This window comes from Methylomonas sp. DH-1, from assembly GCF_046097555.1.
Classification (GTDB): domain Bacteria; phylum Pseudomonadota; class Gammaproteobacteria; order Methylococcales; family Methylomonadaceae; genus Methylomonas; species Methylomonas koyamae.
Map to the genome: position 1 here is coordinate 3,952,317 of NZ_CP143089.1, position 56,811 is coordinate 4,009,127.

General features: G+C 59.0%; 56 protein-coding genes (2 of these 56 running past the window's edge). 38 read left to right on the top strand and 18 right to left on the bottom strand.

The genetic code is table 11. The features are described from left to right. The 3 genes from VXJ35_RS18050 to VXJ35_RS18060 all read right to left on the bottom strand — a co-directional run. Window positions 1–1,791: the 5' portion of a tetratricopeptide repeat protein gene (locus VXJ35_RS18050; RefSeq protein ID WP_197495897.1), read on the bottom strand. It extends 933 nt beyond the left edge of the window; 1,791 of the gene's 2,724 nt are visible here — the first part of the coding sequence; its start codon is at window positions 1,789–1,791; the stop codon falls past the left edge of the window. 89 nt (window positions 1,792–1,880) lie between these two features. Continuing rightward, window positions 1,881–2,834, bottom strand: coding sequence for a CFI-box-CTERM domain-containing protein (locus tag VXJ35_RS18055; protein ID WP_064022629.1), 954 nt, complete (start codon window positions 2,832–2,834; stop codon window positions 1,881–1,883). Window positions 2,835–3,079: 245 nt separating this feature from the next. Then, window positions 3,080–4,897, bottom strand: a complete 1,818-nt coding sequence (locus tag VXJ35_RS18060; protein ID WP_064023587.1) for an ABC transporter ATP-binding protein — start codon at window positions 4,895–4,897, stop codon at window positions 3,080–3,082. A 444-nt stretch (window positions 4,898–5,341) separates the two neighbouring features. On the opposite strand from VXJ35_RS18060, the gene VXJ35_RS18065 reads away from it, so the two are divergent. From VXJ35_RS18065 to VXJ35_RS18110, 10 genes are all read left to right on the top strand, one after another. Continuing rightward, window positions 5,342–5,596, top strand: coding sequence for an antitoxin (locus VXJ35_RS18065; protein WP_064022631.1), 255 nt, complete (start codon window positions 5,342–5,344; stop codon window positions 5,594–5,596). A 5-nt stretch (window positions 5,597–5,601) separates the two neighbouring features. After that, a complete protein-coding gene (locus VXJ35_RS18070; RefSeq protein ID WP_269454932.1) occupies window positions 5,602–6,006 on the top strand; it encodes a type II toxin-antitoxin system VapC family toxin in 405 nt (134 codons plus the stop codon). Window positions 6,007–6,479: 473 nt separating this feature from the next. Next, window positions 6,480–6,713, top strand: coding sequence for a type II toxin-antitoxin system VapB family antitoxin (gene vapB, locus VXJ35_RS18075; protein WP_064022633.1), 234 nt, complete (start codon window positions 6,480–6,482; stop codon window positions 6,711–6,713). A gap of 6 nt (window positions 6,714–6,719) precedes the next feature. Further along, complete coding sequence (locus tag VXJ35_RS18080) at window positions 6,720–7,121, top strand: type II toxin-antitoxin system VapC family toxin (RefSeq protein WP_064022634.1); 402 nt, start codon at window positions 6,720–6,722, stop codon at window positions 7,119–7,121. A 601-nt stretch (window positions 7,122–7,722) separates the two neighbouring features. Next, window positions 7,723–7,905: a type II toxin-antitoxin system HicA family toxin gene (locus VXJ35_RS18085; protein ID WP_064022635.1), complete on the top strand. Its 183-nt coding sequence runs from the start codon at window positions 7,723–7,725 to the stop codon at window positions 7,903–7,905. Beyond that, window positions 7,902–8,312, top strand: a complete 411-nt coding sequence (locus VXJ35_RS18090; RefSeq protein WP_064022636.1) for a type II toxin-antitoxin system HicB family antitoxin — start codon at window positions 7,902–7,904, stop codon at window positions 8,310–8,312. The genes VXJ35_RS18085 and VXJ35_RS18090 overlap by 4 nt, the downstream gene beginning before the upstream one ends. 27 nt (window positions 8,313–8,339) lie before the next feature. Further along, window positions 8,340–8,618, top strand: a complete 279-nt coding sequence (locus VXJ35_RS18095) for a hypothetical protein (protein ID WP_064022637.1) — start codon at window positions 8,340–8,342, stop codon at window positions 8,616–8,618. 293 nt (window positions 8,619–8,911) lie between these two features. Beyond that, window positions 8,912–9,109 carry a hypothetical protein gene (locus VXJ35_RS18100; protein ID WP_157198227.1) on the top strand — a complete coding sequence of 66 codons (198 nt, stop codon included), beginning with the start codon at window positions 8,912–8,914 and terminating at the stop codon, window positions 9,107–9,109. Between the two features lie 30 nt (window positions 9,110–9,139). Next, window positions 9,140–10,330, top strand: coding sequence for a reverse transcriptase family protein (locus VXJ35_RS18105; RefSeq protein ID WP_064022638.1), 1,191 nt, complete (start codon window positions 9,140–9,142; stop codon window positions 10,328–10,330). 1 nt (window position 10,331) lies between these two features. Then, window positions 10,332–10,541 (top strand): retron Se72 family effector protein, encoded by a 210-nt coding sequence (locus VXJ35_RS18110; RefSeq protein WP_064022639.1) that lies wholly within the window; start codon window positions 10,332–10,334, stop codon window positions 10,539–10,541. 443 nt (window positions 10,542–10,984) lie between these two features. Here the strand turns inward: VXJ35_RS18110 and VXJ35_RS18115 are convergent, their stop codons facing one another. Together VXJ35_RS18115 and VXJ35_RS18120 are read right to left on the bottom strand one after the other, a co-directional pair. Next, window positions 10,985–11,392, bottom strand: a complete 408-nt coding sequence (locus tag VXJ35_RS18115; RefSeq protein WP_064022640.1) for a type II toxin-antitoxin system VapC family toxin — start codon at window positions 11,390–11,392, stop codon at window positions 10,985–10,987. 5 nt (window positions 11,393–11,397) lie between these two features. Next, entirely contained in the window at window positions 11,398–11,655 is a 258-nt protein-coding gene (locus VXJ35_RS18120) for a type II toxin-antitoxin system Phd/YefM family antitoxin (protein ID WP_064022641.1), read from the bottom strand. 451 nt (window positions 11,656–12,106) lie between these two features. Between VXJ35_RS18120 and VXJ35_RS18125 the strand changes: the two genes are divergently transcribed. Beyond that, window positions 12,107–12,988: a hypothetical protein gene (locus VXJ35_RS18125; RefSeq protein WP_064022643.1), complete on the top strand. Its 882-nt coding sequence runs from the start codon at window positions 12,107–12,109 to the stop codon at window positions 12,986–12,988. A 210-nt stretch (window positions 12,989–13,198) separates the two neighbouring features. Here VXJ35_RS18125 and nifS read toward each other — a convergent pair whose 3' ends face one another. Genes nifS through VXJ35_RS18140 form a run of 3 tightly spaced genes read right to left on the bottom strand, consistent with a single transcriptional unit; the run spans window position 13,199 to window position 15,698 of the window. Beyond that, window positions 13,199–14,413 (bottom strand): cysteine desulfurase NifS, encoded by a 1,215-nt coding sequence (gene nifS / locus VXJ35_RS18130; protein ID WP_064022644.1) that lies wholly within the window; start codon window positions 14,411–14,413, stop codon window positions 13,199–13,201. Beyond that, entirely contained in the window at window positions 14,406–15,323 is a 918-nt protein-coding gene (gene nifU, locus VXJ35_RS18135; RefSeq protein WP_064022645.1) for a Fe-S cluster assembly protein NifU, read from the bottom strand. Before nifU ends, nifS begins: the two co-directional genes overlap by 8 nt. An 18-nt stretch (window positions 15,324–15,341) precedes the next feature. Next, window positions 15,342–15,698 carry an iron-sulfur cluster assembly accessory protein gene (locus tag VXJ35_RS18140; RefSeq protein WP_064022646.1) on the bottom strand — a complete coding sequence of 119 codons (357 nt, stop codon included), beginning with the start codon at window positions 15,696–15,698 and terminating at the stop codon, window positions 15,342–15,344. A 197-nt stretch (window positions 15,699–15,895) separates the two neighbouring features. On the opposite strand from VXJ35_RS18140, the gene VXJ35_RS18145 reads away from it, so the two are divergent. The 21 genes from VXJ35_RS18145 (at window position 15,896) to VXJ35_RS18245 (ending at window position 41,889) form a co-directional block, all read left to right on the top strand. After that, on the top strand, window positions 15,896–16,168 hold the full coding sequence (locus VXJ35_RS18145) for a nitrogen fixation protein NifZ (protein ID WP_064022647.1): 273 nt from the start codon (window positions 15,896–15,898) through the stop codon (window positions 16,166–16,168). Window positions 16,169–16,258: 90 nt separating this feature from the next. After that, the gene (locus tag VXJ35_RS18150; protein WP_064023588.1) at window positions 16,259–17,878 is read left to right on the top strand and encodes a SagB/ThcOx family dehydrogenase; all 1,620 of its coding nucleotides are present in this window, start codon (window positions 16,259–16,261) and stop codon (window positions 17,876–17,878) included. Between the two features lie 85 nt (window positions 17,879–17,963). Further along, on the top strand, window positions 17,964–18,377 hold the full coding sequence (locus VXJ35_RS18155) for a hypothetical protein (protein WP_064022648.1): 414 nt from the start codon (window positions 17,964–17,966) through the stop codon (window positions 18,375–18,377). Between the two features lie 754 nt (window positions 18,378–19,131). Further along, window positions 19,132–20,163 carry an autotransporter outer membrane beta-barrel domain-containing protein gene (locus VXJ35_RS18160; protein WP_064022649.1) on the top strand — a complete coding sequence of 344 codons (1,032 nt, stop codon included), beginning with the start codon at window positions 19,132–19,134 and terminating at the stop codon, window positions 20,161–20,163. 124 nt (window positions 20,164–20,287) lie between these two features. Then, window positions 20,288–21,088: a lysozyme gene (locus VXJ35_RS18165; RefSeq protein ID WP_064022650.1), complete on the top strand. Its 801-nt coding sequence runs from the start codon at window positions 20,288–20,290 to the stop codon at window positions 21,086–21,088. 58 nt (window positions 21,089–21,146) lie between these two features. Further along, window positions 21,147–21,899: an MlaD family protein gene (locus tag VXJ35_RS18170; protein ID WP_064022651.1), complete on the top strand. Its 753-nt coding sequence runs from the start codon at window positions 21,147–21,149 to the stop codon at window positions 21,897–21,899. Between the two features lie 61 nt (window positions 21,900–21,960). Beyond that, entirely contained in the window at window positions 21,961–24,720 is a 2,760-nt protein-coding gene (locus VXJ35_RS18175; protein WP_064022652.1) for a caspase family protein, read from the top strand. 13 nt (window positions 24,721–24,733) lie between these two features. Then, window positions 24,734–28,564 carry a CHAT domain-containing protein gene (locus VXJ35_RS18180; RefSeq protein ID WP_064022653.1) on the top strand — a complete coding sequence of 1,277 codons (3,831 nt, stop codon included), beginning with the start codon at window positions 24,734–24,736 and terminating at the stop codon, window positions 28,562–28,564. Between the two features lie 31 nt (window positions 28,565–28,595). Next, window positions 28,596–30,329, top strand: a complete 1,734-nt coding sequence (locus VXJ35_RS18185) for a caspase family protein (RefSeq protein WP_064022654.1) — start codon at window positions 28,596–28,598, stop codon at window positions 30,327–30,329. After that, window positions 30,330–31,007: a hypothetical protein gene (locus VXJ35_RS18190; protein ID WP_064022655.1), complete on the top strand. Its 678-nt coding sequence runs from the start codon at window positions 30,330–30,332 to the stop codon at window positions 31,005–31,007. A 1-nt stretch (window position 31,008) separates the two neighbouring features. Then, window positions 31,009–32,208, top strand: coding sequence for a phage tail sheath C-terminal domain-containing protein (locus VXJ35_RS18195; protein WP_064022656.1), 1,200 nt, complete (start codon window positions 31,009–31,011; stop codon window positions 32,206–32,208). Window positions 32,209–32,242: 34 nt separating this feature from the next. Next, the gene (locus VXJ35_RS18200) at window positions 32,243–32,674 is read left to right on the top strand and encodes a phage tail protein (RefSeq protein WP_064022657.1); all 432 of its coding nucleotides are present in this window, start codon (window positions 32,243–32,245) and stop codon (window positions 32,672–32,674) included. Window positions 32,675–32,686: 12 nt separating this feature from the next. Beyond that, window positions 32,687–33,946, top strand: a complete 1,260-nt coding sequence (locus tag VXJ35_RS18205; protein ID WP_064022658.1) for a hypothetical protein — start codon at window positions 32,687–32,689, stop codon at window positions 33,944–33,946. After that, window positions 33,934–34,689, top strand: a complete 756-nt coding sequence (locus tag VXJ35_RS18210; protein ID WP_064022659.1) for a hypothetical protein — start codon at window positions 33,934–33,936, stop codon at window positions 34,687–34,689. The genes VXJ35_RS18205 and VXJ35_RS18210 overlap by 13 nt, the downstream gene beginning before the upstream one ends. A gap of 2 nt (window positions 34,690–34,691) precedes the next feature. Further along, entirely contained in the window at window positions 34,692–36,254 is a 1,563-nt protein-coding gene (locus tag VXJ35_RS18215; RefSeq protein WP_064022660.1) for a contractile injection system protein, VgrG/Pvc8 family, read from the top strand. Then, window positions 36,251–36,589 (top strand): hypothetical protein, encoded by a 339-nt coding sequence (locus tag VXJ35_RS18220; RefSeq protein ID WP_064022661.1) that lies wholly within the window; start codon window positions 36,251–36,253, stop codon window positions 36,587–36,589. Before VXJ35_RS18215 ends, VXJ35_RS18220 begins: the two co-directional genes overlap by 4 nt. Continuing rightward, window positions 36,589–37,017: a GPW/gp25 family protein gene (locus VXJ35_RS18225; protein WP_082880994.1), complete on the top strand. Its 429-nt coding sequence runs from the start codon at window positions 36,589–36,591 to the stop codon at window positions 37,015–37,017. The genes VXJ35_RS18220 and VXJ35_RS18225 overlap by 1 nt, the downstream gene beginning before the upstream one ends. Before the next feature lie 2 nt (window positions 37,018–37,019). Then, complete coding sequence (locus tag VXJ35_RS18230) at window positions 37,020–39,629, top strand: baseplate J/gp47 family protein (protein WP_064022662.1); 2,610 nt, start codon at window positions 37,020–37,022, stop codon at window positions 39,627–39,629. Then, on the top strand, window positions 39,610–40,158 hold the full coding sequence (locus VXJ35_RS18235) for a phage tail protein (protein ID WP_064022663.1): 549 nt from the start codon (window positions 39,610–39,612) through the stop codon (window positions 40,156–40,158). Before VXJ35_RS18230 ends, VXJ35_RS18235 begins: the two co-directional genes overlap by 20 nt. A 101-nt stretch (window positions 40,159–40,259) precedes the next feature. Next, the gene (locus VXJ35_RS18240; protein ID WP_064022664.1) at window positions 40,260–41,276 is read left to right on the top strand and encodes a PASTA domain-containing protein; all 1,017 of its coding nucleotides are present in this window, start codon (window positions 40,260–40,262) and stop codon (window positions 41,274–41,276) included. Window positions 41,277–41,304: 28 nt separating this feature from the next. Further along, a complete protein-coding gene (locus tag VXJ35_RS18245; protein ID WP_064022665.1) occupies window positions 41,305–41,889 on the top strand; it encodes a hypothetical protein in 585 nt (194 codons plus the stop codon). Window positions 41,890–41,891: 2 nt separating this feature from the next. Here the strand turns inward: VXJ35_RS18245 and VXJ35_RS18250 are convergent, their stop codons facing one another. Next, a complete protein-coding gene (locus VXJ35_RS18250) occupies window positions 41,892–42,602 on the bottom strand; it encodes a hypothetical protein (protein WP_064022666.1) in 711 nt (236 codons plus the stop codon). Window positions 42,603–42,934: 332 nt separating this feature from the next. Here VXJ35_RS18250 and VXJ35_RS18255 point away from each other — a divergent pair, with 332 nt between their 5' ends. Further along, window positions 42,935–43,264, top strand: a complete 330-nt coding sequence (locus VXJ35_RS18255) for a hypothetical protein (RefSeq protein WP_064022667.1) — start codon at window positions 42,935–42,937, stop codon at window positions 43,262–43,264. A gap of 9 nt (window positions 43,265–43,273) precedes the next feature. Here VXJ35_RS18255 and VXJ35_RS18260 read toward each other — a convergent pair whose 3' ends face one another. Genes VXJ35_RS18260 through VXJ35_RS18270 form a run of 3 tightly spaced genes read right to left on the bottom strand, consistent with a single transcriptional unit; the run spans window position 43,274 to window position 46,915 of the window. Further along, a complete protein-coding gene (locus VXJ35_RS18260) occupies window positions 43,274–45,490 on the bottom strand; it encodes an FUSC family protein (RefSeq protein ID WP_064022668.1) in 2,217 nt (738 codons plus the stop codon). Beyond that, window positions 45,487–46,638 carry an HlyD family efflux transporter periplasmic adaptor subunit gene (locus tag VXJ35_RS18265; protein ID WP_064022669.1) on the bottom strand — a complete coding sequence of 384 codons (1,152 nt, stop codon included), beginning with the start codon at window positions 46,636–46,638 and terminating at the stop codon, window positions 45,487–45,489. The genes VXJ35_RS18260 and VXJ35_RS18265 overlap by 4 nt, the downstream gene beginning before the upstream one ends. 7 nt (window positions 46,639–46,645) lie before the next feature. Next, window positions 46,646–46,915: a YtcA family lipoprotein gene (locus VXJ35_RS18270; protein WP_064022670.1), complete on the bottom strand. Its 270-nt coding sequence runs from the start codon at window positions 46,913–46,915 to the stop codon at window positions 46,646–46,648. 241 nt (window positions 46,916–47,156) lie between these two features. On the opposite strand from VXJ35_RS18270, the gene VXJ35_RS18275 reads away from it, so the two are divergent. Further along, on the top strand, window positions 47,157–48,683 hold the full coding sequence (locus VXJ35_RS18275) for a TolC family protein (RefSeq protein ID WP_231914779.1): 1,527 nt from the start codon (window positions 47,157–47,159) through the stop codon (window positions 48,681–48,683). Window positions 48,684–48,854: 171 nt separating this feature from the next. Here VXJ35_RS18275 and VXJ35_RS18280 read toward each other — a convergent pair whose 3' ends face one another. After that, window positions 48,855–49,664 (bottom strand): hypothetical protein, encoded by an 810-nt coding sequence (locus VXJ35_RS18280; protein WP_157198228.1) that lies wholly within the window; start codon window positions 49,662–49,664, stop codon window positions 48,855–48,857. Between the two features lie 100 nt (window positions 49,665–49,764). Here VXJ35_RS18280 and VXJ35_RS18285 point away from each other — a divergent pair, with 100 nt between their 5' ends. Further along, window positions 49,765–50,862: an IS5 family transposase gene (locus tag VXJ35_RS18285; protein WP_064019980.1), complete on the top strand. Its 1,098-nt coding sequence runs from the start codon at window positions 49,765–49,767 to the stop codon at window positions 50,860–50,862. Between the two features lie 481 nt (window positions 50,863–51,343). Here the strand turns inward: VXJ35_RS18285 and mnmE are convergent, their stop codons facing one another. The 5 genes from mnmE to rpmH are packed head-to-tail and all read right to left on the bottom strand — an operon-like array spanning window position 51,344 to window position 55,126. Then, window positions 51,344–52,684 (bottom strand): tRNA uridine-5-carboxymethylaminomethyl(34) synthesis GTPase MnmE, encoded by a 1,341-nt coding sequence (mnmE, locus tag VXJ35_RS18290; protein WP_064022674.1) that lies wholly within the window; start codon window positions 52,682–52,684, stop codon window positions 51,344–51,346. Continuing rightward, complete coding sequence (gene yidC / locus VXJ35_RS18295; protein WP_064022675.1) at window positions 52,684–54,414, bottom strand: membrane protein insertase YidC; 1,731 nt, start codon at window positions 54,412–54,414, stop codon at window positions 52,684–52,686. The genes mnmE and yidC overlap by 1 nt, the downstream gene beginning before the upstream one ends. Before the next feature lie 2 nt (window positions 54,415–54,416). Then, window positions 54,417–54,641, bottom strand: coding sequence for a membrane protein insertion efficiency factor YidD (gene yidD / locus VXJ35_RS18300; protein ID WP_082410012.1), 225 nt, complete (start codon window positions 54,639–54,641; stop codon window positions 54,417–54,419). Beyond that, complete coding sequence (rnpA, locus tag VXJ35_RS18305; RefSeq protein WP_054763659.1) at window positions 54,623–54,991, bottom strand: ribonuclease P protein component; 369 nt, start codon at window positions 54,989–54,991, stop codon at window positions 54,623–54,625. Before rnpA ends, yidD begins: the two co-directional genes overlap by 19 nt. Then, window positions 54,992–55,126 carry a 50S ribosomal protein L34 gene (gene rpmH, locus VXJ35_RS18310; protein WP_054763660.1) on the bottom strand — a complete coding sequence of 45 codons (135 nt, stop codon included), beginning with the start codon at window positions 55,124–55,126 and terminating at the stop codon, window positions 54,992–54,994. A 155-nt stretch (window positions 55,127–55,281) separates the two neighbouring features. Between rpmH and VXJ35_RS18315 the strand changes: the two genes are divergently transcribed. The 3 genes in view from VXJ35_RS18315 to VXJ35_RS18325 are tightly spaced (at most 29 nt apart) and all read left to right on the top strand, a layout consistent with a single transcriptional unit that may run on beyond the window. Continuing rightward, a complete protein-coding gene (locus VXJ35_RS18315) occupies window positions 55,282–55,674 on the top strand; it encodes a glycine zipper family protein (protein WP_064022676.1) in 393 nt (130 codons plus the stop codon). A gap of 29 nt (window positions 55,675–55,703) precedes the next feature. Then, window positions 55,704–56,738, top strand: coding sequence for an inorganic phosphate transporter (locus VXJ35_RS18320; protein ID WP_157198229.1), 1,035 nt, complete (start codon window positions 55,704–55,706; stop codon window positions 56,736–56,738). 6 nt (window positions 56,739–56,744) lie between these two features. Then, on the top strand, window positions 56,745–56,811 hold the 5' end (the start) of the coding sequence (locus tag VXJ35_RS18325) for a DUF47 domain-containing protein (protein WP_064022678.1). It continues 575 nt past the right edge of the window; 67 of the gene's 642 nt are visible here — the first part of the coding sequence; the start codon lies at window positions 56,745–56,747; its stop codon lies off the right edge, out of view.

The following is a 56,811-nucleotide window of genomic DNA, read 5'->3' on the forward strand; positions in this document are numbered from 1 at the left end:
GCGAAAATCCGCGACCGCCCGGTTCAAGACTTCATGCCTCACCGGCACCGAGACATGCAACGGCGGACTGAATGCATTGGCCAGCACGATTTCCAAACGGTCCGGCAGCACCAACGGGTACAGCAATACCGTCTGCCCTCCCAGGCGGGCCAGATTGTCCTGCAGCGGCCGCAATTGGGCCAACGCCGGCATCTGGCTGCGCGCCTCCCGGCCGAGCTGGCCGACCAAGGCGCGGATGTCGTCGCTTTCGATGAAATTGGCGAAGGCTCTTTGCAGACTGCGTTGTTGCCGATCCAATTCCTGCCATTGCTGCTGCTGCTCGGGGCTCCAGCGGGCGCGGTCGAGCTTGTCCAAGGCCGCCAGAGCCTGCCCGGTCGTTATGGCCTGCCGCTCCAACGCGGCGTAGTTTTTCAGAATGTCTTGTTCCGCCGGCAATTCCGCGACGCCTTGACCGGTGGTTTGGTTACCGCGCACCGGGCCGAGAAAATCCGCCGCTTCCTGCACTTTCAATAAATCCAGTACCTGCTGGGCTTCGATAACGCGATCCTGGCGCAACAATAAATCGGCCAGACTCCGGTAAAACCCCTGTACTCGGGCCAGATAGGCTTTTTGGTCCTGTTCGGGCAGGGTCTTCAAGTCGCTGCGTATCCGTTCGCTGATATTGACCGACTGCTTATAGAACGCGATAGCCAAGGCCGGCTGGCCGCTGCGTTCGAAAAGAGCGCCGATGTTGCCCAGTGTGATGCGCGCATTGTCCCGGTCGTCGGTTTCGCGCCAGATTGCCAGGGCTTGCAGATAGGCGTTAAACGCCGCCGCGAAATCGCCGCTGCGAGCGTAGACGCTGCCGATGCTGTCGTAAGTGGCACCGATCGGCTTGCGGGTGCCGAGCTGCTGCAATACCTCAAGCGCGCTCGCCAGCACTGCTAAGGCTTGCTGGTGGTTTTGCCGGTCGCTCAGCGCCAGCCCGAGATTGTTGCGGGTTTCCGCGACGCCGAAACGGTCGTCGAGTTGACTCCGAATGGCGATGGCGCGCTCGAAGGCCTCGATGGCGGCCTGATGGTCGTTTTGCTCGGCGTAGACGTAACCGAGGTTGTGGTAGGCGGCAGCGATATCGGCCTCGCCGCCGGCGCTTTGAAACAGCGCCAAGGCTTGCTGTTGGTAGGCCAACGCCTTGCCGTATTGGCCCATTTCGGCATACACCGAACCGATATTGTTGAGGATGGTGCCGGCATCGTGCGCCGGCACCCGATCCAATTCGGCAAACCGTTGCTGGGCTTGGCGGTAGATTTCCAGCGCCTTGGCGTAACGGCCCTGTGCCAGATAAGTCAGACCCAAATTACCGAGGGTCCTGGCCTCGCCCAAGCCGTCGGCCACTCGCCGCCGCAGCGCCAACGCCTGGTCCAAATGCGTCCGGGCTTTATCGATCAGACCTAACTTTCTATAAGTGGTCCCCAACATGTTGTGCAATATCGCCAGCTCGCTGTCGTGCGTGCTATCGAATTGCTGCAGGCCGTTTTCGAAGGCGGCGGCGGCCTGTTCGAATTGCTGGAGCTTTAGCTGGGTGCGGCCGATTTTGTAAAACAAATCGCCGGCGAATGCGGCAGACTCGGTGTTAGCCGCCAAATCCAGCGCTTGCCGATAATGGCTCAACGCCAGAACATAGTTTTGGGCTTGATATTCCAGATAGCCGCGCTCGCGCAGACGTTGCGCCGGGCTAAGCCAGACACTTCCGGCAACTGCGGACGCATCCGCATCGTCCGGATAATCGGCGTTATCGCTGGTTTGCAGCAAATTACATCCGCTGGCGAGCCAGCATAGCGCCAAAGCCAAGAAGGCGCGAGGCAAACCGGACCGGCCGGGCGCGGCGGACATTGCGTCGGTCAGGCCGCGGCGGTAACCGCCGGTTTGCGCTGCAACTTAAACCAGACCGCCGGCACCAGCATCAGGCTCAATAAAAATAGCGTAGGGTGTTTCAGCGCCGAGACCAGCGGCCACAGCAGCATCCGCGCCGCGATCCGGGCGGATGGGTGTTCGGCTATATAACCGGCCAGCGGCGGCGAGTATTCGTAGTAAAGCTCCACGAACGCGCGCCCCAACGGATACGGCAGCAAATACCGGTCCCGAAAGCGTTGCAGCGCCACCACCTCGGATGCCAGCGGGCTGCCGTAAGCCGCCGTGGCGATGAAACACATGTTTTGCCGGCCCTCAGGATTCCAGCGCTTGGGGTCTGCGCCGCCGGTCTGTTGGTCGGACGGTAAATGTTCGGCGTCGTCCTGATAATCGCTGCTGTCGGTCATTTGCATCATCAGGGTTTGCCTTTCCTGGTCCAAACCTTCCAAATCCCGTTGCAGATCGATCAAATGGGCATTGAGCTGATTTATCTGCAACTGCAACCTTTGTTTGAGCTGCGGCTGGTTGGCTTGCTGCAATTGCGCCTGCTTTTGATCGAGCTGGATTCTGGAAGTCGAGGCTTGTTGTTCCAACAACTTTTTCCGCCGGTTCAGTTCTTCCAGTTGTTTCCTTAGCTGGAACTGTTTTTGCGACAACTGCGGCGCTTGCACGGTGGCTCGTTCCGGCAAACGCTGAATCGCGGGTTGCGACACTTTGTCGTCTACCCGCGGCGCCGCTTGGCTCGCCGCCGGTTGCGGCTGGTTCTGGCTGGGTTGTTGGGTTTCGGTCGTCAAAGGCTGCACCCGCGGCGCCAACGCCCGTTGCCTCAAGCTCGGCTCCTGGGCATAGGCTGCGCCGCCGCACCACGCCATCAGCAAAATCGCAAAAACCTGAAACCGCATCGAGAAATCCGGTTTCGGTTGACCGTCGCTATGACCGTTCATGCCCGCCCCCTTGCACCACTGCCGCTGCATTAAAAGATTCGCGCCGGAACATAATTTGGCCCTGGTTCGGCCGAAAAACGTTACAAAATCGTCACGATGGCGCAACGACGTTAACACAGAGGCTGAGCCTGCCCAAGGTTTTTATCGGTGCCGAACCGCTGCCATCGTTCATCGGCAGCTTATCGTCCGCGGCAGAGCGAAACAATCCGGGCAAATACGCCTGAACGCCGCGAGCGCGACCGCCGCTACGCCACTTCCTCCGGTAAGAAGCCGCCGGCCTGCATGGTCCACAACCGGTAATAAAACCCCTGCTTATCCAGCAATTCCTGGTGGCTGCCGTCCTCGACGATGCGGCCCTGGTCGAACACCAGAATCCGGTCAAGATGGGCAATGGTCGACAAGCGGTGGGCAATGGCGATGACGGTTTTGCGGCCCATGACCCGGTCCAGATTTTCCTGGATGGTTTTTTCGGTGACCGAATCCAGGCTGGAGGTGGCTTCGTCCAGAATCAGAATCGGCGCATCCTTCAACATGACCCGGGCGATGGCGATGCGCTGGCGCTGGCCGCCGGACAATTTGACGCCGCGCTCGCCGACTAGAGATTCGTAACCCTGCGGCATGGCATCGATAAATGCGTCGGCATGCGCCAGGCGGGCGGCCTCGGCGATCTCGGCCATATCGGCATCCAAGCGACCGTAGCCGATATTTTCCCGTAAGCTGCGATGGAACAGACTTGGATCTTGCGGTATCAGACTGACCTGCTCGTGCAACGAGTCTTGGGTGGCGTGCAAAATATCCTGGCCGTCGATCAAGATCTGCCCGCTTTGCGGTTCGAAATGGCGCAGGATCAAGTTGACGAAGGTGGATTTGCCGGAACCGGAAAAGCCGACCAAGCCGACGCGTTGGCCCGGTTCGATGGCCAAATTCAAGTTTCGAAACACCGGCCGGCCGGGTTCGTAGCAGAAATCGACGTTCCTGAATTCGATTCGGCCGCGGCCTATCTGCAAAGGTTTGGCGTCGGCGCTATCGACGATCTCGTGGCTTTTGACGATGGTCTCGACGCCGTTGGCAACGTTGCCGACGTACTCGAAGAATTCCAGGAAACGCCGGCTCAGGTTGCGGGCGTCGCCGATCACCAACAGCGCCAGGCCGGCGCTCATCGCAAACGCGCCGACGCTGATTTCGCCGGCTTGCCACAGTTGCAAGGCATAGCCGATCGTGCCGATTTTCAGGACCGCGGCGGCGGTAAACTGAAACCAGCGCACCCGCTCCATGTACCAGAAAGTACGCCGCGCGCTGTTCAGTTCGGTCGCCAGAAAGCCGTCCAGGTATTCGCGCTCGTGGTGCAAGCGGGTGAACAATTTGGCATTCAGGATATTGGTCACGGCATCGACAATCTTGCCGTTGACCATGCTGCGGGTGGCGGCGAATTCCTGGGCATAAGGTTGGCAGCGCGTCGCCAGCCAATACGAAATCAACACGTAAGCGGCGACCCAGCCGGCGACGAACAAGCCCAGGCCTTGGTGTTCGTTGAGCAGCAACACCACCGACACCGAAAAAGTCACGCCGATCGGCCAGAAATCGCAAATCACGGCCCAGGTGGTATGGTTGACGCTCATCGCCGTTTCGCTGATGCGGTGCGCCAGCGCGCCGGCAAAGTGGTTGCCGAAATAACGCGGTGCGTGGCATTGCAGATAGGCGAATAACAGCCGGGTGGTGCGTTGGCGCAAGCGCGGCCCCATCATGATCAACACCGCGCCGCTGGCCCGGCTGGAAACGATCTCGGCCACGTTCAAGCCCACCAGAATCAACAGCGGCTGTTTGAACGTTTCCAGCCAATCGCCGACCGGCGCCGTCTGCGCGGCAACCGCGTCCATTAAGGCTTTGATCGCATACGGCACCAGAATGCTGCCGGCAGCCTGGCCGGTTTCCAACACCAGCATCAACAGCAGCAGCCAGCCGAACGGCTGCAGACAAAACAATACGAAACGCCAGGGGTGGCAAGGCAAAGGCGGCGCCTCCGCCGCGCGGCGGATATCCTGGTCTCTGGTGGAATTGGGCATGAAAAAGATTTGTTTTAGAAAGCAGGCCCGCATTATAGCGAATTGGCGGAAGCGGCAATTTCGTGCGCGCTGCCTTAACCGCGCCAGTCTCCTGTGGATGTAGACAAAATTAAATCGCCCGGCTAACCCCGGCTGCATTGACTTTGGCCAACCCGCTGCTATTGCCTTGCACCAACAACGCCGCACATACCTGCAGCCGGGGATTGATATTGGTCAGTAATAACTTGTAGGAATTCGAGCGGGTACCGGGGACGATTATGATGATGGAGAATTGGTTGGGATGACTTTTTAGTGGTATGTGCTGAGCGCTAGCGGAGCGCATCGAGCGCAAACGCTGCGGGCAAGCCTATCGATAGAAATTTATCGATTCGAACCGGCATGGCTTGTGTCGCTATGGCAAGCGGAGAATAATACATACGCGATGTACACACAGAAGGTAATAACATGACGACTTTGACCACTCGCATTTTCAAAAACGGCAACAGCCAAGCGGTCAGAATTCCGCAGGAATTTCGGCTGGAGGTTAGCCAAGTGGAAATCAGTCGTTGCCCCAATGGCGATTTGCTGATTCATCCGGTGCCGGCCGACCGGGGCGCGGCGTTGCTGGCGGTTTTGCAAGGTTTCGACGACGACTTTGCCGAACAACTGCTCGAAAACTCCCGCGAGCAAGTCCCGATGCAGGAGCGCGAGTCTTTATGATCTATATGTTGGATACCAACATGTTGATCTATCTAATCAAAAACAAGCCGCCTTCTGTAGCCGAACGCATCAACAACCTCCCGGAGAATAGCGCGCTGTGCATGTCGTTCGTCACTTATGCCGAGTTGTTGAAGGGTGCTGAGGGCAGCCTACGCAAGGAAAAAGTGTTGGCGCAGTTGGAACAATTGCTGCGGATCGTACCGGTCGAATATGCCGTTGGCGGTGCGTTATGTCGATACTACGCCAGCCAATTTACCCGGCTAAAAACGGCCGGAACGCCGATAGGCGCCAACGATTTGTGGATTGCCTGCCATGCGCTGGCGATTGGCGCCCGCTTGGTCACGCATAACGTGCGGGAATTCGAGCGAATTGAGGGGTTGGCCGTCGAGGATTGGGCGGATGAGCGGTAATTTTTCGGCGCAATTGTTCTTCAAATGCCGCTTCGTACTAAACGTAGGATGTGCTGAGCGCTAGCGAAGCGCATCAATCGCGATGAGGTGTACGTTGTTCAGCTCGTCCCTGTTTGGGGTTGATGTGTTTTGGTGTCGCTGGCGCGACGGCTCGATTTTGATGTCGGTTCGCGGACCGACAGCCGCGATGCATCCTCGCATCGCCCGTGGCAGGCAACGCCGCTCAAATCCTCCGGTGCTCGGCGCGGCATAACGGGAGAAAACTCCGCCATGAAATCGGAAGCGCCTAATATTTGCGAGGTTTTGTAGGGCGCATGGGCGATAGCGTCATGCGCCGAATGTTTGAGAAGGCCAAGATACGGCTTACGCCTACTGACGCCCTACGGATTGCGACTTACGGTCTTTCGCAGGCTTGATTGACGTGATACGGACGCGGGGATATATTGCTTGTATATAGCATTCCGGAGGCGCCCATGGCGACCAGCACCGTATTTACCAACAACCGCAGCCAAGCCGTGCGCCTACCCGCCGACATGCGTTTTCCCGACAACGTCAAAAAGGTTGAGGTTCGTGCCGTCGGGCAGGAACGTATCATTGCCCCGGCGGACGCGGCGTGGGACAGCTTTTTTCTCGATGGCCCGAGCGTCAGCGACGATTTTTTAAACGAACGCCCGAGCCAGCAGCAAGGCGAGCGCGAGAGTTTTTAAGCGCGCATGTTGAAATATCTGCTCGACACCAACATCGTCATCTATGTGATCAAACAACGGCCGATCGAACTATTGGCGACCTTCAACCGGCATCACGGCCGCATGGCGATTTCCGCGATTACGCTGGCTGAACTGATCCACGGCGCCGAAAAGAGCCAATTCCCCGCCCGCAACCTTGCTACGGTGGAAGACTTTTGCAGCCGTTTACAAGTATTGCCTTACACCGACAGCGCCGCGATGCATTACGGCGGCATACGCGCGGCGTTGGAGAAAATCGGCCAGCCGATAGGTGTCAACGACCTGCACATCGCCGCTCATGCCCGCAGCCATGGCTTGATTTTGGTCAGCAATAATCTGCGAGAATTCGAGCGAGTGCCGGGGTTGTTGATGGAGAATTGGTTGGAGTGATTTTTTAGCGCCCTCTCCTTGCGGGAGAGGGTTGGGGTGAGGGGATAAAATGTGCCGCTGGCGCGACGGCTTGTTTGAATACCGGTTCCCGCACCGGCGGGCGGGTTACTTTCGCTACGAAAACCATCCCTGGTTTTCGCCCTTCGGGCTAGCCAATGACTGTTCAAATTCGCTCCCGGCGAATTTGTGCTTGTCCAAAGAAAAGAAACCAAAAGAAAAGACACCCGGATGCCGCTTAGTTCACTCGGCACATCCTTGTGCCTCGCCCTTCGGGTGCTGCGCATGCAAATCGGCTATCCTTCCGATTTGTCCTGCGCTCCGAAGGATTTGAGCGGGGTTTTCCGAAGAGGCATCCCAGCCCCTGCGGAAAACGCGATGCATCCTTGCATCGCCCCTGACGGGCAATCCTCCGGTGCTCGGCGCGGCAAAACGGGAGAAAACCCCGCCGCGAAATCGGACAGCGTCTAATATTTGCGAGGTTTTTTAGGGCGCATTAGCAATAGCGTCATGCGCCGAATGCTTGACGGCCAAAATGCGACGCAAATTGCCTACCACATCCGGCCGAACTATTTCGGAATAATGAGTATGTATAATACACACCATGAATAGCGCGGAACTCATCAAGCGATTGCAAAACGATGGCTGGCTATTGCGGGGCGTAAAAGGATCGCATCACGTTTTTACCCATCCATCCAAGACTGGGCACATCAGCGTGCCGCATCCGCGTAAGGACTTGGGCCAGGGACTGGTCAACAAACTACTGAAACAGGCAGGTTTGAAATGAGATACCCGATAGCGATAGAAAGCGGCGACGAAACCCACGCCTACGGCGTCGTGGTGCCCGATTTGCCCGGTTGTTTTTCCGCAGGCGACAGTTTGGACGAAGCGATAGCCAATGCCAAGGAGGCCATCGAACTATGGATGGAGACGGTCATCGAAGACGGCGAAGCCATTCCGGAAGCCGCGCCGATTGCCAAGCATCAGGCCGACCCGGAATTCGCCGGCTGGATTTGGGCGGTCGTCGAAGTGGATCTGTCCAAACTGTCCGGCAAAGCCAAGCGGGTCAATATCACGCTGCCGGAACGGGTGCTGGCCGCCATCGACCAAGCCGCTGCGCGATTCGGCGATACCCGTTCCGGATTGCTGGCCAAAGCGGCTTTGGAATATGTCGAGAGGCATCCGGCGGCTTGATTCGTTTGGTGTCGCTGGCACGACGGCTTGATTTTGATGTCGGGTCTCGGCCCGACAGCCGAGATACTTTTCTTTGCTCCGCCAAAGAAAAGTATCCAAAAGAAAGGCGGCCCGGATGCCGCTTTGATCCTGCGCTCCGAAGGATTTGACGAGGGTTTTCGGAAGGGCTTTCCTAGCCCTCCGAAAACGAGCGGCATCCCTGCCGCTCCCCTGCGGGCAACTCTCGCCAAATCCTCCGGTGTTCGGCGCGGCAAAACGGGAGAAAACCGCCGCGAAATTAATGATAGTTGGGTAATTTTAGGTTGACTAATTGCTATTAAATTAACTAACATCATCAGCGGCGGGTGTTAGTCGCCCGTTTGTTTTGCTCTTTTAAATTACTACGTATGTTCTAGCGAGAAAGCGGTGCCTTTCGAGGCGAACCTTCGGGTTCATGACCGGGCTGCTGGGGCCTGTCCAAGCGCGCCGAGTGCGGCGTGTATATGGGGGCGACAGTTGTCTGGCGTAAAGGTTAAGAGTCGTCCAAATAATCAATCTCAATATTCTCGTTTCCTTAGTTATTGGTCTGGCATTTTTTAACCCTAACCAAGGAGATAGCAATGAAATGTGACATTCACATTAACGTAGTAATTAATGAAGTCAAGAGTATAAGTTTGCAACAGCCCCACGCTTTGCAAACGAAACAACAAGTTGATTTGGATCAAGGTAAGAAGTTGTCTCTTAGAGCAATTTCACCTTGGTTATTAGCCTTATTACTAAAACTTATTGAATTTATTTCTGATAAGTTGGGCTGGTAACTGACTCTTTAACCCATTGCTTCGGCAAACATGAAGTTAAAACCACACTACCCGCATAATCCCATTGCCTCTATCGAGGCATTGGCGACCACTCTAGGAATTCATCCAAAACTTTTGCAAGACTTGGCAAATAAAGCTGATGACTCCTATACTGATTTCTTAATTACCTCCAAAAATAGAAAAGGCGAGGTAAAAGACAGAACTGTTTGTGAGCCAAAATTTGAACTAAAAAAGCTACAAAAAAGAATAAATTCGCGAATATTTGAAAAAGTAGAATACCCTTTATATTTGCAGGGCGGAATTAGGGATGAAGAAAGCCCCCGTGATTATGTTGCTAATGCTCAAATCCATGCCCACGCCAATCAAATAATTTGCATTGATATTAAGCAGTTTTATCCCAGTATAAAAATTCCGCATGTAAAAAATATATTTAAGTATTTTTTTAAATTTCCAGAAGAAGTTTCTGAAATGCTGGCAAAATTGGTAACTTATCGTGGAGCTGTGCCTCAGGGTGGCTGTACTTCTTCATATATCGCTAATCTCATTTTTTATGATACAGAGTATTTATTGGTTTCTGAGCTGCGAAAGCATAGTGTTAAGTATTCTCGTCTATTGGATGACATAACTCTTTCTGCAGAAAAAGATTTCACTAAAGAACAAGAAGAATTTTTCATTAGAAAAATTTCAGCAATGTTCACAAAATATGGTCTCTCCATGCACAGTGGAAAGAAACGTATAGAGCATCGTTCAAATTCTGACGTAAGCTTTGAAGTTACTGGTCTTTGGATTGGTCACAAAAAGCCTAAGGCACGAAAAGAAGAGCGGAGATTTGTAAGGCAATTAGTCTTCATGTGTGAGCGAGAGTATAAAGTTAGTCCTTATACGAAAGAATATCATGAACGTTGGAACGAAGTTTCTGGGAAAGTCGCTAAATTACAGAGGTTAGAACATCAGCAGGCTAAAAATCTACGAAAAAGATTAGGACTGATTTTGCCTTTGTATGATGAAAACATGGAAAAACAACTTACTCACGAAACAAAAAAATTAATTACCTTATCACTACCGCAAAGCAAAAGACCAGGCAACATCAAAAGAGTAAATTCTCTAATTAATAAATTAGGCATATTATCTAGAAACAATAAAGCACTTGCTAGGTCACTACGGTTACAGTTAAGTACAGTATACGCCGACAAACCAAGCAACAAAGAGATTTGGGAATAAAATGGATGATCGTCATTTCGGAATAATAAAGACCTTTGATGTTTTTAAAGGATTTGGATTTATCCAGCGACAACAAGGTAAGGATGTTTTCTTCTTTTATCAAGAAATTGAAGGAGACGATAAAATATTAGCCGAAGGTGATAAAGTGAGTTTTAGGATTGAAAAAAAACCAAAAGGATGGCGTGCTTTCAATATCAGAAAAGAAGGTTAAAACTTTCACGTGCATTAAATATTAATCACTAACAGCCCGCATAGGATGTGCTGAGTGAATACGAAGCGCATCGGTCGCGAACGATGCGCCTCACGTTGTTCGGCACATCCTACGAAATTTTTTTCGATTTTCAGCCATTAATGAATGGTTGAGAAGTCTAATTGGCGATGGTTTTCTCCCCTGATGCCGCGCCGAGCACCGGAGGGTTTGGGCGGACAAATCGGCAGGATAGCCGATTTGCATGCGTAGCACCCACAGCTCGTAGGATGCGGTAAACAGCGTGCACCGCATCGTTCGCGATTGGTGTGGTTCGTAAACTCACCATACCCTACGCCCGCTGGATATTTGCCATTGGCAACCAGCGTAGCCTGGATGAAATGCAATGAAATCCAGGGAATCCGGTCTTCATCTCCGAATTCCGCCGCTATACATTCCCAATTTCGTCAAGACTGTTCGAACGGATTTAACAAGCCAACGCCAAAACCTCGAAAGTCGGCCACGTTGCGGGTGACGACCGTCAGGCCGTGTATTCGGGCGGTGGCGGCGATCATCGCGTCTTCGTACAGCGTGTCCGAGGTCTTATGCATTAACTTGGCCCAGCAGCGGAACACGGCGGCGTCCATCGCCAGCACTTGGTAAACGCCGGCGAGTAAATCCAGCCAGTTTTCGATTTGGCGGGCTTTGTCTTGGTCTTGGTCGCGCGTTAGTTCGATGCTGGCCTGAATTTCGCCGATGGTGACCGCGGAAATAAACAGTTGCCGGTCGTCGATAGCCTGTAACCACGCGACCACGCCGCCGTGCGGTTTTGGTTTGCGCAGTTCCGACACAATGTTGGTATCGAGCAAGTACATTCGAATTAATCCGCTTCGGCGACCGGACGGCGGCGGGCTTGGCCGCGCGCGGGCAATATCAATTCGGCGCGGGCTTCATCGGATAGCAGTAGTTGTTTCAACGAGGGTTGAGCGTTAGCTTGCAGACGGTTCCAGATTGCCACCGGCACTAGCACGGCGGTTTGTTTACCGCGCTTGGTGACCATTTGCGGACCGTCGTGTTGGCACGCATCCAATAATTCGCTGAAGCGCGCTTTGGCGTCTTGTACGGGCCAGGATTGCATAAACCACCTCTTCTGACTAACTGGCTGACCAGTGTAGTAGCCAATCGGTTAAGGTTCAATCCCGTAGATGCCTGTTGTTAGCGGCCTGTGCCTATATGCAAGCAAGCCAAAAGCGACGGGCCACGGGCGAGACGCGATAGCTAAAGCCGAAAAATTATCCCCAGCCCATTTGCAGCACAAACACTCCGCCTACAAAACGGTGGAACGAAGAAATGCACCACTCGCCCCCTCGTTTGCGTAACCGGGCCTGAGCGAATGGCAACGGATCGTCTTCACCCTGCACCGCTGCGCTTCCGGCAAGCGCCTGCAACATCACCAATCCTCCGACAAGCCCCGTAAAAAATTTGCCCACCGCCCGAATTCGGCGCATGATCCGGGCCGCACGCCAACCCATTCAGCCACCAGACCGGGCGCCGAGCGTACCGGCCGCAAATCCTGCAGCGAGGTTGTTATGTCATTGGGATATTACCGCTACATCAAAGGCCGCCTTGTGGTGCGGCAACGGCAATCGCCGGACGGCGACAGCATGCGTTTCATCGCCGACGACATGGCGCTGTTCAAGGGCCTGCCCCGCTTCGCCCGGCCCAGCGAGGCCGGCGGCGAGGAAAGCTACCAATTGCGCTTTCAAGCGATAGACTCACCGGAGCTGCATTATGGCGGCGCCGAACAACCGCACGGCCTGGAAAGCCGCAACGGCCTGCTGGAATGGCTGGGCGTCGATCCCGCCGGCTGGGACTGGGCCGTCGCTCCCAGCGGCTTTGCCTGGGAAACCGAGGCCGCGATATTGTGCGACGGCTTCGAGGGCCACGGCCGGCCGATTGCCTTTGTGTTGCCCAGGCAGAAAATCAAGGACGGCGCAGACGTAAAATTGACCAAGGCGCTACTCGGCAAAACCTACAACTACCACGCTGCCGCCAGCGGACTGGCCTATCTGGGCTTGTATTCCGGCGGCCTGTCCTTCGACACCCAAACCCGGCTGATCGCCGCCTACCAACAGGCCAAAACCGCACGGCTCGGCATCTGGCGCTTGGACCGCAGCAGACGCTTCACCGTCTCGACGCTGGACGACCTCGGCCCGGAAACCGGCGTGTTGGTGTATCCGAAAATCTTCCGCCGCTGCGTGGACGCGCTGCGCTGGGTCGGCGGCGAATTCGAACCCGGCCGCGACCTGGACAATTTCCTGGCCGAGCGTACCGGCGAAGACGACCAATTGCTGGTGCGCTCGATCTACGGCGGCCAGGTCAAAATCCGACTCAGCCAAGTGCTGGAGCAGCTCAACAGCCAGATTAGAATTGAGTTGGATTTGAATACGGTGGAGTTCGTTTCCAAGTAAATCGGAATATCCAAACGATTTAGGACGGTGGCAGCTTGCTCCGGATCGGCCACCGGGCAATTGTTGAAGCTGTCTCACCCCGTAGGCCGGAATAAGCGCAAGCGTTTCCGGCACGCTTTGCGCCGGAAACGCCTTCCGGCCTTCAGAAATCAGCATTACTTACGAACCGCCGCAACACCGCCAATCAAAGCGGTGCCGCGGTGTTCGCCATCAGGCGTAGGTCGGCTGGAAGGCTTGCTCCGGATCGGCCACCGGACAATTGTTGACGCTGTCCCAATACGGCGACAATTTACGCAGGTTGGCGACGATGGTCGGCATCGCTTTCAACACCTCGTCCACTTCGCTCATCGTGTTGTAACGCGAGAACGAGAAGCGGATCGTGCCGTGGGCGGCGGTATAAGGAATATCCATCGCCCGCATGACGTGCGACGGCTCCAGCGAACCGGAAGTACAAGCCGAGCCGCTCGACGCGGCGATGCCGGCCTTGTTCAACAGCATCAGGATCGCCTCGCCTTCGATGTATTCGAAGGCAATGTCGGTGGTATTCGGCAAGCGGTTGTTCAGGTCGCCGGTGATAAAGCAGTGCGGAATCGCTTCGACGATGCCTTGCTCCAGCTTGTCGCGCATGGCTTTGACCTGGGTGTTTTCGAATTCCATATGCTGCAGCGCCAGTTCGCAGGCTACGCCCAAGCCGACAATAGACGCGGAGTTTTCGGTGCCGGCCCGGCGGCCGCGTTCCTGGTGGCCGCCGCGCAATAGCGGACGAAATCGGGTGCCGCGGCGCAGATACAACACGCCGATACCTTTCGGCGCATGCAATTTGTGACCGGACAGGCTCAACATGTCGATCTTGGTATCGGCCAGCATCATCGGAATCTTGCCGACCGCCTGCACCGCATCGGTATGGAACATCACGCCGGCGGCGTTGGCCATTTCGGCCATTTTCTCGACCGGAAAAATCGTGCCGGTTTCGTTGTTGGCCCACATCACCGAAACGATGGCGACGTTATCCGACAGCATGGCTTGGTAAGCTTCCAGATTGATCCGGCCGCGCTTGTCTACCGGCAGGCGGTGGATGGTGTAGCCTTCTTTTTCCAGGTTGTCGACCAGGTTCAAAATCGCCGGATGCTCGACCGCGGTGGTGATGATTTCCTTGCGGTTGGGCTGGCATTTGATCGCCGACAGAATCGCAGTCGAATCGGATTCGGTGCCGCACGAGGTAAAAATAATCTCCGAATCGTGCTCGGCGCCGAGCAATTCCTGCACCTGGCCGCGGGCCTTCTTGATCGCCCGCGCGACGCCGTCGGCGAAGCGGTGGATCGACGACGGGTTGCCGAAGTATTCGGTGAAATACGGGATCATCGCATCGACGACGGCCCTATCCACCTTGGTGGTGGCGTTATTGTCCAGATAGATATCAGGCATGGCCGGCCTCCTGGATATTGACCAATTGCGTCGGCATTTGCGAGGCCGGCACCACCTTGATGAACTCACCGAGCGCTTCCATCAGCCGTTGCTGAATGCCGGCTATTGTCATCGCCGCCATCTGGCAACCGCTGCAGGCGCCGGTCATGTTGACGTAAGCGGTGTTGCCGACCACTTCGACCAACTCGACGTCGCCGCCGTCGGCCATCAATTGCGGCCGGAACGACATGATCACTTCCTCGATTTTCTTGATCCGCTGCAAGTTGGTCATCGGCCCTTTCTCGACCACTACCGGCGCCGGTTTGGCGGCTGGAGCAGCGTTCGGATCGAAGCTTTCGCCGCGCTCTTTCAGGACTTTTTCCAGGATGCCTTCGATATCTTCATGGCAGGAAGCGCAGCCGCCGCCGGCTTTGGTGAAGTTGGTGACGTCCTCGACGGTACGCAGTTTGTTGGCCCACACCATTTCCTCGATCATTGCCGCGTCGATACCGAAGCATTTGCAAATCAGCGCGCCTTCTTCATGGTCGTCCTTCCATTCTTCGCCGCGGTAGTTGGCGACGGCGGCTTGCAACGCTTCCCGGCCCATTACCGAACAGTGCATTTTTTCCGGCGGCAGGCCGTCCAGTTCGGCGGCGATGTCCTGGTTGGTGACTTTCAAGGCTTGGTCCAGCGTCATGCCTTTGATGATTTCGGTCAATACCGACGACGACGCAATCGCCGAACCGCAGCCGAAGGTTTGGAAGCCGGCGTCTTCGATCACTTCGGTGTCTTCGTTGACTTTCAAGGTCAAACGCAAAGCGTCGCCGCAACTGATGGAACCCACTTCGCCAATCGCATTGGCACCGGCGACCGCACCGGCATTTTTCGGATTGAAGAAATGGTCTTTAACTTTTTCTGAATAATCCCACATGGCAATAACCTCGCAAACTTAAGAACAGGATTTAGGGGCGCCGCCGTTGTCGCCGGTGGTAAACGACGAGCCGCAGGCGCAGCTTTTCACCGCGTTGGGATTGGTAAATTTAAAGCCGGAACCTTCCAGGCTATCGACGAAATCGATAGACATGCCGTCCAACTTTGGCATGCTCAACGGGTCGACGAAGACTTTGACTTCGCCGCAGTCGATCACGGTATCGGCTTCGTTTTCTTTCGCTTCCAGGCGCAGGCCGTACGACAGGCCGGAACAGCCGCCATCGGTCACTTCGATGCGCAAACCGCCGGTAGGCTTGTCGGAACTGCTGATAAAACGGCCCACGGCTTTAATGGCGCTTTCGGTTAATGTAATCATCTTCAACTCTCCTGAAACGGTTTGGCATTGATCTTGTAATCAGTTAAAGCAACCAGCATGCCATACGCGTTTTTTTCGGTTAACGCGCTGAAATCAATGGGGTTGCGGCTGCCGGCCAACTATCCGCGGCGAGCCGTTTCCCAACAATGCATCGGACTTTGTCGGCTTTGCTACAAAACATTCACAGGAGAAAATGTATGAACGTAGAAGATCTGGATTTGGGCGACGTGGTATACGCGGCGCACGAGATTATCGACGACGGCAGCATGCCGGAAGGCGAGGAAGGCACGGTACTGGCCGAAGCCGGCGCCCGCGGCGTGATAGTGATGAAGGGCCACGTCGAGGAAGACCCGGCGTTGACGGTATTTCTGGTGCGGTTCGAAGACCGCGAGCTTAACCTGGGCCGGCCGATCGGTTGCTGGACCGAGGACTTGGTCGCGCCGGATATGGAACCGGTAACGACGCATTGACCCGGCACCGGCAAACCGGCCGCATACCGGGTATAGTCATACCCGCAACGCCGGCAGCCCCGGCCTCATTTAATACCCTATGAAATGGCTATGAGCGACGATTCCGGCGCGGTACTCGATTACCACCAGCGCACCAAACACCAACTGAATGGCTACGCCAAGGGCCCGGCCTCGCTGGATTGGGACGATCAGCCCAGTCCGTTCCGCCGCTTCGACGACTGCGAAACCGTGGCGCTGCCGCAGCCGGGCGCGGAACTGGACTACCGCTACGCCGATCTGGACCGGCCGGAAACGATCCCGGCCCAGCCATTGACGCTGGCCAACGTCGGCCTTTTGCTGGAGTTGTCTTTCGGCCTGTCGGCCTGGAAGCAATTTGGCCCCGACCGTTGGGCCTTGCGTTGCAACCCGTCCAGCGGCAACCTGCATCCGACCGAAGCCTATCTGCTTTGCACCGATCCGGGTCTACTGGCGGCCGGCGTTTACCACTACGTCAGCCACGACCACCATCTGGAACGGCGTTGCCGGTTCGATGCCGCCGGGCAATCCGCCGGCCTTTACCTGGGCTTGTCCTCCATCCACTGGCGGGAAGCTTGGAAATACGGCGAACGCGCCTTCCGCTATTGCCAGCACGACATAGGCCATGCCCTGGCGGCGTTGAGTTATGCCGCCGCTGGCCTGGGCTGGCGCGTCGAACTGCTCAGCGAAGCCGGCGACGCCGAGATCGGCGCCTGGCTGGGCTTGGACCGCGCCGCGGATTTCGTTGCCGACGAGCGCGAGACGCCGGACCTGTTTTGCCGGATCGATACCGGCGCCGGCGCCGAGGGCGAATTTTCCGGTCCGGCATTGTCACAAGCTTTACAAAGCGGCGAATGGTTCGGCAGCGCCAAACGCTTAAGCGGCCGCCACTTCTACCGTTGGCCGATCATCGACCAAGTGGCCGAGCATACATTGAAACCGCTAACGCCGGTCGAACGGCTTACCCTGCCGGCCCTGGAATTGGCGCCGCCCAGCCGGAATCCGGCGGCCAGCCGCTTGATTCGCCAGCGCCGCAGCGCGCAACATTTCAACGGCAAATCGGCGCCGCTGCCGCTGGCCGACTTTTATCGAATCCTCGCCGCACTGCTCCCCGCTGCCAAGCCGCCGTTCACGGCCTGGAATTGGCCGGCGCAGGTACATATCGTCTTGTTCGTGCACCGGGTCGACGGCATCGAGCCGGGCTTGTATTTCCTGCCGCGCAATGCGGAAGCCGCCGACCGAATCCGCCCCGCCTGTGCCACCGACTACGTCTGGCAGCGCGTCGATGCGCCGTTCGAGCTTTACCGGCTGCAAGCCGGCAACGTGCGCCAAGCGGCAAAGACCTTGTCCTGCCACCAACCGATTGCCAGCGACAGCGCCTTCAGCCTGGGCATGCTGGCCCGCTTCGCCGACAACGTCTCGGCCGAGGCCTGGCGCTACCGGCGGCTGTTTTGGGAGTGCGGACTATTGGGGCAGATTCTGTATCTGGAAGCGGAAGCGGCCGGCGTGCGCGGCACCGGCATCGGTTGTTTCTTCGACGATGCGGTACACGGCGTGCTGGGCTTGCAGGACCAAACCTGGCAAAGCCTGTACCATTTCACGGTCGGCGAGCCGCTGGAGGATAACCGGCTGCAGACGCTGCCGGCCTATGCGCATCTGGCGCAATCGGCGTCGCCTGCGCCCGAAAACGGATAGAGCGTCCGGGAAATATTTCGCGGCCAAGCCGGTCGATAGCGATTAGAATCGTCGGCTTAATTTCGTCTACCGTCGCAGGCATCCTATGAGCATCGCAGCCAACATCATCCGCTTCGCCATCAAAATAACGCCCAACTCGCTGATCGTTTGGGTCGCCAACCACGTCATGAAAGGCATCGCCGAATTGACCCAGTTCAATTTCGATTTGGATGCGCGCAAGGTTTACGTGCAAAGCCGTTTGTACGGCGAGGATTTCACGATAGACGTGGTGTTGGAGGATTTTGCCGTGTTCAACGACGGCGAAAGCTACCGCTTCATTCTGCACAGCGCGCGCTCCGACCGGCCCTGGTTGCAGAACATCCTGGCCAAATTCGTCGGCAAGGCCTGGAAAATTCCGGCGTTGCCCGGTTTCGCCAAACCGCTGGAATTGATGGCCGAAGTGTTCGCAGCCCGCCCGCCGGTCCTGGAAGCGATCGTGCACGACAGTTCCGCCGAGTAATCCCCCCGCCGCGCGCCGGGCCCGCTCGCGGCCGGTGCGCCATCGCTTACCCGCGAGCGGCTCGCCCCGGCGCCGCTCCAATTCGTTATACACATCCTTGTCCGCTAACCGCCATCATGCCGGGATAGACGAAACCCTAACCGCGTAGTACATCCAGGCGGCAAGGCTACTGTCCATGGCGCTGGATGCCCGCGTCCGGCGCGCACGACGGTACTATGATGCCGCCGCTCCCGCCCTATTTGCCGCAGACCGCTAACGCTCCGCAACAGCAACAGGCAAACGGCCTTGCCTGGTATCACGATTTCAACCCGCCAACAAGCCTTCCATTCCACGCCTAACCTATTCCGTATTGCATCGCCGCCCGACTCGATCGAACGGACAATTGCAATCGTCGATTTATTATGTTTGACAATCGCCAAATCGGGACTACCATAACCAAGCACGAGACTGCGGATTAAGTCATTGTCAAGGGGGAATTATGAATACCATCGCTTGGCTCAACAAATTTATCCGGCTTCTGCCGGCCTGCTTCACATTGATTCTAGCCGCAGTACCTCAGAGTGATGCCGATAGCGGTATTAGCGGCGGATCATTCAATCCACCAATTACGCCGCTTGCTAACGGTAGCCTAGGCCAGCAAGCCGTGTATCGGGCTATATCCGCCGCTTGCTTTACTGCTAATCCCCTAGGCGCCTTATGCGGCAGCGGCAACTCATCAAACTTAGCCGCTCAGCAACTATCGCCTCAGGCCTCGATGCAAGCCGACTCGATCGCGATTTCGTCTCCCTACGATTTCGTCAAGAAAATCAACAATCGCATTCAACGCATAAACGATTGCGACGATACCAATAAATCGGCCAAAAGCCGGGAAGACTGCCGAAAAAAAGGTAACGGTAGCGGAGACAGCAGTAACATCGGCCCGTTCGGCATTTCGATCAGCGGCGGCGGCGGCTTCGGCGACCGCAACGACGCCCGCGGCCAAACCGGCTTCGACATTAATACCCAACACGCGAACGCCATTCTGGATTACCGGTTCGACGAGCAATTTGCCGGCGGCCTGTCTTTGGGCTATCTGCACTCCGACCGGGACTTGAATTTCAATAGTGGCTATTTGAACTCCGATGCCTACCGAGTCGCTCCGTTTTTGGTTTACTCGCCATCCGCTAAAAGCTACGTCAGCCTTCTGGCCGGCTATAGCCGGCTGGAGTTCGATTCCCTGCGCAATGTCAACGCCGGACTCGCTGACAATTCCATATCGATTAGCGGTGCGGCGGCCAGCTACGGCGCCGACCAGTTTTTCACCAGTCTCGGCACCGGTTACGTTGAGCAAATGGAATGGTTCAATTTACGCGGGTTCATTCGCGGCGATTACAGCCATACCGAAATCGACGGTTATCAGGAAACCGGCGGCATCATGAGCACCAATGGCGGCTCGGTAACGGTGAATATGAACGGACAGACCATAGATTCGTTTACGACCACAGTCGGCGCCGAAATCAGCCGCGCCTTCACTGTGCCCAGCTTATACACCGTATTCATCCCGCGCTTCCGAGCCGAATGGGTGCACGAATTCGAAAACCGCAGCCGGCAAATCGACGCCTCTTTAGCGGGCATTCCGTTGATAGGGCTGGCAACGGCAGCACCGGAACGCAACTGGCTCAACCTGGCTACCGGCCTGCAAATGCAGCTGCCGCAAGACATCGTCGCCTTCATCGACTACGAAGCCTTATTGATCGAAAACGGCAGCAACCAGATCGTTTCCGGCGGCGTAAAAATTCGGTTTTAAGCCTGAACCGCGGGCCGGGTCGGAATCGGCACCAAGCCGCCGGCCGGAGCCCTGCCGACAATAACAAAGGTCCGGTAAGCCGTTACCGGCCACTAAATCGAGCGTCAACGCTGCAGGGGGAATCATGCGCAACCAAGCCATTCGGCCGGCCGAACCTCGCCCGGAGTCCGCAACCGTTACCAAGCCACGGGCCGGCAAATCGAAACCTGCCGCCTTGGCAATATTCCGACATACCGCTGCGCCCAAAATGTTACTGCCGCTGGCGCTGGTATTCGGTATCGCCGGCTGTGCCACCCAGCCTCAGGAATGGGCCGAAGACGAAGAAAAAATCACGGCCGGCATTTTCCTGGAACCCGAAGAGCGCGCGGTATTGCCGCCCGGCATGGAACTGCGGCCGATTTACGACAAGGGCCTGGACCTGACCAAGTTCATGGAAGGCTTTAGAAGCCTGCCCTACCATGACGTGGCCCACTTTTGCACCATCGGTTACGGCCACCTGATCAAGCAAGCCCGCTGCAACGGCAGCGAACCGGCCGAATTCCGCAACGGCATCAGCGAACCGCGCGGCTCGGAAATACTGGTCGGCGATATGGAACAAGCGCAAATTGCGGTGCTGACCAAAACCAAAGTGCCGTTGTCCGAAGGCCAATACGCCGCGCTGTGCGATTTCGTCTACAACGTCGGCACCGGCAACTTTGCCAAATCGACGCTGTTATCGGCGGTCAACAAGCAGCAATTCGACCGGGTACCGGCCCAATTCCGCCGCTGGAGTAAAGCCAACGGCCGGGTCATCAAGGGCTTGAAGATCCGCAACGAGAAACGGATCGATCTGTTTTTCGACGGCATCGGCGTGCCGCGCGCCTTGCCGGAAGCCGAGGCGGAATTACCGGAAATCGATATTCGCGTCGGCGAAATCCGGCAGTAACCCCACTTTCCATTCAACGTTTGCACTGCGCCGCGATAACGCGGGTTAGGAGAATCCCATGGCAACCACCCATTTCAAATGGCTGATCTTAGCCGCCGTTACCGCACTGGCCGGCTGCGACCTGTTTCCGTCCTGGATCAACGTCACGGTAAATTTCAGAGACGCCAAAACCATCAAACCCGACGATCCGGTCGAATTCAACGGCGCCGTGATCGGCAAAGTCAGCGGCTTAACCCCAATCAGCAACGGCGTGACCGTTGCGCTGGCGCTGGAAAAAGCCAAAGCCGCACCGGTACAAGCCAATGCCCAGGCCGCTATCGCCGTCGAGCCGCCGCCGGCCAAAATCGTCATCAGCAACCCGCCGGAATCGGCACCGCCCGTCGTTGACGGCGGCGTACTGACGGCGCTGGAACCGAAAACCGGATTCGACGCGATTTTGGGGGCGATTTCCGACGTGAAACAAGCGGTCAGCCAAGCCGCCAAAGACTTCGGCGACTATTTCAAAGACGCCAACCAGGAATGGGCCGACTCGAAACAGAAAATGAACGAGTCGCTGGCGGCATGGCAGCAGGACGCACAAACCACCGAAACCGAAATCCGCGACCGCTACCAAAAACTGGTTCAGGAGATGGAAGCGATCCGCGGCGAAGCCGGCGAGCAAAGCAAACAGATATTTCAAGATTACGACGAGATCGAAAAGGAATTGCTGACCAAGCAGCAAGCGTTGCGCGAGCAAGGCCAAGCCAAAGCCGCCGAAGCGCTGCAAACCTTCCGCGACGAACTTAAACACAACGTCGACAAGTTGAAATAAGCCGATGCCGGGCGCCTGCCCGGCACAGCCGCCGACCACCGTTTTTGCCGGGAGTCACACCATGAAACGCTGCAACCGCCTCGGGTTCGGGATTTGTTACGGCCTGCTGGGCTTAGCCCTGGCGCCGGCAAGCCCGTGCCAAGCCGCGATCCCACAGCTTCCGGGCTGCGCCATCGAGCAAACCACGGAAACCGGCGGCATCCGAAAACTGGCCGTCGTCGTCGGCGTCGGCCAATACATTTCCGACAAGGTGCCGGATCTGGCCGGCCCGCCGGAAGACGCCCGCCGCATGCTGGAAATATTGTCCGGCAAGAACGGTTACGGCTTCCCGAAAGAAAACGTTTGCCTGCTGCTGGACGACCAAGCCACGCTGCAAAATCTACAGGACGCGTTCGACAACTTTCTGCTGCCGCGCTTAAAAGAACGGGACATCGTCGTGTTCTATTACGCCGGCCACGGCTCGCAGACCGCCGATAAAAACGGCGACGAACCCGACGGCCAGGACGAAACCTTGGTCTTGCACGATTCGCGTACCGAACAGAACGGCCGCAAACTCGGCGATTTCATCGACGACCGCTTGAACGGCCTACTGGCCAAGGTCTATAAAAAAAGCAACAACGTCACCGTCATCCTCGACTCCTGCAATTCCGGCACCGCAACCCGCGGCGACCGGGAAACCATGGTGGCCCGCTTCGTCGAACCGGCTGCCGATCCAGTCGAAGACCTGCTGGCCGAGGGTGTCGGCGACGGTGCGGGCGAACTAGCGCCGGAATCGATGCCGAATCTGATCGCGCTGACCGCGGCCAGCGACGGCACCAGCGCGCTGGAGCAAGCCGGACGCGGCGTCTTTACCGACGCGCTGCTGCAGGTGCTCGGCCAGGGTAGCAGCCAAGCTCTGACTTACGCCCAGGCCGCCCGCCAAATCCCGGCCCTGGTCGCCGCCCGCAGTTACCAAATCCCCTATTTCCAAGGCAACCTGGAGCGGCCGGTGTTCGGCAACAGCTTGCGCACGGCGCCGGTGGCCTGGGAAGTCACCGAATTGGGGCCGCCGCTGAAACTGGCCGGACCGCCGTTGCCGGGCCTGGGCGCTGGTGCCGAACTCAGAATTTACGACGGCGCGCTGAGCGGCGCCGATACCCGCGATCCGGCCAAAGCCAAGGCCAGCGTGGTGCTCGACAGCCTGACCGGCCTGACGGCAACAGCTAATGTCGTCGGCAAAAATGCATCGGCTGCCGCAATGGCGGTCGGCGACATCGCCGTGCCGGTACGTCCGGCCGACGACTACGTGCGCATCAATGTCCGTATCAAACCCGAATCCGAACCCGGCGGCGTGCCGCCGGACCGTGCCGCCGCAATCAAACAAGCGATAACCGACGATCCGGATGCCAAATCTCTGCTCAACGTAAGCGACGGCCCCGGCGACTTCGAATTGAGTTTGACCTCCGACGGTTTATTGCAACTGAAAGGCCCGGAAAACCGGGTGCGCAACGTGTTCGGCCAGGATAGCGACGCCGCCCACAACCTGTGGCAGCACGCCCGCCAAAAAGGTTTACTGCAACTGCGCGGCGAAGGCGGCAGCGAGTTTAGCGACAACCAGAGCCTGCAAGTCGAAGTGGTTCCGTCGGCCAGACAAGACGACTGCGCCAAAGGCGTCTGGGAAGCGGCCGCGCCGAATGCCGACCAAATCATGCCTTTGTGCCACCGCTGGAACGTCAAAGTTACACTGGACAAGAACGCTCCCGCGCCGCTTCTGGTCGGCGGCGTGGTGTTGTCCACCGACGGTAGCAGCTACGGTTTTCCGGCCGACGGCCGCCGCGAACTATTGAAACCGGGCGAGTCGACCACGTTCAACGCCAGCGGCGAAACCTTCCGCGCCGGTTTGCCGCTGGACGTTTGGGACCAATTGATCGTGTTCGGCACCAAGGAAAAAAATCCGGTGCGCTGGGACTTGTTGACGCAGAGCGCGCGCACCCGCGCCGCGGACCCGGCCAAAACCGGATTGTACCGGGCGCTGGACCGCTATCTGACCGGTACCCGCGGCCAGGCGCTGGATAGCGATAGCGCGGAAGATACGACCTGGACCTTGAGCAAAATCAAATTACGGGTCGAGGCCAATTCCCGCTTTCAAAAATCCGGCGACCGCGGCCTGGCCGGGTTCAGCCGGACCCGCGAATTCACGATCCCGCATTTCGACATTCGCCCTTACCTGCCCGACGACAACCAAACCGCACTGTACAAAGTCCTGCAAAAAGCCGACTGGCTGGCGCAAGCGGCCGCCGGCGACGGCTTCGGTTACAAAGGCCACGCCTGGAACGCGGCAAGCGATCTGGACAATTTGAAACGCGGCATCGATTGCTCGCGGGCAATCTGGTTTGCCTTCACCCGCGCCGGCCTGCCCTATAACGCCGGCGACAAATACCTGAACACCGCCGATATGGTCAAATCCGCCAGCCCGCTGGCCCAGCATTTCGAACGCTGCGACAGCGAACCGCTGCAAACCGGCGACCTGTTGGTCTACCGCGATCCGACACGCGGCGACGGCCACGTGGTGATGGTGGTCGATCCGCAAAAACGCATCGCCTGGGGTTCGCACGGCTACGACGGCAACGCCAAGGATCTGAAAGTCAAACCCGATATCGGCGTCGAATACCAGTTAATCAAATACAAAAAAGACTGGGAGCGCTGGGACCGCAAAACCATGCGGCAAAAGGCTTGCTGGCGCTACCGCAAATTCGGCGAGGAAGCCCGCAGCGCCCGCGGCCTGCCGGGCATCAAAGCCCTGGCCAAAGCCTGCGACATCAAGAGCCGCTGCGGCAACTGAACGGACCAGAGCCATGAGCCCCAGCCCACTCTATCTCGACCGGCGCAGTTTTCTGAAATACGCCGCCGCGCTTGCCGCGTATGCCGGCAACGTCGCGCTATGGGGCTGGCAGACGGCAATGGCCGACGCGGCCGGATCGCTACCCTTGGCTTCCATCGTCTACGCCGAATTCAAAGACGATTTCGCCCAAGCCAGAGCGCAGGCGGAAAGCCAAACCGCCGCCGCCAGGCAAGTAGCCGATCCGCAGCGGCTGGCCGACGCTTTGCTGGCGTTGGGCGTTGTCAAGTTGTTGCAAGGCGAGCCGGCCGCGGCCGCCGCCCATTTCCGCGAACTGGAAACCTTGCTGCCGGCCGATCCGCTGCGGCAATTGCGCGCGGCCACCTTTAACGAGATGGCCGCTTACCAACAATACAACCACTTTCCGAACGACAGCGGCGGCAGCGTCGCGGATATGGAAACCGTGCAAACTCAACGCTTCATGGCGCTGCTGGCGGAGACCGGAAAACGTAAAGCGGCGCTGCGCGCCCAAGTTTCGGCGCAGCCGGCTTTGCAGGAAAACGCCTTCGTCGGCGAAGAGCTGGACGGCACCAAATCGTTGCAATCGGCGCTGGATTCGGCGGCCACGCTACCGATGAGCCCGCAACAGCGCCTGCAACTGCTCAACCAAGTCGTAGGAATGCTGACGTCGGCCGCGGACAGCCAAACCGCTTACCCGCCGGCATGGCACGCCGCGTCCTTGCGTAACCGGGCCGATCTCTACCGCCGCGGCGGCGACCGCCAAACGGCCTTGGTTTATCTGGAGCAAGCCAAACAACGTTATTTACAGATCGGCGATAAAGCCGGCGCCGGCGCCTGCTGGCTGGACGAAGGCGACGCCTATGCCGCGCCGTTATCGTCGCCGCTGGTGTTCAACACCGCGCTGAACCCGCCGCCCAACGCCGAAAGCAGCCTGTCGTCGCTGGTAATGGATCGGGAACTGGACCGTTCCGCCGTCGATAGCCGGCGGGCGGCCGAAGCTTATAACGAAGCCGAGGCTTTATATGCCGCCGCCGGCGGCTGTCCCCGCGCCGAAGCCGCATTGGCATTGCGCCGTTCCTATCTGGCCGGGTTGGCAAACGACACGGCCGCTGCCTTGGCCAAGGCGCGCAGCGCAACCGAACAATTCCAAGCTGCCGGCGACTTTTACGGCTATTGGACCGCCGCCGCCCATTCGGCATTGCTGAAAATCGCCGACGGCCAAATACCGGAAGCGCGCGACGTGGCCGCCGGCATCGGCGAATGGGGTAAGACCGCCGGTTCGTTCAGTTACGCGCTGGGCCTGGGCTTTATGCACAGCCGCGTCGGCTGGCACTGGCTGTTGCGCGATGCCGATTTCGAACGCGCGCTGGCCTGCTTTCGTTTGGCGGAAGCGCTTCATGCCGGTTTGGGTTCGACGCCGCGGCAGGCGCAAAGCATCATGGACCAAGGCTACGTGATGCGTAAGCTGGGCGAACGCGACGCCGCCGTCGTCAAACTGGAACAGGCAGTCGCACTGCAATCGGCGGCGCAAACCTCGGCCGCGCTCGATGCCAATGCGCCGTTGCGCTTGCTGCTGTCGTTACACGGGCTGTGGCAAGCCTATCTGGACGGAATGGATGCCGACGGCATGGAAAGAATCGCCGGCAAACTGCGAAGCCAAATCGAGTGGCTGCAGACCCATCCGGCGGCCGACATCCCGGGCGGCAACCTGTTGGTGACGCAACTGGCCCAGGAAGCCATCGAATACACCCGAGTCAACGCCCCGTGTTACCGGGCAGTCAGCGCGCGCAACGCCGGCGACCGGGCCGAAGCGGAGCGCCAGTTTGCCGTGGCGCTGGCGGCCGCCAAAAACACAGCCGGCCATCACCGCGACTTTCAATTGGCTATCGTCCACGCCCAGCGCAAAGACTACCCGGCCGCCGCCGCTGCCTACCGCCGCTATTTGCCGCAGCAGAACGCCGCCTCGCCGCTGAGCCAAACCATCGAAACGCTGGCCGCGCAATTAGGCACTGAAGCACTCGTTGCCAACGCCCAACAACAATGGCGCTACAGCCAGCAACAGGCCGCGAGTTTTTTCTGCGCGGTCAAGGCTTACGCCGACGCGGCCAGCCACCTGCGCCAACTGGAAAACCGCTTCGGCGCAAACTGGTGGCAAAGCGAGGATAAGCCCTGGGAGAGTCTGCAAACCTACGGCGAAGTGGCCGAAGGCCTGGAGAATTATCCGGAAGCCGCCGCCCACTACGCTCAAGCGCTGGACCATTTCGAACGTTCCCGGCAATTGCTGCGGCGGGATAACTTCAAAACCGCCTTGTCGTCCGGCTCCAGCTCGCAATACCTGTATTTTTTGCCGGCCAGAAACGCTCTGAAACTGGCAGCGCTGCAACCGGCGGCGGCCAGCGAACACCAACAAACCGCCTACCGCTATGCCGAACGCGGCAAAGCCCGCGCACTGCTGGATTTGATGGCCGGCGGCGCCAACCGCACCGACGCGGCTGGCGACGAAAGCGTGCGTCTCTGGCTGCAGGACACGGCCAAATTAGCGACCTGGGGTAGCCTACTGGCCGCCGAGCGCGGCGAGCAAACGCCGGATGCCGGCCGGATTTCCTATCTGGAACAAAAAATTGCCGCGGCGGAAACGCAATTACGCCAGACCGAAACCCAACTGGCCGCAGCCAGCCCGAATTTCTACCGCTCGGTCAACCGCCAGGCGCCAATCGCCGACGTCGGCCAAATAGCCGCACTGCTGCCGGCCGGCACGGCCTTGCTGCAATACGCCTTTCTCGGCGACGACCTGTTGGCCTGGGCCATCGGTAGCCAAGGCCTGCTGGCGGCGGAGCGGCAACAGTTCAACGCCAAGCAATTGGACTTATTGGTCCGCGACTTCCATACCGCCTGCGAACGCCGCGGCGATTACCGGCAATCCGGCGAGCAACTCAGCGCACTGCTGCTAAAACCGTTTGCGGCGGCACTGGCCGAGCATAGCCAACTGCTGATTGTCCCCTACGGCACGACCCACGGCCTACCGTTCCATGCTCTGCCCTGGCAAGACCGGCCACTGATCGCCGGCCACCGCGTGTCCTATCTGCCCAGCGCCAGCATCCTGCAGTTTCTGGCCCAGCCCGGTAACAGTCCCAAAGCGGAACCGGCGGTACTGGCCGTCGGCAATCCGGCGAATATGGCCTACCAAGCGCCGTTTGCCGAAACCGCGACCGCGCAGCCGGCGCTGCCGGCGGCGGCCACTGAAGCGGCCTACATCGCCAGCTTATTCGACAAAAACCGGGAGCTGATCGGCCCGAAGGCGACGCTGGCGGCGGTAAAGCAGGCCTTACCCGATTGCAATGTGCTGCACTTTGCCACCCACGGCATCTTGGCGGAAACCGCGCCGCTGCTGTCGTCGATACTGCTGGCCGACGGCGCCGCCTTGACGGTGCAGGATTTGATCGGCTTGCGCTTGAACGCCGATTTAGTGGTGTTGAGCGCCTGCCGCACCGGCCAGGGCAAAACCGCCGGCGGCGACGATGTGCTGGGTTTCAGCCGCGGCTTGCTGGCGGCCGGTGCCCGCGCCGCAATCGTCAGCCTGTGGCCGGTGGACGATTTGGCGACCAGCTTGCTGATGGCCGAGTTTTACCGTCAGCTAAAGGCCGGTGCCGCGCCTGGCCTAGCGCTGCAGGCCGCGCAGAATTATTTACAGGCACTCGAACCCGAGGCGATTAAAACCGGCCGGCTCAAGGCGCTAAGCAGCCGCGGCGTATCCGTCGACAGCGACGCCGCGCCGGCCGATTACCGCCACCCGTACTACTGGGCGCCTTTCGTGCTGGTCGGCTGACATGGACTCGAGCGAATTTAGGAGAGCAAACATGCGACGGCAAATTTATCGTTCGATGTCGGCAAACACCGCGGGAATCGGCCAATTCGCGGTGTGGCTAGGCTGCGTTGCGTTGCTGGCCGGTTGCGCCGGCGGCATGTCGCGTAGCGGCGGCATGCAACTGGCCGGCTGTCCGGTCAACGCCAGCCGCAGCGTCGATCCGGCGGCAGGCAGCACCCGCAGCGCCGAAGAGCAGATCATTGTCGATTGCGAACTGCCGGGCATACAGTACGAAATCGGCGACGGCATTTTCTACACCTCGCCGCCGCGCCCGGCCCGGACCAGCGTGTGGCAATGCCGGGTCGGCGGCGGCAAACAAATGGCCTTCGACGCCGCCAACTTGCAAAAGGTGGAAAACGTCTGGAAAGGTTGTGCCGAAGCCGGCGATAAGATTGCCCAGACCTATCTCGGCGAGTTCTACGAGCGGGTCGCCGATTACGCCAATGCCGCCATTTGGTACCGCAAGGCGGCCGAGCAAGACTATCCGCGCGCCCAGGCCAACCTGGGTTTCCTGCTGGCTAAAGGCCTGGGAGTTGCCAAAGACCCGGCTGCGTCGCAGGAATGGTACCGCAAAGCCTCGGGTTTACCGGCTCACGCGGCCGCAGCCAACGATAGCGCCTTAGTCAGCCAATTGCGGGCCGATTTAGCCAGAGCGAACCAATTGCTGGACCAGGCCCAAGCCGGGCTGAGGCAACAGATGGCGGAAAAGCAAGCGCTGTCGTTGCAAATCAAACCACCGCCGGCGCAACCCGATCCGGCCGAACAGCAGCGTAACCGGCAATTGCAACAACGCATCGCCGAACTGGAGCAAAAAGCCCAAGCCGACCAGGACCAGATCGCCAAGCTGCAAACCCAAATCGCCCAAACCGAAACCCGATTGCGCGGCCAAGGCGTGGAATCCGAAACGACGGCCTCTGCCCCGGTCGGCCGTTATTTTGCACTGGTGATCGGCATAGACGATTACACCGCGATGAACCGATTGCAAACCCCGGTCAACGACGCCAAAGCGGTAGCCGAACTGCTGCAAAGTAAATTCGGCTTCGCCTCGGTCACATTGCTGCTGAATCAACAGGCCACCCGCGTCCAAATCTGGCATGCGCTAATCGGACTGCGCCAGCAACTGACCGAAAACGACAACCTGTTGATTTATTTTGCCGGCCACGGCCAGAAGGAAGATAGGGAAGGTTTCTGGCTGCCGGTGGATGCCGACAAACCGCCGCACAAATACACCTGGATCAGCGATTACGAAATTGCGGTAAACACCGCCTGGCAAGACATGCGCGCCAGACACGTGCTGATCGTGGCCGACTCCTGCTTTTCCGGAACGATACGCAACACCGGATTGGTATCGGCAGCGCAACCGACCGTCACGGCCGGCCAACCCAGAACTATTATCGAGCTGAAATCGTCGTCGATTTCGCGCAAATTCCTAACCTCGGGCGGCGACGAACCGGTGCTGGATAAAGGCCGCGGCAACCATTCGGTGTTCGCCGCCGCGTTCATCGATTTTCTAAAAAACTACAACAAACCCGAACCGCTCTCGGCCGACACTATTTACGGCCAGATCGAAGCAGCGGTTTACGACCAATCGTCCCGGCTCGGCCATCCGCAACGGCCGCTGTACGGTCCGATTCAAGGCGCCGGCGATGCGGATGGCCAATTTTATTTTCGGCCCAGCTTGCGGACCGCAGAGAACCGCGCCCTAGCCGGGTCGGGGAGGTACTGAATGTTCGAACAAAGCGACCAAAAACTCTCGGCCTGGGTCGGCACCGTCGCGGCCGATGCCAAGATTTCGTTCGAGCCGCCCGGCACGGCGGCCGCCGAACCGACCGTGGTGCTGTACCTGCTCGATTTCAAACGCCTGACCTCGACGCCGGCCGCACGCAGCCCGCAGCCGCAATTGCTGTTGAACTATCTGGTCACGGTGCAGGCCGCCGATCAAGCCGCGGCGCATAAATTATTGGGAACCTTGGTCGCCGCGGTCGTACAACAAACCGAATTCGAATTCGAGCTGGCGCCGCCGCCGCTGGAGACCTGGCTCGCCTTCGCCGCCAAACCGGCGCCGGCCTTTACCATCAAACTCCCGGTGGCGCTGCCGGTAACCGAGCGGACGCCGCCGCGCATCAAAGCGCCGCCGCAAGTCAGGATGGGCCCGGTCGCGACCTTCAGCGGCCGCCTGCTCGGCCCCGGCGAGATTCCGTTGGCCGACACCGACGTCGAATTGGTCGCCGCCGGCCGTTACACCCGCACCGATGCCGCCGGCAATTTCAGCTTTGCCGGCATCGACCCGAACCAACATAAGCGCGGATACCTGATCCGCGCCAAACGACACGAGTTGCTAGTGGACACCGCTAATCCGACTCAAGACCCCGTAGTAATACATTTCGAGCAATTGGAGATCTGACATGGCTACCTATCTGACACCGGGCGTTTATATCGAAGAGCTCTCGACCGGATCGAATTCTATCGAAATGGTGGGATCCGAAGTCGCCGCTTTCCTGGGCGTGGCGCCCGCCGCCAACAAACACCTGAACGAAGCCTTCGCCTGTAACAACTGGCAACAGTTCGTCCGCGAATTTACCGCCGAGGACAGCGAGAGTACCGACCTGGCCCGGTCGGTTTACGCCTTCTTTTGTAACGGCGGTTCGCGCTGTTACGTGGTCAACGTCGGCAAAGGCGGCTCGGTGGTCGGCGACGCCCGCAAACGCACCGGCCTGTATTGCCTGGAACCGATAGACGAAATCGCCATCGTCGCCGCGCCCGGTTACACCGACAAAACCACGCAAGAGGCGTTGAAAACCTTTTGCGAAACCCGGCAAGACGTGGTCGCCATCCTCGACGCAGCGCGCGACGCCGAAAAGAACATCGACGCGCTGAAACAAGTCGGTAGCGAAGAAGCCAGCGACGCCGCCGCCAAACCGGCCGACACCCCGGCCGTGAAAGGCCTGTTGCCGAGCGGTTCCGACCGCGGCTTCACCGCGCTTTACTTCCCGTGGGTGGTCGCCGCCGACCCATTGAATCCGGCGCAAAAAGTGGCGACGCCGCCGTCCGGCTTCATGGCCGGCATTTACGCCAAAACCGACGTCCACAAAGCCCCGGCCAACCAGGTCTTGAACGGCGCGCTGGGTTTGACCTACATGCTGACCCACCAGGAACAGGGCGAATTGAACCGGCTCGGCGTCAATTGCATCCGTTCGTTTCCGACCTCCGGCATCCGGGTCTGGGGCGCCCGCACCTTGAGTTCGCGCAGCGAATGGCGCTACGTCAACGTCCGCCGCCTGTTCAACTCGGTCGAAGAATCGCTGGCCAAAGGCACGCTGTGGACCGTGTTCGAACCCAACGAACGCATTCTGTGGAACTCGGTGGTACGCAACGTTTCGGCCTTTCTGACCCGGTTGTGGCGCAGCGGCGCCTTGAAGGGGGCGACGCCGGAACAAGCCTTCTTCGTCAAATGCGACGCCGAAACCAATCCGCAGGAAGTCATCGACGCCGGCCAGCTCATCATCGAAATCGGCATCGCGCCGGTCAAGCCGGCCGAATTCATCATCTTCCGCATCGGGCAATGGGCCGGCGCCACGCCGGTAGAACCGCAAAACGCGGCATAGATCAATCAGCGACTAAGCAACCAGGAGAACGACCATGGCAGAAGCGGAGATTTACCGTAATTACAATTTCATCCTCGACTGGGGCGGCCAGAACGGCGCGTATTTCACCGAAATCGACGGGCTCAGCATCGATGTCGAGACCATCGACTACCGCGAAGGCGGCGCCGCACCGGCGGTGCGCAAACTGGAAGGCCGGGTCGCCTACGGCAACGTGATACTGCGTTGGGGGGTGTCCGACAACAAGGATGTCTGGAACTGGCTGATGCAATCGATGCGCGGCAAGGCCGACCGCCGGGAAATATCGATCATTTTGCTGAAACCCTACGGCCAGAGCGAGGAAGCCACCCGCTGGAACCTGCACAACGCCTGGCCTTGCAAATGGAAAGGCGCCCGGCTGGAATCGTTGGGCCAGGGCGTGGCGATCCAGACGCTGGAAATCGCCCACGAAGGCTTGGAACAACGCTAAACGGGAACGGCTATGCGACGCACGCTGCTGATTCATCTGGGACATTGGCTGCAAAGCTGGGGCAATCGCCTGGTCGAGCGCTACCAGCCGGCCGGCGAGATGCCGCCTACGCCGGAACGGCAGCCGGCGCCGCCCGGCACTGCCGCCGCGCCGCCGCATTGGGTGGCACTGGTCAAAGACGAAGCGCCATGGTTGTTGGAAGATTACGCTTGGCCCGACACCGACGCGTATCAAACCGCACCCGGCACAGAATCCCAGACCGATCCGGTTCGACGCGAAACCGAAACCGACCCGGTTGCCGCCCACGCTAAACCGAGCCGCACAGTAACGCCCGCGGCAAACCAAGCGCCGCAACCGCCGGTTTCGCCAGCGTCCGCCGCGCCGTTACCCGGCCGCCGGCCGCCGGCGGCAACGGCAGCCGCGCATCGCCGCAGCCAACCGCAGCCAGCACCGGCATCGGCCACCCCCCGGCTGCACCGGGACGAGCCGGCCAACCCGACCAGACGCGTCGAGCGGTCCGCGCTGCCGGCCGCAGATGCCGTAGCGAACGCTAATCGGGCCCGGCCAGGCGAAACTGCGCGGCCCCGCCAGTCGGCCTGCCCCGAATCCGAACCCAAACCCATTTCGGCCAACACGGATGCGCCAGGGCCGACGGCGACAGCCGCTCGGCAGCTGATCGAAAGCCGCACGCCGCAGACGCCGGCGGCGGGCCGCAAGCAACGCCTGCTGGCCGGCGCTCCGTTCGGTGCGAAACCGGCGCCGTGCCCGAATCCGGTCGCAACGGAGCCGACGGCGGACACCCAGCCATTCGCCGGCCCAACGCAAGCCGAAGGCAACCCGGTAAGGCAAAATCCGCCGGCCGGCCGCCGCCGCTTGATTGCCCAGGCCGCACAGCCGCCACGTCCGCTGCCGACCGAGCCGCCCCGGACCGGTGCCCCACACCCGGTGCACTCGGCCACATTCGCTCACAAGCAACCGACGCTGGCGCGGCCTACGCTTAACGCCACCGTTCCAGCCCAGCCGGTGCAACAGCGCATCCCGCAGCAAACCGAAGCGGCGAACCCCGCGGGCTGGCAGCGCCAGCACTGGCCACAATTACCGGACGAAGCGGCGGATCGGGTGCCAACCCAAACCCGGCACTGGCCGGAATTGCCGGATCAACAAACCGCAACCGGCCCCCAACCGCAGCAATACGCCGAGCCATTGGCCCGCGAACTGGAGCGTAACCGGCGGCTGGTGCGCGAACAAAGGGGGTTGGCATGGAACGAGTAGCGTTTGTGCTGGAAGACAGCGGCGAACAACTGCGTTGCCTGTTAAACCCGGAAACCCTGGTGATGCGCCGCAAAGCCGGCATTCAGCCCCGGCAATCCTCCGCCGCTATCCTGACCGGCCACGGTCTGGCCGACGATTGCTATATCCAGACCGGCGGCGGCACCACCACCTTGGAGCTGGACTTGCTGTTCGACATCAATATCGCCGGCTCGACTATCGGCAGCGAAGACGTGCGCGACCTGACCCGGCCGTTCTGGAATCTGGCCGAAAACAACGCCAAAGCCGGCGGCAGCGGCCAAGTGCCGGTGTGCCGCTTCGTCTGGGGCAAAAGTTGGAACATTCCCGGCGTGGTTACCGCGGTTGCCGAACGCTTGGAACATTTCAACCAGGACGGCGTGCCGCAACGCTCCTGGTTGCGGCTGCGGCTGTTGCGGGTCAACGAACCGCCGGCGCCGGCCGACGCCGATTTTTCCGACGCGATGGATATCGAGAATTTCACCTATCCCGGCAACACGCCGCTGGCCGAGGGCGGTTTGCAAGTCTTGATCGCCGCGGCCGAAACCGAAATCGAAAACGCCGCAGCCGGCGATGGCGGCAGCGAGCGGCCCGACCTGTTGTCATTCCAATATTTCGGCGATCCGGGGCGCTGGCGGGAATTGTTTAGCCATACCTTCGTCGCCGACCCGTTAAACATCGCCCCCGGAACCGTGCTGGAAATCGGTCCGGCCGCCGCCGAGCAATAGCCATGGAAGCGCTGCTGACGCCGCCGCAGGTGCAGATCGAATTGGCCGGCAAGCCGTTGGCGGCCGGCGACGCCCAATATTTGACCGAATTGAAAGTCAGCGAACGCCTGTCGCTGCCCAGCCAGTGCGAACTGGCGTTTCACGGCCTGCCGGATTTGCTCGGCGAGCTGGCCGCTACCGCCGCCGGCAGCGCACTGACCATCCGCATCGGCCGCGACCGCAGCCTGTTTCAAGGCAGCGTCACCGCGCTGGAATACGAATTTGCGCCGGCCAACCATCTGGGCCTGCGCATCCGCGCTTACGACAAACTGCATGGTTTGCGGCTGCGCCAGGCGCCGCGCAGCTACGTCGATCTGACCGTGACCGAGTTAGCCGCCACCTTGGCCGCCGATCTGGACCTTGCGGTCGCCGCCGACGAAACCGGACCGGTGTGGCGGCTGATCATGCAACACGAGCAATCCGATCTGGAGTTGCTGGCCGAATTTGCCGAACGCGCCGGTTTGTATTTCCATTTGCGCGATTCGGTATTGCAATTCTCCAGTCTGGCCGGCCGCCCCGCCACTGCGGTGTTAAAACTGGGCGAGAATCTGCTCGAGGCCAGAATCGAAGCCAATAGCGGCCAACGCCGGCAAGCGGTCGCCAATCTGGCTTGGGATCCGTGGCAGGCCGCCGCCCGCAGCGGCCGCGCCGACACGGCCCGCCGGCCGGCCGGCGCCGAATCCGGTTTTCACGCCGAATCGGCCCCGGAATTCACCTCGACCGACGATAGCGTACAGGACGACAATCAGGCCGAAGCCTTTGCCCAGGCGCAGTTGGACCACAGAACCGCGTCGGCAACGACGTTCCGCGGCATCGCCGCCGGCGATGCCGAGCTGATGCCCGGCTTGGCGGTACGGCTCGACGGCCTACCGGGACCGGTGAACGGCCAGTATGTGCTCAGCGCCGTGACCCACCGCTTCGACAGCCGCCAAGGCTATGTCTGCGAACTGGATTCGGCGCCGCCGCCGCTAAAACCGCGCAAACGCGCCACGCTGGCCAGCATCGGCGTCGTCACCCGGGTCGACGACCCGGAAGGTCTGGGCCGGATCAAGGCCATGCTGCCGTCCTACGGCGATCTGGAAACCGGCTGGATCGGCGTGGCGTGCGCCGGTGCCGGCAAGGGCAAAGGCCTGCTACTGCTGCCGGGACTGGGCGATAAAGTGTTGTTGGCGCTGATTCGGGAAGACCCGGCCCAGGCTATCGTCATCGGCGGCTTGTACGGCGACAGCCCGCTGCCGGACGATGCCGTGGTGGACGGCGACATCGGCCGTTATTTTCTGGCCACGCCGGGCGGCCAACGCATTAGCCTGGACGATGCCGAACGCTCGATCCGGCTGCAAACCCAATCCGGCCAACGGGTGGAGTTGCAGCCGGACAAGATCCGCCTGCAACTGGATTCCGGCAGTTTTTTCGAACTGGCCGATAACGGCACCCGGCTGCATGCCGAGGCCGATCTGGACATCGAGGCGCCGGGCCGCACCGTGACGATTCGCGGCCGGGCCATTAATTTCGAGCAGAAATCATGAAACTGTTAACCGAAGACGCCACGCTGGTTTGCGCCCACGAGTTGGGTTTGGTCGGTATTGTCCCAACCCAGTCGTTTGTTACCGTCAATGGCCGCCGAGTATTGGTCGAGACCAATCCGGAGCAACGGCCGATCGTCGGCTGCCCGAATGCCGGCCCGGCGATTAAGCCCTGTACCAGTACGCTGGCGGTGAAGCACGGCTATTCGAGCTGGATCAAAATCGGCGGTAAACGGGTTTGCCTGGACAGCGTGACCGGATTGACCGACGGCACCCCGCCGGGCACCGTGCTATACAAGGTGCGCCAACCGGGCCAACTTTTTGTGGAGGAACGCTAATGGCCAGCACAGCCAGATTCCGGGCCTGGAGTTTCGCCCACCCCGATTTTCTGCATCCCAACGCCCCGACCGGCCTGGAAATCTCCGCCGGCGGCGGCATTCGCATGGTCAGCGAGGATTTGTCGGTACGCCAGGCGATCCTAATGCTATTGACCACGGTGCCCGGCGAGCGGGTGATGCGTCCCGAATACGGCTGCAGTCTGGACAAACTGGCCTTCATGCCCAACGACGCCACCACCCACGGCCTGGCGATCCATTTCGTGCGTCAGGCCCTGGAGCGCTGGGAACGGCGCATCGAAATCCTGAAACTGGACGCCGGCAGCAATCCGGACGACCCGACCCGAATCGATATTTTTCTGGATTACCGGGTGCGGCGGACGCTAGGCCGCGATCAATTATTATTTGGCTACCCACTCGTGGCAGGTTAATCATGACTTACTTGACACCGCCCAACCTCGACGACCGCCGCTTCGCCGATTTACTGCAGGAAGCCCGCGACCGCATCCGCCAGCAATGCCCGGATTGGACCGATCTGAGTCCGAGCGACCCGGGCATGGTGCTGCTGGAAGCCTTTGCCCATCTGACCGAGGTGATGATCTACCGCTTGAACCGCTTGCCGGAAAAGGCTTATATCGAGTTTTTGAATCTGATCGGCGTATGTTTGCAGCCGCCCGCCGCCGCGGTCACCAAATTGGTGTTTTCGATCCCGAAACCGTTGGGCCACGCCGTGGAAATCCCGAAAGGCGTGCGAGTGACCTTGGGCCGCGCCGGCTCCGGCCGGGAACCGCCGATTTTCACCACCAGCGAGGCGGTGACGATTCCGGCCGGCAGCACCAACACCGAAAGTCTCGCCTACCACTGCGACTGGGTGCGCGGCGAATTGGCCGGCAAAAGCAGCGGCCTGCCGGGCTTTTTCGTCAGTGCCAAACGGCCGCCCATCGTCGCTCCGAACCGCGACGGCCTGGATCTGGTGGTGGCCGTGGAGGCCGGGCCGGACGAAATCGAAGACCACACCTCGGCGCTGGAGTACGACGGCAAATCCTACATCGTCTGGCGCGAAGCCGAGAACTTCGCCAATCCGGGTTCGGACGGCCGGGTTTATCTGGTCGACCGCTTGACCGGGAAAATCATGTTTACGCCGGCGCTGCGCCTGCCCGATCCGGCCGGCGGCATGACGCCGCTGCAAACCCTGGCGCAAATTCCGCCGGCCGGCCGGGAAATCCGGCTTTGGTACCGGCGCGGCGGCGGCGCCGAGGGCAATCTGGCGGCGAACACGTTGAACACGCTGAAAGATCCCATCGTCGGCATTGTGGTGACCAACCCGGAACCCGCTGCCGGCGGTAAAGCCGCCGAAACTTTGGAAAACGCGTTGATCCGCGGCCCGCAACAAATCCACTCGCTGGAACGGGTGGTCACGGCGCGCGATTACGCTTTGCTGGCGGTGCATTGCTCCGGCGCGGCCAACCGGGCCAAAGCCTTTACCCGCGCCGACATCTGGAGCCACGCCCGGCCCGGTACCGTCGAAGTCTTGATCGTGCCCAACCTGCCGGCGCCGGACGACTACAGCGCGCCGCTGACCGCCGAACAACTCTATGCGTTGGAAAGCGAGGAAGCCCGGCTGCGGATTCAAAACGCACTGGCCGAACGCCGGCCGCTGGGTACCGAATGCCAAGTCAGTTGGGCGCGCTACAAAAACGCCACGGTGCGGGCGCAAATCGTCACCCACCGCGAGGAAGATCCGCAAAACTTAAAAGACCGCCTGCTGCGCAAACTGTACCGCGGCATCAACCCGATAGAAGCCAACTCGGCGCAACCCTGGCCGTTCGGCCAGCCGCTGCGCGTGTTCGACGTATACAAAATCCTGGGCGACGACCCCGGCGTCAAATCGGTCAACGACGTGCGGCTGTCGGTCGAACATGCCCCTAATGCCGATGTCGGCGCGCTGTGCGCCGACGCCTTCCAGAGCAAAACCTGGTATTCGGCAACGCCGGCCGGGCTGTTCCGCTCGTCGAACGACGGCGAGGGCTGGGAATTGATCGAAGCGTTTGCCGGCGAAAAAATCGACGCGATCAAGGCCTGGCCGAAAGAAGCCGGCGCCGATCCGAACCACGCCGGCTTGCTGGCAATCAGTTCGCGCCTGCCCGGCAGCGCCGGCGCCAGCCGGGTCAGGGTCTCGCTCGACTGCGGCGAAAGCTGGCTGGATTATGTGCAAACCAATTTTTTGGTGGAAGACATGGCCTGGATCGAGCGCGACGCCAAACTGGCGCTGTTGCTGGCCACCGAGAAGGGCTTATTCGAACTTGGCGTGCCGTGGGACCCGGCGGCGGGTCCGAAACCGGTTCAGTTCGATACCGAGGACAACGAAATTCCGTTATATGCCGTCACCGTCTCCGCCGACCCGTCGGGCTTGGTCAACGTGGCGCTGGCGGCCGGCAATAACCGCGGCATTTACCTGTCGAACAACGGCGGCCGCTCCGGCAGCTTCAGCGCCATCGGCTTGAAAGGCGAGCTGGTCCGGCTGCTGGCGGTGCAAAACCAGGGCGGACATAGCTATTTGTGGGCCGGGATCGGCGCACCGGGGACAGACCCCGGCAAAGGCTGCTTCCGTTGGCGGCTGACCGGTACCAGCGATAACAACGAAGGCTGGAAAGGCTTTCAGGCCGGCTGGCAAGCCGGCAGTTGCAACGGCCTCGCCTTCGTCGGCGAAGAAGTATTCGCCGCCAGCCAGCGCCTGGGGGTATTGAGCCTGAACACCAATTCCGCCGCGCCCACCTGGAAAGCGCCTGACGCCAAATGCGGCTTGCCGGTGCGCGATGTGGGCCGGTTCCAGGCTGTCGATGCGATTGCCGCAGCGCCCGGCAAAGCGCCGTTAATGTGCGGCGGCGTAGAAGGGCTTTATCTGCGCGGTGCGGCCGGCGACTTCCGCAATTGTTCCGCCGACAGCTTTCCCGACATCGTCACCGTGCCGTGTAATTGGTTGCTGTGTTCCGGCGCCCACGCACTCGAAGTGGTCAGCGAAGATGAAACGCCAAGCGATTGAACGCCTGCTGCCGGGCATATTCCAGCGCGGCCTGGCGCCGCAGACGCCGCTGTTCGCCATTCTGGAGATCATGGAAGCGCTGCATGCGCCGGCCGAAGCGATGCTGGCAAACGTCGAAACCTGCTTCAACCCGTATCTGGCCGACGAACGTTTCGTGCCGATGCTGGCCGCTTGGGTCGATCTGGACCGGCTGGCGCCGTTGTCCGCCGCCGGCCGCCCGAACGGCGCAGCGCCGATTTCCACCGGCTTCGAGCGCTTGCGCGAACTGATCGCGTCGGCCACCTTGCTGTCGAAATGGCGCGGCACCGCCTACGGCCTGAAATTGTTTTTACAAACCGCGACCGGCGACGCCGGCTTCGAATTGCGGGAAAACGCAACCGCTGACGGCAGCGTGCGGCCGTTTCATTTGTGCGTGTTGGCGCCGGAGCGGTTACGCCCGCACCGCGGCTTGATCGAAAGGATAGTGGACCAGGAAAAGCCGGCTTATGCGACCAGCGAAGTCTGTTTTGTCGCCGACGGCGACGCCTGATGCCGCAATCGGGGAAACGCGCTTGAATCTGCCCGCCGCGCCGATGTTGGCAACGGCCGGGCCTTATTCGCTTTACATCAACATCAGTGGAGATAACTACAATGACCGCAATCGTCAGTATCAAACAAGCGTCAGACAAGGTGGGTTGCGACAGCAACGGCAACGGCAGTTGCAAGTTTTTCGTCACCAATGCCTACAACGACCGGCAATTGCTGCTCAAAGCCCGGATCGTCGCCGGCAGCGGCGCGGACGAAAAGTGGTTCAACTCGATTCAGGCCGGGGCCAACGCCAAACCTACCGCCGGCGCCATTTCCACCGACTGGAAACTGGCGCCGAGCGCGACCGAGGAAGTCTCGGTCAATTTTCAAGTCCCGAAATCGGTTGCCGACGGCAAATACAGCTTCCATTTGCAGGTGTTTTCGGTGGACAGGCCGGACGACGACTTCAAGGACGGCGAACCGGTTTATTTGCAAATCCAAAACGCGGTGGCCCCACCGCCCCCGCCCAAACCGTTCCCCTGGTGGATTGTGGCGTTGGTGCTGGTGGTGCTGTTGACGGTCGGCGTAGCGGTTTGGCTGATAATGAAGCCCGACGACAGCGGTCCGGTGGTCGAAAAAGCCAAAGTGCCGGATTTGAAAGGCATGATTTGGGACGAAGCTCAGCAACGTCTGAAGCAGGCCGGCCTCAGTAAATTCGAAACCAGCTTCAAATTCGATCCGAGCAAGCGCGATCCCATCGTGCTGGATCAAGCACCGTCGGCGGGTACGCCGGCCGAAGCGGAAACGACGGTATCCGTGGTGTTGAGCTTTCCCGGCATCGCCGTGCCGGACCTGAGAGGCAAAACGCTGCTTGCCGCCGCGCAAACCCTGTCCAACAACAACCTGGCGCTCGGCGAAGCCAAATCGCAACCGACCGATGCCAAACCGGAGCAAACCGTGATCGATCAAAACCCTGCACCCGGCCAGGCGGTCGACAAAGGTACGCCGATCACATTGACCGTGGCGACCAAGCCGACTCGGCCGGTGATTATCTGGGACCGGGATTTGACCAAGTTGATGACCAAACAAAAGCAAATCTTCAAAATCATGCCGCGCGGCATCGAACCGGCGGAACAGTAAAACGGATTGAATTTCGGAGTCTCGATCGATGGAGCAGAACAAAGGCGTGATTATTGGCTTGGTTTTGTTGCTGTGCCTGTTTGCGCTGGCGTTGGCTTTGGGGTTTCGCCCGCGAGCCAACGACAAACCGGCCGATGCGCGTTCGCAAAACCGGGAAGCCTCGCGCCTAAGTAAGGACAGTTGGCTAAGTGGGATGGACGACCTGCTGGCGCCGTTGGCGCCGGCGGTCAAACCGGCCGAAATTCAGGCGTTGGATAACCATTGCCGGCGCGACGGCGGTACGTTGTCGCTCAGCGCCGGCTCGTCCTGTCTGATCAAAATCTCCCCGGCCAAAGCCGAACGCAGAACCTTGCATCTGCGCGGCGCCAACAATTACCAATTGTTGATTCCGGTCGACGCCGGGGAGGCTTGTCCGCAAAATTCGGCGCCGGTCCGAGTCCGGGTCAAATTCGAATTGAACGAAGCCGATTCGAAGTGGGAAGAACCGCTATGTTGGAAACCGGCCCGCGATCCGCAGCATTTCAAAGCGCCGGTGTTGGCTAAAGGCGCCAATTTGACGCTGACCTGCGAAACCTGCAGCGATGGGCAAACCGCGCGCTTAGCCTTGGAATAAGCTCAGGCCAGCGCCCGGTCCACCCGCAAAGCCTTGACGATGGCCGGCAGCGAACCGATCAGCAACACCAGGCTCCAGATCGCACCCAGCACACCGATCACCAGCGCGGCGATGCAATCGGTGATGCTGACCAAAAAACTCGGCACCAGGCCGTGCAGGAACGTGACCAGGAAATTCGCCAGCAACGCAGTCAGTATCAACAGCACCAAGCCCTTGTTCTGTAGGAATTGCTGTTGGGCAGCGACCAGAAATCCGCAAAAACCCAGCTTCAACAGCATGATCAGCGCCAGGGTGGAGGCCGCCGCGGCCTTGGCAAAATCGGCGAATCCGGCGAAATACAGCGCGGTGCCGAACGGCACCGCCAACAGCAGCGATACCATGACCCCCAACAAAGCGATAGCGGACATAATCATCCCAATCGATGCGATCAAACTGAGCAGACCGACGATGAAGGTTGCGATCCCTTGAATCCGGCCGTGGATGCGTTCCGGCACCAACAGCGACACGCCGATCAAACCCACCGTGTACAGCAGCAGGCCGTCGATCAGGGCCAAGTAGCGAATGCCCAGCCCCGGCCGCGCCAGATCGCCCAGGGATTTTTGCCCGTCGGCTTTAGCAAAATCCAGAAACGACGCGCCGATGTCGATAAAAAACGCCAGCGCCAGCAGCACCAGCGCGACGGCAAAAAACGGCTTTCTCATGGTATCCAGCATAGCGTCACCTCGTTAGCGTCTGCGCCCATTCGCGTACAGGCAATATACACCCAAACCGGCGAGTTTAAGGCGGCTTTGCCGAACGCGTTTTCCAGAACCTTACCGCTCCAGGCATGGTGAATATGCACCGGCCCGGGCAATCCCGCAGGCGAAATCAACCAAGTGCCGCCGGGATATTAAGTCGAAGCCGCGGATTACAGGTCATTCGAATCGGGCATTGATTTTGCTTCTCGCTTGCTAGCAGGGCACTTACAGCGCATGTTTATCGCTAAAAACCGGCAGCTTCTGACGCTGCCGGCCTTTTCACCACTCGAGACAATCCATATCGCACCATGGCCATAATTACCGAAAACGAGCTAAAAGCTAAGTTACATTCATCCGGCTGGACATTTCACGACATCTGCGCGATCAAGTGCGTGAATGCGCCATTCGAAGTCTTGGATTCGCTGATGCCGAAACTTTACGCCGCCACCGGATTCGATAAGTACGAACTGTTCCTGGAGGATATCGACGACAGCAGTACGTCCGATCCGGGAGAAATCATCTTCGATTACACCTGCTGGGACGTCTACGTGAGAAGGAACGCGGACTCGGAAACTGCCATTAGCCAAGCCTTGGCGGTGTTATGCGATATCGATGGCTTTCTCGCGCGCCACTGTTAGCCGAAGCGACTAGGGCAATGCATTCAATGCCGAAGTTTGGATACTGCCCAGCAACTCCGTGATTTGCTCGTCCAGCATAAAGCGCAGTTCCCATTCCAGCACCCAATCGGCCGGCAAGCTGTCGATCCGATGATGCTCGACATAGCTTTGCTTGAGCTGGGCTTGGCGTTGCGCCGCCTGTTTGGCGCTATCGTGCCGCTCGCCTTGCAATATCTGCGCAGTCTGCTCCAGCGCCTGCGCCAGCGCCGCATCGAAACCGAGGCTGTGCTGCTGCAGTTGCTCCGGAAACCGGCCGAATTGCTGGCCGCTCAACAAGCGGTAGCGTTTTCTGATCTGCAATAAAGACGACAAGCGCTCCGCATCGCGAATAATGGCCCGCAATGCCGCGCGCTCGCGCAGCTTGTCCGGCAGACGGGCGTCCGGTTCCAACACGGCGTGGGCCAGCAGATCCTGCGCTGCGGCCAAATCCTTTTCCGCCGCCAAGCGTAGCGGCAGCGTATAACTGATCAGATGGCCGGGATCGGGCAGGCGCACCGTGAATTTGGCCAAGGTGCGCAATGCGCCGATGCAATGCCGGCGCGCTAATACCGACGAGCGCCGCGGCCACAGCGCATAATCGAGCACGCCCATCACCAGCAAGCCCAGCAAAATGCCGATGACCCTATCGCGCGGCAGATACAAATCGGTGACGGCGCCGAAATCGTGCAATACGAACAAGGCAAAGGAAAAACCGAGCTGGCGGCCCAGATAAGCGATGCGGTCGCTGCCGGCGGTGATCCAGGCCGCCAGCGCCCAAAACGGCGTCGTCGCCAAGGTAAAACCGATCACGGTATCGAACTGCGCTTGCAACACCAACACGTAAACATAGGCGCACAGCCCGCCGATAGCGGCGCCGGAGATGCGCAACAACGACAGCCGATAATCGGCGCCGAGACTGGTCTGCGCCGCGACCAGGCAAGTCGGGATCGCGGTGTTGATATCCGGCCAGTCCAAAGCTTGCACGATCAGCATGCACAGAATCGCGCCCAGCGAGAATTTGATGCCGTATTGCAAGCTGTCGGCGTGCTCGGCCCAAAATGGGTAATCGAGCCAGGCCGGCCGCCATTGCGCCATCGCCTCGTCGCCTATTTCGGCGGTTTTGCGGCCGGTATCGGCTTGGTCGCGCTGCAATTGGCCGGCCAATACCGCTATCCGTTGCAATGCGCGCCAGAAAGCGGTCATCACCGACGGCTGGCCGGCTTGGGAATAGCCGGCCAATATGGCTTCGTCGAGCGCGACTGCGTCGGGATTGGCGCCGGAACCGGTCGCCGCCGCCAAGCTATGTCGCAGCCCAACGCAAGCGTTTTGCAACGCCAGATACACCGCCAATTTTTCCGGGCTGAGCGGTTGGGCGCGATAATCGGCCGTGAGGCTTTGATCCAGCCAGGCCGCCAACTGGCGCAGACCGTCGATCTCCAACAACAAGGCCAGATAGGTGTCGTGCTGCCGGCGCATGGCCGGATGCAGCAGTTCGGCATGGCCGAGCAGCGCTCTCAGCTTGGCGAAATGGCCGCCGGCCGCCGGCTTGTGCGGCGGTTTTTGCTGCCCGGCGACGCCGGCATCGGCCAGACGGCCGCCGAATATCGCGGCCACCGCGGCCAGTTCCTCGGCAAGACCTGCGACTAACAATCGGCGCGGGTCCTGCGGTTTGATGCTCAGATGCACCAGAGTCCAAGTGCCCAACCCGAGCACGCCGATGATCGGGATATTCCACAAAGCACTGTGGATGGCGGCGTCCGGCGCGGCCGGGCTGTACAGCACCGGGATTGAATACCACAACGCAATGCCGGTCGGCCAGGCGATCAGGCGGGCATGAAACAAGGCCAGCGCCATAATCACGAACGACAGGCTTAGCAGCAGCCAGGGATCGTTGCCGGCCAGCACCAAAGTCAATACCGCGATCAGCACGGTAACGAACAGGTAATACAACTGGCGTAAACCGAACGCCAACGATTGGCCGGCGTTGGCGTAGGCGTCGTAACTGAGGCAGACCAGAATCGAAAGTGCCCCCAACGGCGGGATGTGCAAGGTCTGGCTAGCCAGCGCGATGATCAGGGTTACTGCAAACAAGCGGGCCGCAGCGACTCGGCGGCCGGGAAAGTCTTTCAGTTCGGCGCTGAGAAATTGCGCCAGACCGGTACCGAACCAAAACCGGCTATGGCCGGAATGGCCGTCGTGTGGCTTCATCGCGGCACTGGCGCGGCTTGGCTATCGCTAGCCGCCGGGCGGTCCAGCACCGTGACGAAGGCGGTCATGCCCATTCGCAACGGCCGCGCCGGGTCTCGGTCGAGGATTTCGATCCGCACCGGAAACCGCGACGCCAACATCACCCAATTCAAGCTGCGCTGCACCTCCGGCAACACGCCTTGCTGTTTGACGTTGTCCGGCGAATTGGCCCAACCGATGCCGGTGACGACGCCGCGAAAGCGCTTGCCGGAATAACCGACCAGAAACACTTCGGCCTCCTGGCCGGGCTGGATAGCCTGCAAATAGGTTTCCTTGAAGTCGGCAATCGCATACCAGTGGCGGTCGTCGACCAAGGCGAACAACTGGCTGCCGGCCTTGGCATATTCGCCTTCGCGGGTGTTTAAATTGGTGACGTAGGCGTCGAACGGCGCCCGCACGAAACAATATTCCAAATCCAGTTGGGCGGCGGTGACTTGGGCCTTGGCCGCTTCGACCCGGGCGTTGATATCGCCGACCTGGGCGATCAACGATTGGGCGCGGCTGCTTTCGCTCTCGGCTTCCGCAATCGCGCTGGCCACCGCCTGCTCTTTGGCCACGGCGTCGGCCAATTCGGCGCGCGACGCATCCAGCCGGGAACGGGCCTGACGCAGTTGGTCGCCGGTCACGTATTGTTTGTCGGCCAGCGGTTCCAGTTCCTGCAAACGGTGGTGCAGATACTCGTCCTCGGCGGCTATGCGTTTGATCTCGGCCGCCGCCGCCGCGCGTTGGTGGCGCAGGCGTTCGACCGCGCTTTGCGCCGAGCTGCCGGACGCCCGTCGCGATTCGACGTCTTTTTCCGCCAACAATAATTCGGCCTTGGCCCGGTCCAGCTTGGCCTGGTAAGGCCGCGGATCGATGACGTAGAGCAACTCGCCCTTGCGCACGAACTGGTTATCTTCGACGTGCAATTCGGTGATGCGGCCGCTGACTTCGGCGGTGATGCCGACGATGTTGGCGCGCACCATCGCATCGTTGGTGCGCGGATGCTGGTAATTGATGCGCCAGACCATGCTGCCGGTGACAATCGCACCGAGTACGATCAAAATGCCGAGGATGCGGCCGATCAGAACCCGGCGTTGCGGAAGATCGGGATTTTGCGGAGTTTCCATCGAAATCCTAGCGAGAATAAAACAACAACCAAATGCTGAAGGTGCACAAGGCCCACAAACTCGGCGCAACCAGCAGCGGCGGCCCCAGATGCGGCGCCAGCCGCAGGCGGACCAATTGCCACATCAGCAGCATGCTGGCGGCCAATCCGGCCATGATGCAGACGATCCAGGCCGGCCAGAACGAGCCTTGCAGGCTCAACATCGGATCGCAGCCGGTCACGAATAACGCCGCGGCAAGGAGTGCGGCCGCTTTGGGCTGGGTTGCAATCGGCTTCATGGAGGCCTCCGGAAATAGCGGAAAATCGATACGGCCCGCGGCCGCTGCCTATCCGGCAGACGTTACGGGCTGGGTGCACAACCGGCGTCCGCGCAATATCCGACGCGAAGCCGATGCAGGACTATTCTAACCCCGATCGGACAAGCTTATTATTTGCTGCCTGTTGTCAATTTGTTGCACCAATTTGGTTAGGCGACTACGTTACTATATCAGCATTTTCTTCTGGAGAAGACCTGCCTTGATGACGCTATTTTTACGCAACGCGTGGCTGGCAAACGCTCCGCGGCCGCGCCAGCCGCGCCGAGCTTGGTTACGGCCCGACCTGAGGTTTGCCGCCCTGGCTTTGGCATTGCCGTTAGCGGCCTGCGCGCCGCCAGCGCCGTTGCGCAGCGAAGCGGCGCCTGCCGCCTCTACGCCGCCGCCTAGCGTGAGTTGGGCGGAGTACCGGGAGGCCAAGGCCGCAACGTCCGCCATGGCGCCCGACGCTGAAGCCGCGACGCCGAAACCTGGGCAAAGCTACGATTTGCCGGCCCTGGTCGATCTGGCCTTGCAGACCCATCCGGAAACCCGGCAAAGTTGGGCAGAGGCCAAAGCCGCCGCCGCCCGCGTCGATAAACAACGTAGCGCTTGGTACCCGATGCTGACCGCGTTGGCCTTCGGCCAGTATTTCAAAACCAGCATTCCGATCCCGGAAAGCGCGCTGGTCAGCCACGGCTACGGCAGCTTCGCCGGCCTGGAACTGGCCTGGACCCTGTTCGATTTCGGCCGCCGCGAAGCCTTGGTCGATGCCAGCCTGCAACGTTTGGATGCGGCGCAATTCGCGTTGACGCGCAAACACCAGCAAATCGCTTACCGGGTCGCGACCAGCTTTTTCAGTTACCAGGCGATGCTGGCCAAAGTCAATGCCGCCCAGCAGACGTTTGCGGCCGCGGAAACCAACGCCGCGGCCGTCAAAGCCAAACTGCAACGCGGCTTTGCCACCCGTCCCGACCTGTTGTTGGCGATTCAGGAACAAGCCAAGGCCAATTACGATTTGCAGGACGCGCGCGGTTCGGTGACCCAGATTCGGGCCGAGCTGGCCGCCAACATCGGCATTTCGCCGGCGCAAACCCTACAACTGGCTGATTTGAGCCAGGTGGCGCTGCCTGACAAATTGGCGGCGTCGGTCGAAAACATCGTCGACGACGCCTTGGCGCAACGGCCCGACCTGATGGCGCAACTGGCCGAATTGCGCGCCCGCGAAGCCGAAGTCAAAAAAGCCCGCGCCGAGTTCTGGCCCAAACTGTCGGTGAAGGGCAACGTCGGCAACCAGTATTGGGGCGACGTCCATACCCGGCCGGCCAGCCGGCAAAACTATGCGGCCGACGACTTGGTCGGCAGCGCCATGCTGAATCTGGAATGGAAATTGTTCGACGGTTTCGAGCGCAGCAGCGCGGTCAGGGAAGCCGAAGCCAAACAACAGGCCAGCCAGGCCGAAGTCGAAAGCTTGCGCCTGGCCATCATGCGCGACATCTGGCAGGCCTATGCCGACACCAAAACCGCGCTGGAAAAACGCGAATTCGCCTTGGCGCTGTTGCGCGCCGCCGAAGAGTCGTTCGCGGCCACCCAGGAATCGTACAACCACGGTTTCTCCACCGTGATCGAATTATTGTCGGCACAAAAGGATTTAGCCCGCGCCCGCTACACCGAAATCGACAGCCGGGCCGGCTTGCTGAAATCGGCAGCGGCCTTGGTTTATGCGGCGGGGGGAAGAAATGCGGGGGAATGAAGGTTTGCAGCGGCGGGAATATTGTCGGCGAAATTCGTAGGCCGGCATATTCAAGGGGGAAAACTACGCCGACAGGTGTTTCTGACTATTTAGATTTGCCGGAAACGCTTGCGCTTATTCCGGCCTACGGGGCTAAGTTTACGAGTTTCAGCCGTTTGGTAATTTTGGCGTTCATTTTACTAGAATATGTTTACTTGAATTAATCACGTGATCTGGCATAGGGCTGTCATCTTTGCTTATGCGTATAGTGCCGCGCTCCATTGAGACCTTTCCGTTATACCGGTCTCCAAGGCTAAGTCTGCCAACCAGTTTTAGTATCGGTGTTCTCTCTTTTTTGGGATTACTATCTTCATATTCAAGAACACTGCTTTCTTCGATCTGTAATAACAATACCCAATTAAATGTAGCAGAACCAGTCGTTTGGTGATAAGCATGAACCACATGAATACCAGATTCCGATGTGCCGAGATATTCATAACCAAATACCTCTCTGCTTTCAACTTCCTCCACTTCCACAAATCTTTTTCCTTCAAATTCGCGCACTAAGATCTCACCCAAATACCTATTGCTGGAATTCGACCCCGATATATCGATTGAAACTATTTGCCTTCCGGTATCAGAAACCCAACCAACCAAATCCTTGAGTAGCAAAGGGTTGATCAGCGTTTTACCCTGAAAAGAGTAACCATATTTTTCCCACAGTTTTGCAGTTGGTGAATCACTCTCAATAACAAATTCCGGCCGCTTGTGTATTTTAAAAATGTAAAGTGTCAATGACGAGATTAGAATAAGCATGAAACCTAAGACAATCCCGACATCATCAAACTGGTTGTTTTTTATATTTATTTCATAGTTTTCTGACTTGATGGAAATGTTGCCCAAAAGATCTAGTAGATTTGGAGCCAGTATTAAACTGATACCAGATATTAATGCACCATAGATAACCCGGTTCTCAATTTTTGGGTTGATGTAGGAATCCAAGCACCTAACAGGCTGGTGAAAAACTCGAAAAGCCAAGTAGGCTAAGGCATAGATGAGCCGCCAACTGTTAAAATAGGCTACCTAAATTTGGAGCCTTTCAATGCGCGGACACGATGCCATTCAAAGTAGCTGGTTCAGCTACGTTAGCCTGGAAGAACGTATTCCCAAACAGCATCCGTTGCGTCGTTTACGTCTACTCGTCGATGGCGTATTGACCTCTATGAATGCCGTCTTTGCCGAGCGTTACTCGCACACTGGCCGCCCGTCGATTGCGCCCGAAAAACTGCTGCGCGCCTTGCTGTTGCAAGTGCTGTACACCGTTCGTAGCGAACGCCAGTTGATGGAACAGCTGGACTACAACCTGCTGTTTCGCTGGTTTGTCGGTCTGGGCATCGACGATGCTGTCTGGGAACGCAGCGTGTTCAGCGCCAACCGCGAACGGCTGCTGTCCGAAGCGCTGAGTCGCGAATTTTTTGAGCGGGTACTGGCCATAGCCGAATGGCAAAACCTGGTGTCCGACGAACACTTCAGTGTCGACGGCAGCCTCATTGAAGCCTGGGCCTCGCACAAAAGCTTCGTTAAGAAAGACGGCAGCGGCCCGGACAAACCCGCCGGCCGCAATCCCGAGGTCGACTTCAGCGGCGAAAAGCGCAGCAACGCCACCCACCAAAGCACGACAGACCCGGAAGCGCGGCTCTACAAGAAAGGCGAATACACCGAGGCCAAACTGCGTTACATCACCCATGCCTTGTCCGAGAATCGCAACGGCCTGATTGTCGATGTCGAAACCACCCAAGCCACCGGCACCGCCGAAATCGAAGCCGCGCAAACAATGATCAAACGCCGTGTGCCCAAAGGCGGTAGCGTCGGTGCCGACAAAGGCTATGACCAACCGGCTTTCGTCAACGGACTCAAGGCGCAAGACATCAAAGCCCATGTGGCCCGGAAAAAGACCGGCAGTGCCGTCGATGGCCGCACCGCGCGCGGCAAAGGTTACGCCCAAAGCCTCAAGCGCCGCAAAATCGTCGAAGAAGCCTTTGGCTGGGTCAAAACGGTCGGCGGCCTGCGCAAAACCCGTCACATCGGCTTAGCCAAAGTCGCTGGCCAAGCCTTGTTTTGCTTCGCCGCCTACAACCTGACGCGCTTGCTCAACCTATTGGTGTTCACGCCGAAACCGGCGTGGAGTGCGCCCACCTAGGGTGAAGTACGCCTGAAAACCGTCCACAGACGGCTTCAGGCGAATAAAAAGCCCTTGAAACAGGGGCAAAACGCTTGAAACTCGATGTCATGACCGATTTCAACACGAAAAAATCACGGCAACCGTGGGTAAGGGGAAATATCAGTGGGTTTTTCACCAGCCTGCTAAGGAATATGTCTGTTATACGTCCCTTCATTTTAATTTAAAACCCATTATTTATTCCGTATATCACCAAAACACGATTGACTTTTACGATAGCTATTTGGTTAGAATAGGATTTTCCTATCTGCATATCATTCGGTGATCAGAAAGAATGGCCGGTAACGGCCTGATCTTACCATCGAATCACTGCGAAAGATTTACCGCAAAGGGTCGATAAGGCTCTATGAAGTTAGAGCCCAATTCGGCAATACCAAATTGGAATTAAAACTCGTCAATCAGATTTGTTGTAGTCTGCGGCAAGGACCGGAAAGCAAAACAATTACTTTCCAATACAAAAACTGGAAAAAATCTCGCCCAATAGGTCGTCGGAGCTGAATTCTCCGGTGATTGCCGCCAGGCTGGTTTGGGCCTGGCGCAGTTCTTCGGCGACCAGTTCGTGGGCCTGGTGTTGCAATTGTTCGGCGGCGTTTTGCACGGCCTGAGCGGCCAGTTGCAGGGCTTGAATATGGCGGGCTCTGGCGACGTAAACGTTATCGGCGCCCTCGCTGAAGCCCATGCTGAGCTTCAGATGTTGCTTCAACAAATCCAAACCCTGGCCTTGCTTAACCGACAAATGAATCTCGGTACCTTGCGGGCCGTCCTCGATTCGAGGCTGGCCGCCGACTAAGTCGATTTTGTTGAACACTTTGGTCACGGCGATACCGGCCGGCAACTCGCTATCCAAGTCGGCACCGGCGGCGTCGCTGCTGTCGATCAACAGCAACACCCGGTCCGCCTTGGCGATTTCCTGGCGGGCGCGGCGGATGCCCTCCTGTTCGACCGGATTGTCGCTGTCGTGCAGGCCGGCGGTATCGATCACGTGCAGCGGCATGCCGTCCAGTTGAATCCGCTCGCGCAGCACGTCGCGGGTGGTGCCGGCGATGTCGGTGACGATGGCCGCATCGTGGCCGGCCAGGGCGTTCAACAAGCTGGATTTGCCGGCGTTGGGTTTGCCGGCCAACACCACAGTCATGCCGTCGTGCAACAGCCGGCCTTGTTCGGCGCTGCGGCGGATTTCGCCGATCTGGCTTTGCAAACGTGCTATCCGACCGGCAACGACGCCGTCGCCGAGAAAGTCGATTTCTTCGTCGACGAAATCGATGGCGGCTTCGATAAATACCCGCAGCTCGATCAATTCGTCGATCAGTTCGGCGATTTTCTCGGAAAACACGCCTTGCAGCGATTGCTGCGCCGAGCGCACGGCTTGTTCGGTGCTGCTGGTAATCAGGTCGGCAATCGCTTCGGCCTGGGCCAAATCGATTTTGTCGTTGAGGAAGGCGCGGCGGCTGAATTCGCCCGGCTCGGCCAGCCTGGCGCCCAGTGCCAGTACCCGCCGCAGCAGCATATCCAACACGACGCTGCCGCCGTGGCCGTGCAGTTCGACGACGTGTTCGCCGGTAAACGAGGCTGGGGCGCAAAAATACAGCAGCAGGCCGCTGTCGATGGCGCGGCCGTCGGCTTCCAGGAAGGATACGAATTGGGCGTAGCGGGGTTGGGGGAGCGGTTTGCCGGTCAGTTGGCCGGCGATGCCGGGCGCGGCAGGCCCGGAGATGCGGATGACGCCGACGCCGCCGTTACCCGGCGGCGTGGCGATGGCGGCTATGGTGTCGCCGTCTAGCATTAAGGTACTACGCTATGCTTGTGCGCATCCTCTTCCAGCACGTGTTTGGTGATGTACCACTGTTGAATGATCGACAGGCTGTTGTTGCAAATCCAGTACAGTACCAAACCGGACGGGAAGAACAGGAAGAACACGGTGAACACGATAGGGAACATTTTCATGACCTGCGCTTGCAGCGGATCGATCGGCGCCGGATTCAAGCTTTGCTGAATCTTCATCGTGATACCGTACAGGATCGGCAACAGGTAGAACGGGTCTTGCGCCGACAAGTCCTGAATCCACAAGGCAAAGTCGGCCTGGCGCACTTCGACGGTTTCGATCAATACCCAATACAGCGAAATGAACACCGGAATCTGCACCAGGATAGGCAAACAGCCGCCGAGCGGGTTGACCTTCTCCTTTTTGTACATTGCCATCATTTCGGTGTTGAACTTCTGGCGGTCGTCGGCGTAACGCTCCTGCAAGTCTTTCAGGCGCGGCTGAATCTTGCGCATTTTCGCCATCGACTGGAAGCTGGCTTTGGACAATTTGAAGAACAAGGCTTTGATGACGAAGGTCACGCCCAGAATCGCCACGCCCCAGTTGCCGACGAAACCGTAGATTTGGTTAAGCAGCCAGTAAATGCCTTTGGCGATCGGCGTCAGCCAGCTGTAATCGACGGTCAATTCCAGGCCGGGCGCCAAGGCTTCCATCACAGGCTGGATTTTCGGGCCGGCGAACAATTGGCTGCTGAACGAGGCTTCGCCGTTGGCCGGCACGATCAAATCCGGCGACAGCGAGCCGACTTGATAGCGGGTATCCTTCAAATCGTTGGTGTAGAACTGGGCGTCCTGATCGGCCGGCGGAATCCAGGCCGCAGCGAAATAGTGTTGGATGATACCGCTCCAACCGCCTTTGCTATGGACGTTTTCTTTGGCTTTGACGTCGTATTTGTCGTCGGCCATGTCCTCGAATTTGATTTTTTGGAACTTGTCCTTTTCGGTGTAAACCACGCCGCCGGAAAAGGTTCTGATGAAGCTGTTGTTGCTTTTATCGCTGTACAGCGTTCTCAGCAACTGGTTGTATTGCTTGCCGGACCAATCCTGGGCGGTGCGGTTGCTGACCTTTTGCTCCAAACCGATGGCATAGTTACCGCGTTTGAAGGTATAGGTTTTGGTGACGGTCAAACCCTGGTCGTTGGTCCAAGTCAACGGAATCCGCAATTCGTCCTGGCCTTCCGCCAATTGGTATTCGTGTTTTTCGGCACTGAACACGCTTCTGTGGTCGGGAGCCGGCGCCGAATTGGCGTTGGCGATCAAACCGCTTTGCGCCAGGTAGAGGCTTTCCGGATTGCTGTCGAACAGGCGGATCGGGTTAAGATTTTTTTCCGGCGGCGTCATGCCGATCAGGGCGTAGGCCTTGTCGACAACGGTGTTGACTTTTTCGTGGGGATATTTCAGTAAATCGAGATTGCGCAACGTGCCGCCTTGGATATCGATTTCCAATGCGAAAACGTCGGTTTTGACTTTGATGACTTTATCGGCAGGAGCTTGAACAACGGCTGGATTTGCGGCGTTTTGCCCGGTTTCGGCGGCCTGTCCGGCTGTAGCTGGCGTCGCGTCTCCCGCGATCACGGGCTTGTCGGAAATGATCGCTTGCGGCTTCGGTCCGTAATCGATCTGCCAAGACTCCCACAACATGTAGGAGATCATCAACATCGCCATGACCAAGACAAATCTTATGTTATCCATTGTTATTTACTCAATTTTTCCGGAACAGGATCAATGCCGCCCTCGTGAAAAGGGTGGCATTTCAATAATCGGCGAAGCGTGAGGTAAGAGCCTTTGAAAGCACCATGAAGCTGGATTGCCTCTAAGCCATAACTTGAACAGCTGGGATAAAAACGACATCTCGGTCCCAGCAAAGGACTTATGAAGTATTTGTAAACCTTGATCAGGGTTATGAGCAGGAATCGCATCGCTCTACCAGTTTCAGCCAATGCCTTTCCAATGACTTCCTCAATATCGGCGAGGCTGCGCTAGCCGCGTCGCCCCGCGCCAAAACGACAATATCAATGCCGACGATGTGTTGACGCTGCAATCTGAAACTTTCCCTGGCAGCCCTTTTAATGCGGTTCCGTGCGACTGCTTTTTTTATCGTTTTTTTGGCGATGGCCAGGCCCAAACGCGAATGGGCCAGGCAATTGCTTACCGCCAATACCGTAAAATACCTGTCGGTCGATTTTACCGGGTTGGCGAATACTTTTTTATACTCAGCGGGCGTCCCTAGCCGATACTGATCGGGAAAGCCAAAACCTTCCGCCGACAATTAAACCGTCAACGAAGCGCGGCCTTTGGCTCTGCGCGCGTTAATTACTTTGCGGCCGCCGACGGTAGCCATCCGGGCGCGAAAACCGTGAGTTCTGACGCGTTTGATTTTGCTGGGTTGGTATGTTCTTTTCATGAGGTACTGCCCTGATTGATAACGGATAAAAAGGCTGCGAATCATACGTGAAGCGGCGCGCCACTGTCAATTCAACTTGCCGATTCCAAATTGGTGCAAAATCGGCTAATCTCTGGCTCACTTCCGCCAAGGCGGACACCATAGGGAGAAATGACATGCAAAAATTATCGCTGAAATCGTTGCTGGCAACCGGCTTACTGGTTTCCGGCTGCGCGACCACCACCGGCTGGACACCGACCGTAGACACCTACAACGACCGTAATGCTTACCGATTGAACCAGGACATGCAGGAATGCCAACAGTTGGCATCGCAATCCGCAAGTACCTATAAGGATACCGCAATCGGCGCCGGCGTCGGCGGCCTGATCGGTGCGGCCGGCGGCGCAGCAATCGGTGCGGCAACCGGCAACGCCGGCAAAGGCGCCGCCATAGGCGCGGCCGCGGGTGGTATCGGCGGCGCGGCACAGCAAGGCATCCATTCCAACGACAGCTACAAGAACGCTTACCGCAACTGCTTGCGGCAACGCGGCCACAACGTCATCAACTAACGGCACGGCTGTAACCGGCATTGGAGGGCTTGCTACCGCTCATTGTGCTCGCCGCCGCGATCGTGCTGGTATTCGACTATACCAACGGCTTTCACGACGCCTCCAATATCATTGCAGGAGTCGTCGCCTCCAGGGCGATGACTCCGCTCCAAGCCGTCCTGGTCGTGGCTTGCGGCGAGTTTCTCGGGCCGGTTCTGGGCGGCTCGGCAGTCGCCAACACACTGGGCAACCTGATCGATCTATCGCACCTTCCCAAAGGCCAAGCCTTGCCCATCGTCATCTCCGGCTTATTCGCCGCAGTCGCCTGGAACTTGTTCACCTGGTGGCGGGGCTTGCCCTCGTCCTCATCGCACGCACTGGTGGGCGGATTGATAGGCGCGGTAGTGGTGTCGGCCGGCGCCGAACCGGTTTATTGGGGATTCGCAGAGCTGCGCCACGGAGAATTCGACGGCTTCAGTAAAGTTTTGCTGGCCTTGTGCCTATCGCCGCTTTTGGGCTTTTTCGCCGGCTTCGTGCTGCAGCGGCTGACCATGTTTTTACTGCGCGCCGCCCATCCGCGCATCAACAAATATTTGCAACAAAGCCAATGGTTGACCGCTGCGGCGTTGGCCTTCGCTCACGGCAGCAACGACGCCCAAAAAAGCATGGGTATTTTGACGTTGGTGCTGTTGCTCGGCGGCGCCATCGATAGTTTTCGGGTACCCGGGTGGGTGATCTTGCTCTGCGCCGGCGCAATGACGGCCGGCACGCTGACCGGCGGTTGGCGCATCGTCCGCACGCTGGGTTTCTCGATCTACAAAATCCGACCGATTCATGCCTTGAATTCGCAATTGAGCGCCTGCGGCGCCATATTCGCCGGCTCGTTGTGCGGTGCGCCGGTGTCCACAACCCATGTCGTAGCGGCGTCGATCATGGGCATCGGCGCCTCGGAGCGGCCGCGCACCGTGCATTGGGGCAAAGCCTGGGAAATATTGGAAACCTGGCTGATCACAATTCCGGGTTCGGCGCTGATCGCCGGCTTGAGTTTTACGGCGATCAGCCATTTGCCCGCATTGGGACTTTAAACCGCCATGCCAAGCCGAAACACGTCTGTCATTTCACGCATCCTGCAACGGATTTTCCCGAAAACTGCCGATT

Bases quoted from the DNA above. Each gene is read 5' to 3' on its own strand.
- VXJ35_RS18235 (WP_064022663.1), top strand. From the start codon at position 39,610: ATGAAACGCCAAGCGATTGAACGCCTGCTGCCGGGCATATTCCAGCGC.
- VXJ35_RS18085 (WP_064022635.1), top strand. From the start codon at position 7,723: ATGAATAGCGCGGAACTCATCAAGCGATTGCAAAACGATGGCTGGCTA.
- VXJ35_RS18250 (WP_064022666.1), bottom strand. From the start codon at position 42,602: ATGCTGGATACCATGAGAAAGCCGTTTTTTGCCGTCGCGCTGGTGCTG.
- VXJ35_RS18115 (WP_064022640.1), bottom strand. From the start codon at position 11,392: ATGTACTTGCTCGATACCAACATTGTGTCGGAACTGCGCAAACCAAAA.
- VXJ35_RS18120 (WP_064022641.1), bottom strand. From the start codon at position 11,655: ATGCAATCCTGGCCCGTACAAGACGCCAAAGCGCGCTTCAGCGAATTA.
- VXJ35_RS18275 (WP_231914779.1), top strand. From the start codon at position 47,157: ATGACGCTATTTTTACGCAACGCGTGGCTGGCAAACGCTCCGCGGCCG.
- VXJ35_RS18125 (WP_064022643.1), top strand. From the start codon at position 12,107: ATGTCATTGGGATATTACCGCTACATCAAAGGCCGCCTTGTGGTGCGG.
- vapB (WP_064022633.1), top strand. From the start codon at position 6,480: ATGGCGACCAGCACCGTATTTACCAACAACCGCAGCCAAGCCGTGCGC.
- VXJ35_RS18105 (WP_064022638.1), top strand. From the start codon at position 9,140: ATGAAGTTAAAACCACACTACCCGCATAATCCCATTGCCTCTATCGAG.
- VXJ35_RS18210 (WP_064022659.1), top strand. From the start codon at position 33,934: ATGGAACGAGTAGCGTTTGTGCTGGAAGACAGCGGCGAACAACTGCGT.
- VXJ35_RS18060 (WP_064023587.1), bottom strand. From the start codon at position 4,897: ATGCCCAATTCCACCAGAGACCAGGATATCCGCCGCGCGGCGGAGGCG.
- VXJ35_RS18155 (WP_064022648.1), top strand. From the start codon at position 17,964: ATGAGCATCGCAGCCAACATCATCCGCTTCGCCATCAAAATAACGCCC.
- nifS (WP_064022644.1), bottom strand. From the start codon at position 14,413: ATGCCTGATATCTATCTGGACAATAACGCCACCACCAAGGTGGATAGG.
- VXJ35_RS18070 (WP_269454932.1), top strand. From the start codon at position 5,602: ATGTTGGATACCAACATGTTGATCTATCTAATCAAAAACAAGCCGCCT.
- yidD (WP_082410012.1), bottom strand. From the start codon at position 54,641: ATGCGATTCCTGCTCATAACCCTGATCAAGGTTTACAAATACTTCATA.
- mnmE (WP_064022674.1), bottom strand. From the start codon at position 52,684: ATGCTAGACGGCGACACCATAGCCGCCATCGCCACGCCGCCGGGTAAC.
- VXJ35_RS18260 (WP_064022668.1), bottom strand. From the start codon at position 45,490: ATGAAGCCACACGACGGCCATTCCGGCCATAGCCGGTTTTGGTTCGGT.
- rpmH (WP_054763660.1), bottom strand. From the start codon at position 55,126: ATGAAAAGAACATACCAACCCAGCAAAATCAAACGCGTCAGAACTCAC.
- VXJ35_RS18215 (WP_064022660.1), top strand. From the start codon at position 34,692: ATGGAAGCGCTGCTGACGCCGCCGCAGGTGCAGATCGAATTGGCCGGC.
- yidC (WP_064022675.1), bottom strand. From the start codon at position 54,414: ATGGATAACATAAGATTTGTCTTGGTCATGGCGATGTTGATGATCTCC.
- VXJ35_RS18200 (WP_064022657.1), top strand. From the start codon at position 32,243: ATGGCAGAAGCGGAGATTTACCGTAATTACAATTTCATCCTCGACTGG.
- VXJ35_RS18265 (WP_064022669.1), bottom strand. From the start codon at position 46,638: ATGGAAACTCCGCAAAATCCCGATCTTCCGCAACGCCGGGTTCTGATC.
- VXJ35_RS18270 (WP_064022670.1), bottom strand. From the start codon at position 46,915: ATGAAGCCGATTGCAACCCAGCCCAAAGCGGCCGCACTCCTTGCCGCG.
- VXJ35_RS18195 (WP_064022656.1), top strand. From the start codon at position 31,009: ATGGCTACCTATCTGACACCGGGCGTTTATATCGAAGAGCTCTCGACC.
- VXJ35_RS18065 (WP_064022631.1), top strand. From the start codon at position 5,342: ATGACGACTTTGACCACTCGCATTTTCAAAAACGGCAACAGCCAAGCG.
- VXJ35_RS18150 (WP_064023588.1), top strand. From the start codon at position 16,259: ATGAGCGACGATTCCGGCGCGGTACTCGATTACCACCAGCGCACCAAA.
- VXJ35_RS18140 (WP_064022646.1), bottom strand. From the start codon at position 15,698: ATGATTACATTAACCGAAAGCGCCATTAAAGCCGTGGGCCGTTTTATC.
- VXJ35_RS18170 (WP_064022651.1), top strand. From the start codon at position 21,147: ATGGCAACCACCCATTTCAAATGGCTGATCTTAGCCGCCGTTACCGCA.
- VXJ35_RS18165 (WP_064022650.1), top strand. From the start codon at position 20,288: ATGCGCAACCAAGCCATTCGGCCGGCCGAACCTCGCCCGGAGTCCGCA.
- VXJ35_RS18255 (WP_064022667.1), top strand. From the start codon at position 42,935: ATGGCCATAATTACCGAAAACGAGCTAAAAGCTAAGTTACATTCATCC.
- VXJ35_RS18225 (WP_082880994.1), top strand. From the start codon at position 36,589: ATGGCCAGCACAGCCAGATTCCGGGCCTGGAGTTTCGCCCACCCCGAT.
- VXJ35_RS18090 (WP_064022636.1), top strand. From the start codon at position 7,902: ATGAGATACCCGATAGCGATAGAAAGCGGCGACGAAACCCACGCCTAC.
- VXJ35_RS18180 (WP_064022653.1), top strand. From the start codon at position 24,734: ATGAGCCCCAGCCCACTCTATCTCGACCGGCGCAGTTTTCTGAAATAC.
- VXJ35_RS18230 (WP_064022662.1), top strand. From the start codon at position 37,020: ATGACTTACTTGACACCGCCCAACCTCGACGACCGCCGCTTCGCCGAT.
- VXJ35_RS18080 (WP_064022634.1), top strand. From the start codon at position 6,720: ATGTTGAAATATCTGCTCGACACCAACATCGTCATCTATGTGATCAAA.
- nifU (WP_064022645.1), bottom strand. From the start codon at position 15,323: ATGTGGGATTATTCAGAAAAAGTTAAAGACCATTTCTTCAATCCGAAA.
- VXJ35_RS18240 (WP_064022664.1), top strand. From the start codon at position 40,260: ATGACCGCAATCGTCAGTATCAAACAAGCGTCAGACAAGGTGGGTTGC.
- VXJ35_RS18100 (WP_157198227.1), top strand. From the start codon at position 8,912: ATGAAATGTGACATTCACATTAACGTAGTAATTAATGAAGTCAAGAGT.
- VXJ35_RS18145 (WP_064022647.1), top strand. From the start codon at position 15,896: ATGAACGTAGAAGATCTGGATTTGGGCGACGTGGTATACGCGGCGCAC.
- VXJ35_RS18190 (WP_064022655.1), top strand. From the start codon at position 30,330: ATGTTCGAACAAAGCGACCAAAAACTCTCGGCCTGGGTCGGCACCGTC.
- VXJ35_RS18205 (WP_064022658.1), top strand. From the start codon at position 32,687: ATGCGACGCACGCTGCTGATTCATCTGGGACATTGGCTGCAAAGCTGG.
- VXJ35_RS18285 (WP_064019980.1), top strand. From the start codon at position 49,765: ATGCGCGGACACGATGCCATTCAAAGTAGCTGGTTCAGCTACGTTAGC.
- VXJ35_RS18185 (WP_064022654.1), top strand. From the start codon at position 28,596: ATGCGACGGCAAATTTATCGTTCGATGTCGGCAAACACCGCGGGAATC.
- VXJ35_RS18055 (WP_064022629.1), bottom strand. From the start codon at position 2,834: ATGAACGGTCATAGCGACGGTCAACCGAAACCGGATTTCTCGATGCGG.
- VXJ35_RS18220 (WP_064022661.1), top strand. From the start codon at position 36,251: ATGAAACTGTTAACCGAAGACGCCACGCTGGTTTGCGCCCACGAGTTG.
- VXJ35_RS18315 (WP_064022676.1), top strand. From the start codon at position 55,282: ATGCAAAAATTATCGCTGAAATCGTTGCTGGCAACCGGCTTACTGGTT.
- VXJ35_RS18245 (WP_064022665.1), top strand. From the start codon at position 41,305: ATGGAGCAGAACAAAGGCGTGATTATTGGCTTGGTTTTGTTGCTGTGC.
- VXJ35_RS18160 (WP_064022649.1), top strand. From the start codon at position 19,132: ATGCAAGCCGACTCGATCGCGATTTCGTCTCCCTACGATTTCGTCAAG.
- VXJ35_RS18110 (WP_064022639.1), top strand. From the start codon at position 10,332: ATGGATGATCGTCATTTCGGAATAATAAAGACCTTTGATGTTTTTAAA.
- VXJ35_RS18175 (WP_064022652.1), top strand. From the start codon at position 21,961: ATGAAACGCTGCAACCGCCTCGGGTTCGGGATTTGTTACGGCCTGCTG.